The sequence below is a fragment of the Paractinoplanes pyxinae genome (assembly GCF_026626335.1).
Taxonomy (GTDB): Bacteria; Actinomycetota; Actinomycetes; order Mycobacteriales; family Micromonosporaceae; genus Actinoplanes; species Actinoplanes pyxinae.
On the sequence record NZ_JAPNTZ010000002.1, the window covers coordinates 569,437 to 624,526 of the forward strand.

Sequence of the window (55,090 nt, forward strand, 5' to 3'; positions counted from 1 at the left end):
GCCCGCTTCAGCGCCGGCCGCGCCGTCGTCCGGCGAGGTGGTCATCGAGGTCAAGGTCCGGCGGGACGCGGCATCTCAGGCGGTGGCCCGGCTCAAGGCCGAAGGGCATCAGATCTTGGACGTACGGGACATCGCCGTGTCACAACCGCAGCAGGGCCGCTCAGGGCCGGCGTGGACTAGTACGCCAGGTGGTTCCCCGGGCCGAGAGGTCGGCGGCGGCTCATGAAAGCAGAACTGCCGGGCACGACCGGCTCAGTGACGTCGTTGGTTCGGATGCGGGTGGCCGGGTTTCTGCGGAGTGGGCGGATCATGGCGCCGGCCATCGCGGTGCTGGTGGTGCTCGGGGCGATCTACGGCGGGGGAGCGTCGCCGGCGTCCGTGGCCTACGGGTACTCGGCGGCGGCCCTGTTCCCGGTGCTGGCCTGGCAGTCGAAGCTGCTGCTGGACGCCGAGCCCGACGTGCAGCGCCGGCTGGCCCGGGTCGCTGTGGGCGGCCGCCGCGAGGCCGTGGCCGGGGTGGTGGCCGCCGGCCTGCTGGCGCTGCTCGTCTGCGCGCTGGCGATGGTCGCGCCCTGGTTGTTCCACGGCATCGAGACCGGCCGGGGGCTGCTGAGCGGCACGCTGCTGGGCGTCCTGGCCCATCTGCTCGCCGTACCGCCCGCCGTGGCGATCGGCGCCCTGGCCAGCCGGGCCGTCACTCGGGGCGTCCGCAACGGGGTGGCCGTCCTGGTCACCGCGGCCGTCCTCGTGGTCGTCCTGGGCCTGCAGGGTTCCCTGGCCCCGTGGCTGGTTCCGCCGGTCATGGCCACCGCCCGCGCCCTCAACGACGTCGAGCCGCCGCCCGCCGGCACCCTGGCCCTGCTCACCGGCTGGGCCGTCGCCTGGTGTGCCGTCGCGTTCGGCGCCTATGCCGGTCTGCGTCGCTCGCGCACCTGATTTGGCGGTCGCGACCGGGTCGCGTACAGTTGCTTCTCGAAGTTCCACCCACAGACCGCTGGTCGTCGTGGCCTCGTCGCAAGACGGGCGCCGCGGTCGAAGGTCCCGCACGATGCGGGCGGCCCGCGCAGGTTGGACGGTTCGTGATCGGGCCCCGCGAGCAATCGCGCCGGAATTTGCCTGCTCCGCCCCGTGCGCCCTGCGCCGGGGCGTTTCTCATTCTGCCCCTCCTTCGCGTTCGGCCGGTGGTTCGAGCACTGAGAGAGGAGGGACATGGCGGACAAGCCGGTCCGGGCCGACAAGGCCAGTGCCGTCGCGGCGCTGACGGACGACTTCCGTAACTCGTCGGCCACCGTGCTGACCGAGTACCGCGGTCTCACGGTCAAGCAGCTCACCGAGCTGCGGCGTTCGCTGGGCGGCGACACCAAGTACGCGGTGTCGAAGAACACCCTGGCCAAGCGCGCAGCTACCGACGCGGGCATCGAAGGCCTCGACACGCTGTTCACCGGTCCTACCGCGCTCGCCTTCATCAACGGCGACCCGGTCGAGGCGGCCAAGAGCCTGCGGGCTTTCGCCAAGGCCAACCCCGCCCTGCAGATCAAGGGCGGTGTGTTCGAGGGCAAGGCGATCACGGCGGATGACGTCAACAAGATCGCTGACCTCGAGTCGCGTGAGGTTCTGCTGGCCAAGCTGGCCGGCGCCATGAAGGGCAACCTGACCAAGGCTGCGGGTCTGTTCCAGGCTCCGCTGTCGCAGGTGGCGCGCCTCGCGGCCGCTCTTCAGGAGAAGCGCGAGAAGGACGGTCCCGCGGAGGCCTGAGCCACCGCGCACCAGCAAGACTTTTTGACAAGAAGCTAGGAAAGGTTGCCAGACATGGCGAAGCTCAGCACCGACGAGCTGCTCGACGCGTTCAAGGAAATGACGCTCATCGAGCTGTCGGAGTTCGTGAAGCAGTTCGAGGACGTCTTCCAGGTCACCGCGGCCGCTCCGGTTGCCGTCGCGGCGGCCCCGGGCGCCCCGGGTGCCGCGGCCGAGGCCGAGGCCGAGAAGGACTCGTTCGACGTTGTCCTCGAGGGCGACGGTGGCAAGAAGATCCAGGTCATCAAGGTCGTGCGTGAGCTGACCGGCCTGGGCCTCAAGGAGGCCAAGGACGCCGTCGAGTCCGCCCCCAAGGCGATCCTCGAGGGTGTCAACAAGGAGAAGGCCGAGGCCGCCAAGGCCAAGCTCGAGGGTGAAGGCGCCAAGGTCACCCTCAAGTGATCTAACGCTCCACTGCTTTCTCTTGCGAATGGCGAGGACCCGTGTGCGGGTCCTCGCCATTCGTATATTTCCACCGTTGTTGCTGGTCAGAGCGATTCCGCCGGCTGTCGGGCTCGCGACGTACAAAGCGGGTCCAACCGGGCAAGCCGTAGAGTATGGTCGCCTAAGCGCGCCGGGCAACGGGCGGCGCGGGGCCGACCCGCCTCGCAGCCCTTGACTGTGTGTCCGCTGACAGGCACGCTGACAGCAGCAAGTTTCCGCGCTTGCGACAGCCGCCCCGTGGGTAATCCGGTTTCACCGGTTCCTCGCGGCGGGGGCACCGAGGGAGAGTTGCCGCGTTCCGAGCGGCCCCGTGTTTGACGGCCCTGGCCATCGAGGCGCAGGTCAGAGGCCGACGGGGACACGTTCCGCAGGCCCCCTCAGGTGTGGGCTGGACAGCGGTTAGCCGAGCGGCTACACTGCTAGTTTGCGCTGCCTTCTGTCTTGAGCCCTGCCAGGAACATCCATCCGGATGAATTCCTGGGGGCTCGTCAGAGTGCACGCAGACAGTTGCATACCGCAGCTGCAGCCGCATCAGCAGCACCGGTCCTCGGAAGGACGCATCTTGGCAGCTTCCCGCCCTGCGAAGACCAGCCGTACGTCGAGCGCTTACGCACCCCGCCGTGTCTCTTTCGGCAGGATCACCGAGCAACTTGAGGTCCCCAACCTCCTCGCCCTCCAGACGGAGTCCTTCGACTGGCTGGTCGGGAACGAGGCTTGGCAGGCCCGGTCGACGGACGACCCGCACGCCCACTCGGGCCTCGCAGAGATCCTCGAAGAGATCAGTCCCATTGAGGACTTCTCCGGCACTATGTCGCTGTCCTTCTCGTCTCCCCGATTCGACGAGGTCAAGGCCTCGATCGAGGAGTGCAAGGAGAAGGACCTGACTTATTGCGCGCCGCTGTTCGTGACGGCGGAGTTCACCAACAACACGACTGGTGAGATCAAGAGCCAGACCGTGTTCATGGGTGACTTCCCGATGATGACCCCCAAGGGGACGTTCGTCATCAACGGCACGGAGCGCGTCGTGGTGAGTCAGCTCGTCCGTTCGCCGGGCGTGTACTTCACCAAGGAGCCGGACAAGACCTCCGACCGCGACCTCTCCAGCGTCAAGGTCATCCCCAGCCGGGGCGCCTGGCTGGAGTTCGACATCGACAAGCGCGACACCGTGGGTGTCCGGATCGACCGCAAGCGCCGGCAGGCCGTCACCGTCCTGCTCAAGGCGATCGGCTGGTCGGCCGACCAGATCCGTGAGCGGTTCGGCTGGTCCGAACTGATCATGACCACCCTCGAGAAGGACCACATCGCCGGGCAGGACGAGGCCCTGCTCGACATCTACCGCAAGCTCCGCCCCGGCGAGCCCCCGACCCGGGAGAACGCGCAGACCCTGCTCGACAACCTCTTCTTCAACCCGAAGCGGTATGACGTAGCCAAGGTCGGCCGGTACAAGTTCAACAAGAAGCTCGAGATCGACGTCCCGATCGTCCGGGGCACGCTGACCGAGGAAGACATCGTCAAGACCGTGGACTACCTCGCCCGGCTGCACGCCGGTGAGGAGGGCTACGAGGCGGACGACATCGACCACTTCGGCAACCGCCGTCTGCGTACGGTCGGCGAGCTCATCCAGAACCAGGTCCGCGTGGGCCTGTCCCGGATGGAGCGCGTCGTCCGCGAGCGCATGACGACCCAGGACGTCGAGGCGATCACGCCGCAGACCCTGATCAACATCCGTCCCGTCGTGGCGGCGATCAAGGAGTTCTTCGGCACCTCGCAGCTGTCGCAGTTCATGGACCAGACCAACCCGCTGGCGGGCCTGACCCACCGGCGGCGCCTGTCCGCGCTCGGCCCCGGTGGCCTCTCGCGTGAGCGGGCCGGCTTCGAGGTCCGTGACGTGCACCCGTCGCACTACGGCCGGATGTGCCCGATCGAGACGCCCGAGGGCCCGAACATCGGCCTGATCGGCGCCCTGTCGACCTTCGCCCGGGTCAACCCGTTCGGCTTCATCGAGACGCCGTACCGCAAGGTCGAGAACGGCGTCGTCCTCGACGAGGTCGACTACCTGACCGCGGACGAGGAAGACCGGTACATCAAGGCGCAGGCGAACGCCACGCTGAAGAGCGACGGCACCTTCGCCGACGACCGCGTCCTGGTCCGCCGGAAGGGCGGTGAGGTCGACTACGTGCCCGGCACCGAGGTCGACTACATGGACGTGTCGCCGCGGCAGATGACGTCGGTCGCGACCGCGATGATCCCGTTCCTCGAGCACGACGACGCCAACCGTGCCCTCATGGGCGCGAACATGCAGCGCCAGGCCGTGCCGCTGGTCAAGGCCGAGGCGCCGCTGGTCGGCACCGGCATGGAGTACCGGGCCGCGGTCGACGCCGGCGACGTGGTCGTGGCTGAGGTCGGCGGCGTGGTCGAAGACCTGTGCGCCGACTACGTGACGGTCCACCAGGACGACGGTCACCGCCGTACGTACCTGCTGCACAAGTTCCGCCGCTCCAACGCCGGCTCCTGCGTCAACCAGAAGCCGGTCGTGTTCGAGGGTGACCGGGTCGAGGCCGGCCAGGTCATCGCCGACGGCCCGTGCACCGACGAGGGGGAGATGGCCCTCGGCCGCAACCTGCTCGTCGCGTTCATGTGCTGGGAGGGTCACAACTACGAGGACGCGATCATCCTGTCGCAGCGCCTCGTCCAGCAGGACGTCCTCACCTCGATCCACATCGAGGAGCACGAGGTCGACGCCCGCGACACCAAGCTCGGCCCGGAAGAGATCACCCGCGACATCCCGAACGTCAGCGAGGAAATGCTCGCCGACCTCGACGAGCGCGGCATCATCCGGATCGGCGCCGAGGTCGTCCCCGGCGACATCCTGGTCGGCAAGGTCACGCCCAAGGGCGAGACCGAGCTGACCCCCGAGGAGCGCCTGCTCCGCGCGATCTTCGGTGAGAAGGCCCGGGAGGTCCGGGACACCTCGCTGAAGGTGCCGCACGGCGAGACCGGCACGGTCATCGGCGTCCGCACGTTCTCGCGCGAGGACGGCGACGAGCTGCCCCCGGGCGTGAACGAGCTGGTCCGGGTGTACGTCGCCCAGAAGCGCAAGATCCAGGACGGTGACAAGCTCGCGGGCCGCCACGGCAACAAGGGCGTCATCTCCAAGATCCTGCCGGTCGAGGACATGCCGTTCCTCGAGGACGGCACCCCGGTCGACATCGTGCTCAACCCGCTCGGTGTGCCCTCGCGCATGAACATCGGCCAGGTTCTGGAGACCCACCTCGGGTGGATCGCCAAGACCGGTTGGTCGATCGAGGGCGAGGACGAGGAGTGGAAGCGCCAGCTGCGCGCGATCGAGGCGCACGAGTCCGTCGCGGACTCGAACGTCGCGACCCCCGTCTTCGACGGTGCGCAGGAGGAGGAGATCAAGGGCCTCCTCGAGTCGACGCTGGTCAACCGCGACGGTAAGCGGCTGGTCAACGGCGACGGCAAGGCGCAGCTCTTCGACGGCCGCTCCGGTGAGCCGCTGCCGGACCCGATCTCGGTCGGGTACGTCTACATCCTCAAGCTGAACCACCTGGTCGACGACAAGATTCACGCTCGGTCGACCGGCCCGTACTCGATGATCACGCAGCAGCCGCTGGGTGGTAAGGCGCAGTTCGGTGGCCAGCGGTTCGGCGAGATGGAGTGCTGGGCCATGCAGGCCTACGGCGCCGCCTACGCGCTGCAGGAGCTGCTGACCATCAAGTCCGACGACGTCCTGGGCCGCGTGAAGGTCTACGAGGCCATCGTCAAGGGCGAGAACATCCCGGAGCCGGGAATCCCGGAGTCGTTCAAGGTGCTTCTCAAGGAGCTCCAGTCGCTGTGCCTGAACGTTGAGGTGCTTTCCAGCGACGGCGTGGCCCTCGAGATGCGCGAGACCGACGACGAGGTCTTCCGGGCCGCGGAGGAACTCGGCATCGACCTGTCCCGCCGCCCGAACGAGGGCGTCAGCAGCGTCGAAGAGATCTGACGGAAGCGTCCCCGGCCCCGCGAGGGGCCGGGGACGCCCCCGCCGGCCTTGAATTCACCCGAGCAACGAAACACGAGGGATAGTCCAAGTGCTCGACGTCAACTTCTTCGACGAGTTGCGCATCGGCCTGGCGACCGCTGACGACATCCGGCAGTGGTCGCACGGCGAGGTCAAGAAGCCCGAGACGATCAACTACCGCACCCTCAAGCCCGAGAAGGACGGACTCTTCTGCGAGAAGATCTTCGGTCCTCAGCGGGACTGGGAGTGCTACTGCGGCAAGTACAAGCGGGTCCGGTTCAAGGGCATCATCTGTGAGCGCTGCGGCGTCGAGGTGACCCGGTCCAAGGTCCGCCGTGAGCGCATGGGTCACATCGAGCTGGCCGCGTCGGTCACGCACATCTGGTACTTCAAGGGTGTGCCGAGCCGGCTGGGCTACCTGCTCGACCTGGCCCCCAAGGACCTCGAGAAGATCATCTACTTCGCCTCGTACGTGGTCACGAGCGTTGACGCCGAGGCGCGTCACCGCGACCTGTCCACCATCGAGAACGAGATCTTCGCCGAGAAGCGCCAGTCGGAGAACAGCCGCGACTCGGAGATCGAGAAGCGCGCGGCCAAGCTCGAGCAGGACCTGTCCGAGCTCGAGGCTGAGGGGGCCAAGGCCGACGTCCGTCGCAAGGTCAAGGAAGCCGGCGAGCGCGAGATGCGCCAGATCCGGGACAAGGCCCAGCGCGAGATCGACCGCCTCGACGAGGTGCTCGACACCTTCCGCAAGCTCGACTCGAAGCAGCTGGTCACCGACGAGCTGCTGTACCGCGAGCTGCGGGACCGCTTCGGTGAGTACTTCACCGGTGGCATGGGCGCCGAGGCCATCAAGGCGCTGCTGCAGAACATGGACCTGGACGCCGAGGCCGAGAACCTGCGCGAGATCATTCGCACCGGTAAGGGCCAGCGGAAGATCCGTGCGCTCAAGCGCCTCAAGGTCGTGGCCGCGTTCCTGAACACCCGCAACTCGCCGCTCGGCATGGTGCTCGACTGCGTCCCGGTCATCCCGCCGGACCTGCGCCCGATGGTGCAGCTCGACGGTGGCCGCTTCGCCACGAGCGACCTGAACGACCTGTACCGCCGGGTCATCAACCGGAACAACCGCCTCAAGCGTCTGATCGACCTCGGCGCGCCCGAGATCATCGTGAACAACGAGAAGCGGATGCTCCAGGAGGCCGTCGACGCCCTGTTCGACAACGGCCGTCGTGGCCGGCCGGTCACCGGTCCGGGTAACCGGCCGCTCAAGTCGCTGTCCGACATGCTCAAGGGCAAGCAGGGCCGGTTCCGTCAGAACCTGCTCGGCAAGCGCGTCGACTACTCCGGCCGTTCGGTCATCGTCGTCGGCCCGCGCCTGAAGCTGCACCAGTGCGGTCTGCCCAAGCAGATGGCGCTGGAGCTGTTCAAGCCGTTCGTGATGAAGCGCCTGGTCGATCTGAACCACGCGCAGAACATCAAGTCGGCCAAGCGCATGGTCGAGCGTCAGCGGCCGGTCGTGTGGGACGTCCTCGAAGAGGTCATCAGCGAGCACCCGGTGCTGCTGAACCGCGCGCCGACCCTGCACCGCCTGGGCATCCAGGCCTTCGAGCCGCAGCTGGTCGAGGGCAAGGCGATCCAGATCCACCCGCTCGTCTGCACGGCGTTCAACGCCGACTTCGACGGTGACCAGATGGCGGTCCACGTGCCGCTGTCGGCCGAGGCGCAGGCCGAGGCCCGGATCCTGATGCTCTCGTCGAACAACATCCTCAAGCCGGCCGACGGCAAGCCGGTCACCATGCCCACCCAGGACATGGTCATCGGCCTGTACCACCTGACCCACGAGACGCCCGGCACCAAGGGCGAGGGACGGGTGTTCAGCTCGGACGCCGAGGCGCGGATGGCCTTCGACAACGGCGAGCTGCACCTGCAGGCGCCGGTGAAGATCCGGCTGCGCGAGGTCATCGGGGTCGACAACGGCGCCAAGGCCGCCGCGTGGACCGCGCCCGAGGAGTGGACCGAGGGCGAGCCCCTGCTGGTCGAGACCACCCTGGGCCGGGTCATCTTCAACGAGACGCTGCCCCCGGGCTACCGCTTCGTGAACTACGAGATCCGCAAGGGTCAGCTGTCGGCGATCGTCAACGACCTCGCCGAGCGCTTCCCCAAGGTGGCCCTCGCGGCGACCCTGGACGCGCTCAAGGAGGCCGGCTTCCACTGGGCCACCTGGTCCGGCGTGACGATCGGCATGGGCGACGTCATCGGTCCTCCGCGCAAGCCGGAGATCCTGGCCCGCTACCAGGTCGAGGCCGACCGCATCGACAAGCAGTACCAGCGTGGTCTGATGACCGCCGAGGAGCGTCGCGGCGAGCTGATCGAGATCTGGACGAAGGCGACCAACGAGATCTCCAAGGAGATGGAGAACTCGCTGCCGCACGAGAACCCGCTCTGGGTCATGATCAACTCGGGCGCCCGCGGTAACCTGCTGCAGCTCCGGCAGATCGCCGCGATCCGCGGCCTGGTGGCCAACCCCAAGGGTGAGATCATCCCGCGGCCGATCACCTCGTCCTACCGCGAGGGTCTGACCGTGCTGGAGTACTTCATCTCCACGCACGGCGCCCGCAAGGGTCTGGCCGACACCGCGCTGCGTACCGCCGACTCGGGCTACCTGACCCGTCGTCTGGTGGACGTCTCGCAGGACGTCATCATCCGCGAGGAGGACTGCGGCACCGACCGCGCGATCCCGATGCAGGTGGGCGACCGCGAGGCGGACGGCACCCTGGTCGTGCACGTGCACGCCGAGACCGGTGTGCACGCCCGTACGCTGGCCGACGACATCAAGGACGCCGACGGCAACCTGGTCGTCGCCCGCGGCTCGGACCTCAACTCGATCCTGGTCGACAAGCTCGTCGCGGCCGGCGTCGAGAACGTCCGGGTGCGCTCGGTGCTGACCTGCGAGTCGAAGCTCGGCGTGTGCGCGGCCTGCTACGGCCGTTCGCTGCCGACCGGCAAGGGCGTCGACATCGGTGAGGCGGTCGGCATCATCGCCGCCCAGTCCATCGGTGAGCCCGGCACCCAGCTGACGATGCGCACCTTCCACACCGGTGGTGTCGCGGGTGAGGACATCACCCAGGGTCTGCCGCGTGTGCAGGAGATCTTCGAGGCCCGCGTGCCCAAGGGCAAGGCGCCCATCGCCGACACCCCGGGACGCATCCGCATCGAGGACGGCGAGCGCTCGCGGAAGATCATCGTGGTGCCGGACGACGGCAGCGAGGAGATCGTGTACGACAAGATCTCCAAGCGCGTCAAGCTCCGCGCCCACGACGGCGACCACGTCGGCGTCGGCGAGAAGCTGACCGAGGGCACCATCGACCCGCACGAGCTTCTGCGGATCATGGGTCCGCGGGCGGTCCAGGTCCACCTGACCCAGGAGGTCCAGGAGGTCTACCGCTCGCAGGGTGTGCTCATCCACGACAAGCACATCGAGATCATCATCCGCCAGATGCTCAAGCGGGTGACGGTCATCGACTCCGGCGCGGCCGAGTTCCTGCCGGGTGTGCTGGTCGACCGGGCGCTGTTCGAGTCGGAGAACCGCCGGCTCGTCGGCGAGGGTGGCGAGCCCGCCGCCGGTCGTCCCGTGCTCATGGGTATCACCAAGGCCTCGCTGGCCACGGATTCCTGGCTCTCGGCGGCCTCCTTCCAGGAGACCACCCGGGTGCTGACCGACGCGGCGATCAACTCGCGCAGCGACTCGCTCGTCGGCCTCAAGGAGAACGTGATCATCGGTAAGCTCATCCCGGCCGGTACCGGTATCTCCAAGTACCGCAACATCCGGGTCGAGCCGACCGAGGAGGCCAAGGCCAAGGTGTACTCGATGACCGGGTACCCCGAGACCGACTACGGCTTCGGGCCGGCCAGCGGGCAGGCCGTGCCGCTGGACGACTTCGACTTCGGGTCGTACCGCTAAGCAGTTCCCAACCGGAGGCGGTCGCGCATGGCGCGGCCGCCTCTCGGCCTTTCTAGAATGGTTCTCGTGACGCTTCCGGCCCCCGTTCCCACCCGCCATCCGATGGACCCGGATCCGGCGCCTTCGTCGAAGGCGCGGGCGGTCTTCGCGCTCGGTCTGGTGGGCTTTCTGACCGGCGCGTTCCTCGGCGGTGTGATTCCTGCCACCGTCGCGCTGCTGATGGCCCGGCAGGCGGCCCGGCAGGCCTACGACTCCGAGGGCTACCTGACCGGCTCGGCCTGGATCCGCCGCGGTCGCCGGCTGGCCTGGGCGGGCATCGTCCTGGCCCTCACCTCGCTGGTGGTGGCGTCCATCGCCGGCCTGTTGCACCTGGCCGGGGCGCCCGGCGGTCCCGACTTCGCGCCGGGCACCGACTGAGGCGGGGTGCGGCTCGCCCCGTACGAGTGACATGCTCTTCTCATGACCGTGCCGCCGCAGCCTCCGGCTCAGTACCCGGCCGCCGTGCCCCCGCCGCCGCCCTCGGGCCGCTGGCGTCCGGAACGGGTCGATCCCGTCCCCGGCACGGATTTCGGCCTGGTCCAGCTGCGGGTCGAGCCGATCACGTCGGGCCTGGCCATCGGCTCGCTGATGGCCGGCATCGGGTCGATCCTGGTGTCGCTGCTGGTGGTCTGTTTCGGGCTGGTCGGCGCGTCCGAGGGCTGGGGCGGCTGGGTGGCCGGCGCCTTCACGCTGCTCAGCGTGGCCGCCGGCGGGGGTGCGATCGCGCTCGGGGTGGCCTCGCGCCGGCAGATCCGCCGTTCCGGGCAGACCGGCCAGGTGCGGTTCACCGGGGCCGGGCTGGGCATGGCGGGAATCGTGTGCGGATCGATCGGCGCGGGAATTGCTCTGCTGTCCCTCGCGTTGACTTTGGTGTTGCAAATTTCGGTGTAGGGCCGGATCAGGCACCGCGGCGTTGCCACCGTGAGGCACCCGGTACACTTGTATCGGAGATATCCGTCGCGCGGCCCCAGCGTTCATTTTGACCTGGGTGCTCGGGGTGGGTAGGCTTTCCCCTCGTGCCCGGGCTTGCCCGGGCAACTCGTGCGTGGGCCCGAGTCGGTAATACCGACGACATGGCGATGCGCCGAGCCGGCGCCCCGTGTGAGGGGCGTCGACCAAGACAAGACCCGATGCGCGTTGACAAACGCGCGGCGGGACCGTGAGCCGGACGACACGCCCGACCGCGGGTGCCGGACAACTCCCCGGGATCGGGGAGGGACCGGCGCACAGAGGCATAACTAAGACGGTGCGGCCGCCTAGGAAGCGGCCGAAGGGAGCGGAGAAACCCGGTGCCCACGATCCAGCAGCTGGTCCGAAAGGGCCGTCAGGCGAAGACGAGCAAGACCAAGACGCCGGCGCTGAAGGGTAGTCCTCAGCGGCGCGGCGTGTGCACGCGCGTGTACACCACCACCCCCAAGAAGCCGAACTCTGCGCTGCGCAAGGTCGCTCGTGTGAAGCTCAGCAGCCAGATCGAGGTGACGGCGTACATCCCGGGCGTCGGCCACAACCTGCAGGAGCACTCGATCGTGCTCGTGCGCGGTGGCCGTGTGAAGGACCTCCCCGGCGTCCGCTACAAGATCGTCCGTGGTTCGCTGGACACCCAGGGTGTCCGCAACCGCAAGCAGGCCCGCAGCCGTTACGGCGCGAAGAAGGAGAAGAGCTGACATGCCGCGTAAGGGCCCCGCTCCGCGCCACCCAGTGGTCCCGGACCCGGTTTACAACTCGCCGCTGGTGACCCAGCTGATCAACAAGATCCTGATCGGCGGCAAGCGTCAGCTCGCTGAGCGCATCGTCTACGGCGCCCTCGAGGGGGCCCGTGAGAAGAGCGGCACCGACCCCGTGGTGACCCTCAAGCGCGCGATGGACAACGTCAAGCCGACCCTCGAGGTCCGCAGCCGCCGTGTCGGTGGCGCGACCTACCAGGTTCCGGTCGAGGTCCGCACCCCGCGCCAGACCACCCTCGGTCTGCGCTGGCTGGTCCAGTACTCCAAGGCCCGCCGCGAGAAGACCATGATCGAGCGTCTCCAGAACGAGCTGCTCGACGCCAGCAACGGCCTCGGCGCCGCCGTCAAGCGACGCGAGGACACCCACAAGATGGCGGAGTCCAACAAGGCCTTCGCGCACTACCGCTGGTAAGACCCCGCCGCTGCGGGCCCGGCGCGAGCCGGGCCACAGCGCAAGTCGTACCGGTCCACGAGACGACGACGAAGAAAAGTAGGGATTGAAGTGGCCGCCGCAGACGCGCTCGCCAACGTACGCAACATCGGCATCATGGCGCACATCGATGCCGGTAAGACCACGACTACTGAGCGAATCCTGTTCTACACCGGTATCACGTACAAGATCGGTGAGGTTCACGACGGCGGCGCCGTCATGGACTGGATGGAGCAGGAGCAGGAGCGCGGTATCACGATCACTTCCGCCGCCACCAAGTGCGAGTGGAAGGGCCACACGATCCAGATCATCGACACGCCCGGCCACGTCGACTTCACGGTCGAGGTGGAGCGGTCGCTGCGGGTGCTGGACGGTGCGGTCGCGGTCTACGACGGTGTGGCCGGCGTGGAGCCGCAGACCGAGAACGTGTGGCGCCAGGCGGACAAGTACCACGTTCCCCGGATGTGCTTCGTCAACAAGCTCGACCGGACCGGCGCGGACTTCTTCCGCTGCGTGCAGATGATGATCGACCGGCTCAACGCCACCCCGCTGGTGCTGCAGATCCCGATCGGGCTCGAGGCCGACCACATCGGTGTCGTCGACCTGATCGGCATGCGCGCCCTCACCTGGCGTGGTGAGACCCAGAAGGGTGAGGACTACGCGATCGAGGAGATCCCGGCCGACCTGGTCGACTCCGCGAACGAGTGGCGCGAGAAGCTGATCGAGACCCTGGCCGACGTCGACGACGCGGTCATGGAGAAGTACCTCGAGGGCGAGGAGCTCTCCCAGGACGAGATCAAGGCCGCCATCCGGCGCGCCACGATCGCCAGCAAGGCGAACCCGGTGCTGTGCGGTTCGGCGTTCAAGAACAAGGGCGTTCAGCCCATGCTCGACGCCGTGATCGACTTCCTGCCGTCGCCGCTGGACATCCCGGCCATCGAGGGCACCGCCACCGACGGCGAGACGCCGATGCAGCGCAAGCCGTCGAACTCCGAGCCCTTCTCCGGCCTGGCCTTCAAGATCCAGACCGACAAGCACCTCGGCAAGCTCACGTACGTGCGGGTCTACTCCGGCACGCTCGACTCCGGTTCGCAGGTGGTCAACTCCACCAAGGACCGCAAGGAGCGGATCGGCAAGATCTACCAGATGCACGCGAACAAGCGTGAGGAGCGCGCCACCGCGCAGGCCGGCGACATCATCGCCGTCCAGGGTCTGAAGCAGACCACCACCGGTGACACGCTCAGCGACCCGGCCAACCCGGTCATCCTGGAGTCGATGACCTTCCCGGAGCCGGTCATCCAGGTCGCCATCGAGCCGAAGACCAAGTCGGACCAGGAGAAGCTGGGCACCGCGATCCAGCGCCTGGCCGAGGAGGACCCGACCTTCCGCGTCTTCAACGACGAGGAGACCGGCCAGACGATCATCGCCGGCATGGGCGAGCTCCACCTGGACATCCTGGTGGACCGCATGCGCCGCGAGTTCAACGTCGAGGCCAACATCGGCAAGCCGCAGGTGGCCTACCGTGAGACGATCCGCGGCACCGTGGAGAAGTACACGTTCGTCCACAAGAAGCAGACCGGTGGTTCGGGCCAGTACGCGAAGGTCGTCGTCACCATCGAGCCGCTGCCGCTCGAGGCGGACGGCCCCACGTACGAGTTCGTCAACGCGGTGACCGGTGGTCGCATCCCCAAGGAGTTCATCCCCTCGGTGGACGCGGGCGCGCAGGACTCGATGCAGTACGGCGTTCTCGCCGGATACCCGCTGGTCGGCGTCAAGTTCACGCTGGTCGACGGTCAGTACCACGAGGTCGACTCCTCCGAGATGGCGTTCAAGATCGCCGGCTCCATGGCGATGAAGGAGGCGGCTCGCAAGGCCGACCCCGCGCTGCTCGAGCCGATGATGTCGGTGGAGGTCACCACGCCCGAGGACAACATGGGCGACGTGATCGGCGACCTCAACTCGCGGCGTGGCATCATCCAGTCGATGGAGGAGCGTTCCGGCGCCCGCGTCGTCAAGGCTCTGGTCCCGCTCTCCGAGATGTTCGGCTACGTCGGCGACCTGCGGTCGAAGACGGCCGGCCGGGCTAGCTACAGCATGCAGTTCGACTCCTACGCCGAGGTCCCGCAGGGCGTCGCGAAGGAGATCATCGCGAAGGCCACCGGCGCCTGATGCGTTGAGGCGCGTGCGGTCCGTCGAGGACCGCACGCGCACGAGCAGTCGACAGAGTCCCCATCGCCTTATCGGGCGTGCCGGGCGAAAGTAATTCCACAGTCCACAGGAGGACACCAGTGGCGAAGGCGAAGTTCGAGCGGACTAAGCCGCACGTCAACATCGGCACCATTGGTCACATCGACCACGGTAAGACGACGCTGACTGCGGCCATCACCAAGGTCCTGCACGACGAATACCCGGACCTGAACCCGTACACCCCGTTCGACGAGATCGACAAGGCGCCTGAAGAGAAGGCCCGTGGTATCACGATCTCGATCGCGCACGTCGAGTACCAGACCGCGGCGCGTCACTACGCGCACGTGGACTGCCCCGGCCACGCCGACTACATCAAGAACATGATCACCGGTGCCGCGCAGATGGACGGCGCGATCCTGGTGGTCGCCGCGACCGACGGCCCGATGCCGCAGACCAAGGAGCACGTGCTCCTGGCCCGCCAGGTCGGCGTTCCGTACATCGTCGTCGCCCTGAACAAGAGCGACATGGTGGACGACGAGGAGCTCCTGGAGCTCGTCGAGCTCGAGGTCCGCGAGCTGCTGAGCACCTACGAGTTCCCGGGCGACGACCTTCCGGTCGTGCGCGTCTCGGCGCTCAAGGCGCTCGAGGGCGACAAGGAGTGGACCGGCAAGCTCCTCGAGCTGATGAACGCGGTCGACACCGCGATCCCGCAGCCCGAGCGCGACACCGACAAGCCGTTCCTGATGCCGATCGAGGACGTCTTCACGATCACCGGTCGTGGAACGGTCGTCACCGGTCGCGCCGAGCGTGGCATCCTCAAGCCGAACGAGGAGGTCGAGATCGTCGGCATCCGCGAGAAGTCGACGAAGACCGTCTGCACCGGCATCGAGATGTTCCGCAAGCTGCTCGACGAGGCCCGCGCGGGTGAGAACGTCGGTCTGCTGCTGCGCGGTATCAAGCGCGAGGACGTCGAGCGCGGCATGGTCGTCGTGAAGCCGGGCACCACGACTCCCCACACGGAGTTCGAGGGCCAGGTCTACATCCTCTCGAAGGAAGAGGGCGGCCGGCACACCCCGTTCTTCCAGAACTACCGCCCGCAGTTCTACTTCCGCACCACGGACGTCACCGGCGTCGTCACGCTGCCCGAGGGCACCGAGATGGTCATGCCGGGCGACTCCACCAGCATGTCGGTCAAGCTGATCCAGCCGATCGCCATGGAGCAGGGCCTGAAGTTCGCGATCCGTGAGGGTGGCCGCACCGTCGGCGCCGGAACGGTCACGAAGATCAACGTCTGACGAACGGTGACCCCGATTAGCATTGCCGGCGTGTATCCGGCATACTAGTCAGGTTGCGTCCGAGCGGGGTGGGTAGCTGCCTTGGGCAGTTGCCCACCCTCGCCGGGTGTCTGGGGTGTGTTTACCGCCGCCCCGCTGAGCCCTGATGGGGTCAAAGACACCTCAAGATCCCCGCGATCTAGAGAGCTGCCCTGCGCAGATTTCTGAGAGTCAACGCGACACGCCCGACCGCGGGGGTCGGACAACGCAGGATCAACGGTCCTGCGGGCATGCGAGAGCCACCGCTTTCGCACGTAGCGGCATCGAGAGAAGGAAACAGAAGCCACCATGGCGGGACAGAAGATCCGCATCCGGCTCAAGGCCTACGACCACGAGGTCGTCGACTCCTCGGCGCGCAAGATCGTCGAGACGGTCACGCGCACCGGTGCGTCGGTCGCAGGTCCGGTGCCGCTGCCCACGGAGATCAACCGTTTCTGCGTCATCCGTTCGCCGCACAAGTACAAGGACTCGCGCGAGCACTTCGAGATGCGCACGCACAAGCGGCTGATCGACATCATCGACCCGACTCCCAAGACGGTCGACTCGCTCATGCGCCTCGACCTGCCGGCTGGCGTCGACATCGAGATCAAGCTGTAGGGATCGCGACTGATGGACAGGCAAGTGAAGGGGATCCTGGGCGCCAAGCTCGGCATGACCCAGGTCTGGGACAACAACAAGGTTGTCCCGGTGACCGTGGTGCAGGCCGGCCCTTGCGTCGTGACCCAGGTCCGCACAGATGAGAAGGACGGCTACTCCGCCGTCCAGCTGGCGTACGGCGCGATCGACCCGCGCAAGGTGAACAAGCCCGAGGGCGGTCACTTCGCGAAGGCGGGTGTGTCGCCGCGGCGTCACGTCGTCGAGCTGCGCACCACCGACGCCGGCGAGTACGAGCTCGGCCAGGAGGTCACCGTCGAGGCGTTCGCGGTCGGTTCGCCGATCGACGTCACCGGTAAGACCCGGGGCAAGGGCTACGCCGGTGTCATGAAGCGGCACGGCTTCCACGGCCTCAAGGCCAGCCACGGTGTCGAGCGCAAGCACCGCTCGCCCGGTTCCATCGGCGCCTGCGCGACCCCGGGTCGCGTCTTCAAGGGCGTGCGGATGGCCGGTCGCATGGGTAGCCAGCGCTTCACCGTGCAGAACCTCACCGTGCAGGCGGTGGACACCGAGAACAACCTGATCCTGGTCAAGGGCGCTGTGCCCGGCCCCAAGGGCGCGCTCGTTCTCGTTCGCACCGCGGCTAAGAAGGGCGGTGCCAAGTGAGCTCGGTCGACGTGATCAACGTTGAGGGCAACAAGGCCGGCTCCGTCGAGCTGCCGGACTCGGTGTTCGACGTTCAGGCCAACATCCCGCTGATGCACCAGGTCGTCGTGGCCCAGCTCGCCGCCGCCCGTCAGGGCACGGCCAAGGCCAAGACCCGCGGTGAGGTCGCCGGTGGTGGCAAGAAGCCGTACAAGCAGAAGGGCACCGGTCGCGCCCGTCAGGGCTCGATCCGCGCGCCGCAGTTCACCGGCGGTGGCGTCGTGCACGGTCCCGTGCCGCGCGACTACAGCCAGCGGACCCCCAAGAAGATGAAGGCCGCCGCCCTGCGTGGCGCCCTCTCCGACCGGGCCCGCGACGGCCGCGTGCACGTGGTCGAGGCGTTCGTCAGCGGCGACAAGCCGTCGACCAAGGGCGCGATCGCCACGCTGCGCAAGGCCACCGAGTCCACCAAGGTCCTGGTCGTGCTGAGCAGCACCGACGAGCTGAACTGGCTGTCGCTGCGCAACGAGGCGACCGTGCACCTGATCGAGGCGGGCCAGCTCAACACGTACGACGTGCTGGTCGCCGACGAGGTGGTCTTCACCAAGGACGCGCTCGACGAGTTCCTGGGCGCGCCGGCGACCGCCGAGGGGGAGAACAAGTGAGCACCATCGCCGACCCGCGCGACATCATCGTCCGCCCGGTCGTCTCCGAGAAGAGCTACAGCGTTCTCGACCAGAACTGGTACACGTTCCTCGTCCACCCGGACGCGAACAAGACCCAGATCAAGATCGCGATCCAGCAGATCTTCAACGTCCGCGTGCTGTCGGTGAACACCGCGAACCGCGAGGGCAAGCGCAAGCGCACCCGGACCGGCTTCGGTCAGCGCAAGGCGACGAAGCGCGCGATGGTCAAGCTGGCTGACGGTGACCGTATCGAGGCCTTCGGCGGCCCGGTCAGCTAAGGGGTTGTAAAACAATGGCTATCCGTAAGTACAAGCCGACCACGCCGGGCCGTCGTGGCTCCAGCGTCGCCGACTTCGCCGAGCTGACCCGGTCCACGCCGGAGAAGTCGCTGCTGGTCCCGCTGCCCAAGAAGGGCGGGCGCAACGTCCACGGCCGCATCACCACGCGGCACCAGGGCGGCGGCCACAAGCGGCAGTACCGGCTGATCGACTTCAAGCGGGTCGACAAGGACGGCGTGCCGGCCAAGGTCGCGCACATCGAGTACGACCCGAACCGCACGTCCCGCATCGCGCTGCTGCACTACGCCGACGGCGAGAAGCGCTACATCCTCGCGCCGAAGGACCTCAAGCAGGGCGACCGGGTCGAGTCCGGCCCGGGCGCGGACATCAAGCCGGGGAACAACCTTCCCCTGCGCAACATCCCGGTCGGTACGACGGTCCACGGTGTGGAGCTTCGTCCCGGCGGTGGCGCCAAGCTGGCCCGCTCGGCCGGTGTCGGCATCCAGCTGCTCGGCCGTGAGGGCGCGTACGCCACGCTGCGTATGCCCTCGGGCGAGATCCGCCGGGTCGACATCCGTTGCCGCGCCACGGTCGGCGAGATCGGCAATGCCGAACAGTCGAACATCAACTGGGGCAAGGCCGGCCGTATGCGCTGGAAGGGCAAGCGCCCGACCGTCCGCGGTGTCGCCATGAACCCGATCGACCACCCGCACGGTGGTGGTGAGGGTAAGACCTCCGGTGGTCGCCACCCGGTCAACCCGGCTGGTAAGCCCGAGGGTCGTACCCGCCGCAAGGGCCAGGAGAGCGACAAGCTGATCGTTCGCCGCCGCTACGCCACCCGCAAGCGCGGGTAACGGGAGTTAGAAGATGCCACGCAGCCTGAAGAAGGGCCCGTTCGTCGACGACCACCTGCTCAAGAAGGTGGAAGTCCAGAACGAGAAGAACTCGAAGAACGTCATCAAGACCTGGTCGCGGCGCTCGATGATCATCCCCGACATGCTGGGGCACACGATTGCCGTGCACGACGGGCGCAAGCACGTCCCGGTGTTCATCACCGAGGCCATGGTCGGTCACAAGCTCGGGGAGTTCGCTCTGACCCGCACGTTCAAGGGTCACGAGAAGGACGACCGCAAGAGCCGTCGTCGCTAGTCAGTCCACGGATAAGAGAGGGGTTACAGCGATGCCAGCAAAGAACGACGCTCCGGTTCTTCCGGGCAGTCGGGCGGTTGCGAAGCACGTTCGCATCTCGCCGAACAAGGCTCGCCGTGTGGTCAACCTCGTCCGCGGTCTGCCCGCGAAGGAGGCTCTGACGGTCCTGCAGTTCGCGCCGCAGGCGGCGAGCGAGCAGGTCTACAAGGTGCTCGCGAGTGCCATCGCGAACGCGGAGAACAACGAACGGCTCGACCCGGACGCGCTGATGATCAGCGAGGCGTTCGTGGACGAGGGCCCGACGCTCAAGCGGTTCCGTCCGCGGGCGCAGGGCCGGGCGTACCGGATCCGCAAGCGCACCTGCCACATCACGATCGCCGTCGAGGCGGTCCAGGTCGCCCGGCCCGCCAAGAAGGCGGCCGCGGCGAAGAAGGCGGCGCCGGCCAAGTCCGCGCCCGCCGCGCAGTCCCAGACCACGGAGGAGTCCGAGTAATGGGCCAGAAAGTTCACCCCACCGGATTCCGCCTCGGTATCTCCACCGACTGGAAGTCGCGGTGGTTCGCCGACAAGCTCTACAAGGACTACATCGGCGAGGACGTCAAGATCCGCCGCATGATGTCCAAGGGCCTCGAGCGCGCCGGCATCTCCAAGGTGGACATCGAGCGCACCCGTGACCGGGTCCGCGTCGACATCCACACCGCCCGGCCGGGCATCGTCATCGGCCGCAAGGGCGCGGAGGCCGACCGCATCCGCGGCGAGCTCGAGAAGCTCACCGGCAAGCAGGTCCAGCTGAACATCCTCGAGGTCAAGAGCCCCGAGTCGGACGCTCAGCTGGTGGCCCAGGGCGTCGCCGAGCAGCTGTCCTCCCGGGTCAGCTTCCGCCGGGCGATGCGCAAGGCCATGCAGTCGGCCATGAAGAACCCGATCTGCAAGGGCATCCGGGTGCAGGTCTCCGGCCGCCTGGGCGGCGCGGAGATGAGCCGCACGGAGTTCTACCGTGAGGGTCGCGTTCCGCTGCACACGCTGCGCGCCAACATCGAGTACGGCTTCTTCGAGGCCCGCACGACGTTCGGCCGCATCGGCGTGAAGGTCTGGATCTACAAGGGCGACGCCGTGCCCGGCCGCGAGGCCGTGCAGGAGGCGCCCGCTCGCCCGCGCCGCGACCGCGCTGACCGCGCCGAGCGTCCGCGCCGTGGCCGTTCCGGTTCGTCCGGCACGACCGCCGGCGGCACCGAGGCCGGTCGTGCGGCCGCGCAGGCCCGTGGTGGCGACAACGCCGCCGGGACCGGCGAGAACGCCAACGACGCCGCGATCGCCGCTGGTCCGGCCGTGGCTGAGACGCAGCAGGAGGGCTGACACATGCTGATGCCGCGTAAGCCCCCGAAGGGCTTCCGCAAGCCGCACCACCCGGACCGCCACGGCGCGTCCAAGGGCGGCAACCGGGTCGTCTTCGGTGAGTTCGGTATCCAGGCGCTGGAGCCCGCGTACGTGACCAACCGGCAGATCGAGTCGGCCCGTATCGCGATGACCCGCCACATCAAGCGTGGTGGCAAGGTCTGGATCTCGGTCTTCCCCGACAACGCTCTGACCAAGAAGCCGGCCGAGACCCGCATGGGTTCCGGTAAGGGTTCTCCCGAGTGGTGGGTTGCGAACGTCAAGCCGGGACGCATCCTCTTCGAGATGTCGTTCCCGAACGAGACGATCGCGCGCGAGGCGATGCGCCGTGCGATCCACAAGCTCCCGATGAAGTGCCGCATCGTGACACGCGAAGTGGGTGAAAGCTGATGGCAGCGGGCGTTAAGGCTTCCGAGCTGCGCGAACTCTCCGGTGAGGAGCTGGTTTCGCGGCTGCGGGAGGCCAAGGCGGAGCTGTTCAACCTTCGCGTGCAGGGCGCGACCGGCCAGCTCGACAATCACCGTCGGCTGCAGGTCGTCCGCAAGGACATCGCGAAGATCTACACGATCATGCGTGAACGTGAGCTCGGGCTCTCGGTTGCGCCGGATGAGGTGACAGCATGAGTGACGAGAGCACGGCCACGGTCCGCGCGAACCGCAAGGTCCGCGAGGGTCTCGTGGTCAGCGACAAGATGGACAAGACCGTCGTCGTCGAGGTCGAGGACCGTGTGAAGCACGCCCTCTACGGCAAGGTTCTGCGTCGTACCCGCAAGCTCAAGGTGCACGACGAGCAGAACGCGTGCGGCATCGGCGACCGGGTTCTGCTCATGGAGACCCGTCCGCTGTCGGCCACCAAGCGGTGGCGTGTCGTGGAGATCCTCGAAAAGGCCAAGTGAGTGCGCGGGGCCGGTTAGCGCCGGCCCCGCCCACCATCGTTCCGCCAAGCTTCGGTGCCCCACCGGAGAACTGGCAGACATAGGAGACAGACGTGATTCAGCAGGAGTCGCGACTGCGCGTCGCTGACAACACGGGTGCCCGGGAGATCCTGTGCATCCGCGTGCTCGGTGGCTCCGGTCGCCGTTACGCGAGCATCGGCGACGTCATCGTGGCCACGGTCAAGGACGCCATCCCCGGCGCGGGCGTGAAGAAGGGTGACGTCGTCAAGGCGGTCATCGTGCGCACCGCCAAGGAGAAGCGCCGTCCCGACGGCTCGTACATCCGCTTCGACGAGAACGCCGCCGTCATCATCAAGGACGGCGGGGACCCCCGCGGTACCCGCATCTTCGGCCCGGTCGGGCGCGAGCTGCGCGACAAGCGGTTCATGAAGATCATCAGCCTGGCGCCGGAGGTGCTCTGACCGTGAAGATCAAGAAGGGCGACACGGTCGTCGTCATCGCCGGCAAGGACAAGGGTGCCAAGGGCAAGGTCATCGCGGCCTTCCCGCGGCAGGACAAGGTCCTGGTCGAGGGCGTCAACCGCGTCAAGAAGCACGAACGCATCCGCACCACCCAGCGTGGTTCGAAGACCGGTGGCATCGTCACCCAGGAAGCCGCGATCCACATCTCGAATGTGCAGATCGTCGACGACCAGGGCAAGCCGACGCGCATCGGTTACAAGGTCGACGAGAACGGCAACAAGGTCCGTATCGCGCGTACGACCGGTAAGGAACTCTGATGACTGCCGCTACCGAGACCAAGACGCTGCCGCGCCTGAAGCAGAAGTACCGCAGTGAGGTCATCTCCGCGCTTCAGGAGCAGTACAAGTACGGCAACCCCATGCAGGTTCCCGGCCTGGTGAAGGTCGTCGTGAACATGGGTGTTGGCGAGGCCGCCCGCGACGCCAAGCTGATCGACGGCGCCGTGCGCGACCTGACCACCATCACCGGTCAGAAGCCGCTGGTGCGGCGGGCGACCAAGTCCATCGCGCAGTTCAAGCTGCGTGAGGGCATGCCGATCGGCGCGAAGGTGACCCTGCGCAACGACCGGATGTGGGAGTTCCTCGACCGGCTGCTGTCGATCGCGCTGCCCCGTATCCGTGACTTCCGCGGCCTCGACGGGCGCAAGCTCGACGGGCACGGCAACTACACCTTCGGTCTGACTGAGCAGTCGGTGTTCCACGAGATCGACCAGGACCGGATCGATCGCACGCGGGGCATGGACATCACGGTGGTCACGACCGCCAAGACCGACGACGAGGGCCGGGCGCTTCTCAAGCTCCTGGGCTTCCCGTTCAAGGAGAACTGAGCATGGCTAAGAAGGCGCTGATCCTGAAGGCGGCCGCGAAGCCGAAGTTCGCCGTGCGTGCTTACACCCGCTGCCAGAAGTGCGGACGCCCGCACTCGGTCTACCGCAAGTTCGGCCTGTGCCGGGTTTGCCTGCGGGACATGGCTCACCGTGGTGAGCTGCCCGGCGTTTCCAAGGCCTCCTGGTAACCGATAGCAACACCGCTTCGCCGTAGGCCTGCGACATCCGTGGGAACCCCGGCGAGAAAGGTTGACGAACACCCATGACGATGACGGACCCGATCGCAGACATGCTGACGCGTCTGCGCAACGCCAACCAGGCGTACCACGACAAGGTGACCATGCCCTTCTCGAAGATCAAGGCGAACATCGCCGAGGTCCTCAAGGCCGAGGGTTACATCGCCTCCTGGACGGCTGAGGAGCCCGAGGAAGGCGCCGTCGGCCGGCGCCTGGTCGTTGAGCTCAAGTACGGCCAGAATCGCGAGCGCAGCCTCGCCGGCATCAAGCGCGTCTCGAAGCCCGGCCTCCGGGTTTACGCCAAGTCCGACGAGCTCCCGCGCGTGCTCGGCGGCCTGGGCGTCGCGATCATTTCGACGTCCCAGGGGCTGCTGACCGACCGGCAGGCCCGCAAGCGGAGCGTTGGCGGGGAAGTCCTCGCCTTCGTCTGGTAACTGGAGACTGAGAAACCATGTCGCGAATCGGACGTAAGTCGATCCCGGTCCCGGCCGGCGTCGATGTCACCATCACGGGCCAGACCGTCAAGGTCAAGGGCCCCAAGGGCGAGCTCTCGCACACCGTCTCCGACCCGATCACGGTCGAGCAGGAGGGTGGCGAGCTGCACGTCAACCGCCCCAATGACGAGCGCAAGGCCAAGGAGCTCCACGGCCTCTCCCGTACCCTGGTCGCCAACATGATCGTCGGCGTCACCGAGGGCTACAAGAAGACGCTGGAGATCAACGGCACCGGTTACCGGGTCACGGCCAAGGGCAAGGACCTCGAGTTCGCCCTCGGCTTCTCGCACCCGGTGAACGTCACGCCGCCGGCCGGCATCACGTTCTCTGTGGAGCGCCCGACCCAGTTCACGGTCGCGGGCATCGACAAGCAGCTCGTGGGCGAGGTAGCCGCCAACATCCGGAAGATCCGCCCGCCGGAGCCCTACAAGGGCAAGGGCGTCAAGTACCAGGGCGAGGTCATCCGCCGTAAGGCCGGAAAGGCAGGTAAGAAGTGACCGCCACGCTGCTCAAGCGTCGCAACGGCGCCGGTGTCTCGGCCAAGCGGGCCGTCGGAAAGGCGCGTCGGCACTTCCGAGTCCGCCGGAACGTCTTCGGCACCGCCACCCGGCCCCGCCTGGTCGTCAGCCGTTCCTCGCGGCACATCACCGCGCAGATCATCGACGACCTCAAGGGCCACACGCTGGCCTCGGCGTCCACGCTCGACGCCTCCCTGCGGGGTGGCGAGGGTGACAAGAGCGCCCAGGCCGGCAAGGTCGGCGCTCTGCTCGCCGAGCGGGCCAAGGCCGCTGGCGTGTCCAAGGTCGTCTTCGACCGCGGTGGCAACAAGTACGCGGGGCGGATCGCCGCCCTGGCGACTGCCGCTCGCGAAGCCGGACTCGAGTTCTAGGAGGAATTGACCAATGCCTGGTCAGCAGCGCCGAGGCGGCGGGTCCGGCGGTAACACCGAGGGTGGCAACCGCCGGGACAACCGCCGTGAGGGCGGCCGCGGCAACGCGCCCGTCGACAAGACCCCGCATCTCGAGCGGGTCGTCGCGATCAACCGCGTCGCCAAGGTCGTGAAGGGTGGTCGTCGCTTCAGCTTCACCGCCCTGGTGATCGTGGGCGACGGCGACGGCACGGTCGGCATCGGCTACGGAAAGGCCAAGGAGGTGCCCGCGGCCATCGCCAAGGGCGTCGAGGAGGCCAAGAAGCACTTCTTCAAGGTGCCGCGGATCGGTGCGACCATCCCGCACCCGATCACCGGCGAGGCCGCGGCTGGTGTCGTGCTCCTCAAGCCGGCGTCCGCCGGTACCGGCGTCATCGCCGGTGGCCCGGTGCGTGCCGTGCTCGAGTGCGCGGGCATCCACGACGTGCTCTCGAAGAGCCTCGGCTCGTCGAACCCGATCAACATCGTGCACGCGACCGTCGCGGCCCTCAAGGGCCTCGAGTCGCCGGAGGCCGTCGCGGCTCGCCGTGGCCTTCCGGTCGAGGACGTCGCCCCGGCCGCCATGCTCGCGGCGCGTGCGGAAGCGGCGGTGCACTGATGGCACGCTTGAAGGTCACCCAGATCCGGTCCGAGATCGGCCGTAAGCAGAACCAGCGGGACTCCCTGCGGTCGCTCGGCCTGAAGCGGATCAACGATGTGGTGGTCAAGGAGGACCGCCCCGAGATTCGGGGCATGATCTTCGCCGTGAGCCACCTCGTAGATGTTGAGGAGGTCGAGTAATGGCGATCAAGGTCCACCACCTGCGCCCGGCGCCCGGCGCCAAGACCCCCAAGACCCGCGTGGGTCGTGGTGAGGGTTCCAAGGGCAAGACCGCCGGTCGCGGCACCAAGGGCACCGGCGCCCGCAAGAACACCCCGGCGGCGTTCGAGGGTGGGCAGATGCCCATCCACATGCGCCTGCCGAAGCTGAAGGGGCTCAAGAACCGGCCCCGCAACAAGGTCGTCTTCCAGGTCGTGAACCTGGACCGCCTCGCCGAGCTGTTCCCGAACGGCGGCGAGGTCGGACCGGACGAGCTGCACGAGGCCGGCGCGGTTCGCAAGAACCAGCCGGTCAAGGTCCTCGGCTCGGGCGAGCTGGGCGGTGTCGCGCTGACCATCAAGGCGCACGCGTTCAGCGAGTCGGCCAAGGAGAAGATCGCCGCAGCCGGTGGTTCCACCACCGAGCTGTGAGGCTCCTGGGGATGCCTGCCCGGGCGGTGCGAACGCGTCGCTCGGGCAGTCATCCCCATTGTGGCGTCTGACCTGGCCTTTTATGAACGGGCCAGATGCCTACGCGCGGTGCAGGCTACCGTGACACACCGCGCTCCAATAAGACTGTTAGAGTCCGTTCCCAGCTAGGGATATCGGTCGTCCGGACCGATGCCTTCCCCCACCCGCCGATTGCGGCGGTAACCTCGCGCAGGAGGAAGAAGTTGCTCTCCGCCTTTACCAGTGCGTTCCGGACGCCTGACCTGCGCAAGAAGCTGCTGTTCACGGTCTTCATCATTGCGCTGTACCGGATCGGGGCCACTCTGCCCAGTCCTGGTGTGTCCTACACCAACGTGCGGCGCTGCCTCGACATCGTGAACTCCTCCGACAGCGGTAGCGTCCTCAACCTGCTGAACTTGTTCTCAGGTGGCGCGCTGCTCCAGCTGTCGGTGTTCGCGCTGGGCATCATGCCGTACATCACGGCCTCCATCATCTTGCAGCTGCTGACCGTGGTGATTCCCCGCCTCGAGCAGCTCCGCAAGGAGGGCCAGTCCGGCCAGGCGAAGATCACGCAGTACACGCGCTACCTCACCCTGGGCCTCGCGGTCCTGCAGTCCTCGGCGTTCGTCGCCCTGGCGCGGACCGGGCAGCTGTTCGGCAACGCCTGTGACCAGAGCGACCCGACGCTGCAAATTATCCCCGAGAACACCGGCCTGCCGCTCTGGCTCACGCTGTCGGTCCTGGTCCTCACCATGACCGCCGGCACCGGCATGGTCATGTGGCTGGGCGAGCTGATCACCGACCGCGGCGTCGGCAACGGCATGTCCGTCCTGATCTTCACCTCGATCGCCGCCCGCCTGCCCGGCGAGGGCTGGTCGATCAAGGAGTCCAGCGGCGTCGGCAAGTTCATCCTGGTGATCGTGCTGGTCCTGGTCATCATCGGCCTGGTGGTCTTCATCGAGCAGGCGCAGCGGCGGATCCCCGTGCAGTACGCCAAGCGCATGATCGGCCGGCGGATGTACGGCGGCACGTCCACCTACATCCCGCTGAAGGTCAACCAGGCGGGTGTCGTCCCGGTCATCTTCGCGTCGTCGTTGCTCTACCTGCCGCAGCTGTACCTGCAGTTCTTCGACCCGAACAACCTCAAGGGCTACCAGGTCTGGATCCAGAAGTGGCTGGCCGACCCCACGAGCGAGCTGTACATCGGGGTCTACTTCCTGCTGATCATCTTCTTCACGTACTTCTACGTCTCGATCACGTTCAACCCGACCGAGGTCGCGGACAACATGAAGAAGTACGGTGGTTTCGTGCCGGGCATCCGCCCGGGCAAGCCGACCGCCGACTATCTGGACTTCATCCTCAGCCGGATCACCTTGCCCGGCGCGCTGTACCTTGGTCTGATCTCGGTACTGCCGAACTTCTTCTTCATCTGGCTCGACCAGCAGCAGTACCAGAACTTCCCGTTCGGCGGTACGGCAGTGCTGATCATGGTGGGTGTGGGTCTGGAGACGGTGAAGCAGATCGAGAGCCAGCTGATGCAGCGCAACTACGAAGGGTTCCTCCGGTAGTGGCGCCGCGGAGCCGGGGGGCTCTTGCGTCGAGGATCTCTACTCACCTAAGCGAGGCGATGTAGGTGCGGCTGGTGCTGGTGGGCCCTCCGGGGGCCGGCAAGGGGACCCAGGCTGAGTTCATCGCCGCCCATCTCGCCGTACCGAAGATCTCGACGGGCGACATCTTCCGGGCCAACGTGTCCCAGGGGACGCCGCTCGGTGTCGAGGCGAAGCGCTACATGGACGCGGGCCAGCTGGTCCCGGACGAGGTGACCATCAACATGGTCCGCGACCGGCTGGCCGAGCCGGATGCCGGCGACGGCTTCCTGCTCGACGGGTTCCCGCGCACGGTGCCGCAGGCTTCGGCCCTGGACAAGCTGCTGGCCGACCTGGGCACCGCGCTCGACCTGGTGATGGAGCTCGTGGTCGACGACGACGAGGTCATCCGGCGGCTGTCCGGCCGGCGCACCTGCCGGGGCTGCGGCAAGATCTGGCACGTCGAGTTCGACCCGACCAGTAAAGAGAACATCTGTGACCGTTGTGGGTCGGAGCTGTTCCAGCGCGACGACGACAAGGCCGAGACGATCGCCAACCGTCTGGTCGAGTACGCCGACAAGACAGCGCCGCTGGTCGACTTCTACGGCGCCCAGGGCAAGCTGGTGGGGATCGACGCGACCGGCCCGGTCGAGGACGTCACGGTGCGCGCCATCGACGCCCTGCGGTCCTACGGGGGCTGACGTGCGCCGCCCCCAACTGGACATTCAGCTGAAGACCCCGGACCAGATCGAGAAGATGCGCGGCGCCGGCCTGGTCGTCGCCGCCGCGCTGCAGGCCATGCGCGAGGTCGTGGCCCCCGGCGTCTCGACCGCCGACCTCGACGCGATCGCCGAGAAGGTGATCCGCGACGCCGGGGCGATCCCGTCGTTCAAGGGCTACCACGGCTTCCCGGCCTCGATCTGCGCCTCGGTCAACGAGCAGGTCGTGCACGGCATCCCCAGCGCCGAGCAGGTGCTGCGCGAGGGCGACCTGATCTCGATCGACTGCGGCGCCATCCTGGACGGCTGGCACGGCGACTCGGCGATCACCGTCGGCGTCGGCGAGACCGATCCCGCGCTGCTCAAGATGGCCGAGGTCGCCGAGGAGGCGATGTGGGCCGGCATCGCGGCCGCCGCCCGCGGCTCGGCCAACGGCCGGGGCAAGCTGACCGACATCTCGTTCAACGTCGAGAAGACGGTCCGCAAGGCCGGCCGCTACGGCATCGTCGACGGCTACGGCGGGCACGGCATCGGCACCGAGATGCACCAGGACCCGCACGTGCTCAACCACGGCAAGCCCGGCAAGGGCCCGCGCCTGGTGCCCGGGCTGTGCCTGGCCATCGAGCCGATGATCACGCTGGGCTCGCCGCGGACGGCCGAGCTCTCGGACGGCTGGACGGTCGTCACCCGCGACAACTCGATCGCCGCCCACGTCGAGCACACGATGTGCCTGCTCGAGGACGGCGTCTGGGTCACCACCGCGGTCGACGGCGGCCGGGCCCGGCTCGGCGATCTGGTCACCGCCCGCCAGTCCTGACCTACCGGTCGGTGATTCTCTCGGGCATGCTGGGACGCATGGGTCGTGAGGACATGCGTGCCGGTGACGGGGACCGCAAGGCAGTCGCGGAACAGCTCAAGACGGCGCTCGACGAGGGCCGTCTCGACCTGCACGAGTACGACGAGCGCCTGCAGCGGGCGTACGGGGCCAAGACCTTCCGCGACCTCGACGGGCTGCTCGACGACCTGCCCGGCACGGTCCCGGTGCAGCATTCCCAGATCCAGCCGGCCGCCCAGCCCCAGCCGCCCGCCGCGGCCGGTGGCACGGACAAGGGCAACGACGCCCAGTGGCTCGGGGGCTATGCGGGCGTGGTGGCCGTCTGCGTGCTGATCTGGGGGATCACCAGCATCGCGTCGGGCGAGCTGCTGTACTTCTGGCCGGTCTGGACGCTGATCCCGCTGATCCTCGGGTTCTTCGGCCGCCGTTTCGGCGGCCGGGGGCGCTGACCGGGCATGCTGGATCGGGGGTGCCACCATGGCTGATGTGAGCCGGGAGCAGATGCGGGCGGCCGACGACGACCGCAAGCAGGTCGCCGACCAGTTGCGCCTCGCCCTCGAGGAGGGCCGCCTCGACCTCGCCGAGTACGACGAGCGCCTGCAGGGGGCGTACGCGGCCAAGACGTACGCCGAACTCGACCGCCTGCTGACCGACCTGCCCAACGCCGCCCCGCTCGTGCCGGCCCAGCCGGCCGAGGTCGCCGTTCAGGTGCCGGACGACGGCGTGCGCCAGGCCTGGCTCGCTCACGTGTGGGGCTCGTGGGCCAAGGCGGCGGCGTTCTTCACGCTGATCTGGGGCATCTCGTCGCTGGCGAGCAATGAGGCCGTCTTCTACTGGCCGGCCTGGGTGATCGGGCCGTGGGGTGTGGTCCTTCTCGTCCGCACCGTCGCGGGCCTGGCCTCGGGCGAGCCGCGCAAGCACGCCGAAGAGGCGGAGCACCGGCGCCGGCTGCGGGAGCACAAGCGCGACCGCAAGGCGCTCTACGCCCAGGCCATCGCGGCCGGGGAGCTGCCCGAGAACCCGAGCAAGGAGCAGCGCAAGGCGTTCATCGCCGAGGCGGTGGCGCGAGGCGACCTGCCACCGAAGCCAAGACGGGGTCAATAACGCTGTTTGTCCGGATTTCCGGGCAGCGACACACCCGACCCCGGGTAACGGCGACCTCGGTTTGGTGTCGCCGCTGCGGCGCGCGTACACTGGCTAGCTGGCGCGCAGCGTCCACTCCGGCATGTCCTCAGCGCTTCGAGGACGGGCAGGAGCCGCGGCTGGTCCGGGTCGGTCATCGACTCGGGTAAGACGTTGTGCGGCAAGCCCCGAACCCCAGTGTCAGGTAGCGGAGGACATGCCTAAGAAAGACGGAGCCATCGAGATCGAGGGCCGTGTGATCGAGCCCCTGCCGAACGCCATGTTCCGCGTTGAGCTCGCCAATGGTCACAAGGTTCTTGCACACATCTCAGGCAAGATGCGGCAGCACTACATCCGCATCCTTCCCGAGGACAGAGTCGTCGTCGAGCTCTCGCCGTACGACCTCACCCGTGGGCGAATCGTCTACCGCTACAAGTGACTGGGCGCGGGGACCTCGTTCCCGTCCCGCTGAGAGTTAAGGCAAACCGTGAAGGTCAAGCCGAGCGTCAAGCGGATCTGCAACAACTGCCGGGTCATCCGGCGGCACGGCCGCGTCATGGTCATCTGCAAGACCGACGCGCGCCACAAGCAGCGCCAGGGCTGAGTCCCCGGTACAGCTGCCAGATCCGGCATCACGAACAAGCTCGTCCCGGCCACGTCCAGTGGCCACACCCCCGGCGCGGAGGCCGGGGCCCGTCCGGGCAGACGGGGTGGGACTGGCACAGACCTCCGAATGATTCTGAGGAGCATGCCCGCATATGGCACGTCTCGTCGGCGTCGATCTGCCCCGCGAAAAGCGGATGGAGATCGCGCTCACCTACATCTACGGGATCGGTCGCACCCGCGCTGTCGAAGCGCTGACCGCCACCGCGATCGACCTGAACAAGCGCGCCAAGGACCTCACGGACGAGGAGCTGGTCCAGCTCCGCGACTACATCGAGGGCAATTTCAAGGTTGAGGGCGACCTGCGCCGCGAGGTCGCCGCGGACATCCGCCGCAAGGTCGAGATCGGCTCTTACGCCGGCATCCGCCACCGCCGGGGCCTCCCCGTGCGGGGCCAGCGCACCCGGACCAACGCGCGTACGCGCAAGGGTCCGAAGCGCACGGTTGCAGGTAAGAAGAAGCCGGGTCGGAAGTAATAGGAGCGCACTGACTTATGCCACCGAAGGCACGCGCTGGGGCCGCCGTCAAGAAGGTCCGGCGCAAGGAACGCAAGAACGTCGCCCACGGGCAGGCGCACATCAAGAGCACCTTCAACAACACCATCGTGTCGATCACCGACCCGACCGGTGCGGTCATCTCCTGGGCCTCCTCGGGCCAGGTGGGCTTCAAGGGCTCCCGCAAGTCGACCCCGTTCGCCGCGCAGCTGGCCGCCGAGGCCGCCGCTCGCCGGGCCATGGAGCACGGCATGCGCAAGGTCGACGTTTTCGTCAAGGGTCCCGGCTCCGGCCGCGAGACCGCGATCCGTTCGCTGCAGGCCGCCGGCCTCGAGGTCGGGCAGATCAGTGACGTCACGCCGCAGCCGCACAACGGATGCCGTCCGCCGAAGCGCCGCCGGGTCTAAGGGAGAGATCGAGAAGCATGGCTCGTTACACAGGTGCGGACTGCAAGCGCTGCCGCCGCGAAAAGATGAAGCTGTTCCTCAAGGGCAGCAAGTGCGACGGGCCCAAGTGCCCGTTCGAGTCGCGTCCCTTCCCGCCCGGCCAGCACGGCCGTGGCCGGACCAAGGAGACCGAGTACCTGCTCCAGCACCGCGAGAAGCAGAAGGCCCGCCGCGTCTACGGCGTGCTCGAGAAGCAGTTCCGCGGTTACTACGAGGAGGCTGTCACCAAGCCCGGCAAGACCGGTGAGGTGCTGCTGCAGATCCTCGAGTCGCGTCTCGACAACGTCGTCTACCGGGCCGGCCTCGCGCAGTCCCGGGACATGGCCCGGCAGCTGGTCAAGCACGGCCACTTCCTGGTCAACGGCGTCAAGGTCGACATCCCGTCGTACCGCGTCAAGGAGCACGACATCGTGACCACGCGGGAGAAGTCGAAGGAGATGACTCCCTTCGTCGTCGCCCAGGCCCAGGCCGGTCAGCGGCCCGTGCCGGCGTGGCTCGAGCCCATCCCGAGCGAGATGAAGGTTCTCGTTCACTCGCTCCCGGCCCGGGCTGTCATCGACACCCAGGTCCAGGAGCAGCTGATCGTCGAGCTCTACTCCAAGTAGTGCTCCCGCCGGGGGCGCCGACCGTGGCGCCCCCGGTGCATCAATGGATGGCCATCAAATAGCGGATGGCCTGACAGAAAGAAGAACAGCGTGCTCATCAGCCAGCGGCCGTCCCTCTCCGAAGAGTCGATCAGCGAGACCCGCTCCCGGTTCACCATCGAGCCTCTGGAGCCCGGCTTCGGTTACACCCTCGGCAACTCGCTGCGGCGGACCCTGCTGTCGTCCATCCCGGGCGCGGCGGTCACCAGCATCAAGATCGACGGCGTCCTGCACGAGTTCACCACGATCCCCGGTGTCAAGGAGGACGTGGTCGAGCTGGTCATGAACGTCAAGGAGCTGACCGTCAGCTCCGAGCACGACGAGCCGGTCAGCATGTACCTGCGCAAGCAGGGCCCGGGCGACGTCACCGCCGGTGACATCCAGCCCCCGGCCGGCGTGTCAGTGCACAACCCCGACCTCAAGCTGGCCACGCTCAACAGCAAGGGCCGGCTCGACATGGAGCTCACCGTCGAGCGGGGCCGTGGCTACGTCACGGCGGCGCAGAACAAGAGCGCCGGCGCCGAGATCGGCCGCATCCCGGTCGACTCGATCTACTCGCCGGTCATGAAGGTGACCTACCGCGTCGAGGCGACCCGTGTCGAGCAGCGCACCGACTTCGACCGTCTGATCATCGACGTCGAGTCCAAGGCTTCCATCTCGCCGCGCACCGCGCTGGCCTCGGCCGGCTCCACGCTGGTCGAGCTGTTCGGCCTCTGCCGCGAGCTGGACGAGACCGCCGAGGGCATCGACATCGGCCCGTCGCCGCAGGACGCGCAGCTCGCTGCCGACCTGGCGCTGCCGATCGAGGAGCTGGACCTGACCGTCCGGTCGTACAACTGTCTCAAGCGTGAGGGCATCAACAGCGTTGGTGAACTCATCGGGCGGACGGAGGCCGACCTTCTGGATATAAGGAATTTCGGTCAGAAGAGCATCGACGAGGTCAAGATGAAGCTCGCCGGAATGGGGCTGGGCCTCAAGGACAGCGCGCCGTCCTTCGACCCCGCGCACGTCGTGGACTCGTTCGGCGACGTGGACTACGACACCGACGACTACCGCGAGACCGAGCAGCTCTAAGAGCCCGGCCGCCATTCACAAGGAGCATTTGGAATGCCCACGCCCACCAAGGGAGCCCGCCTCGGCGGCAGCCCGGCGCACGAGAAGCTCATCCTGGCCAACCTGGCCACCGAGCTTTTCCGGCACGGGAAGATCAAGACCACCGAGGCCAAGGCGCGCCGGCTGCGCCCCCTGGCTGAGCAGCTCATCACCAAGGCCAAGCGCGGCGACCTGCACAACCGTCGCCGGGTGCTGGCCACGGTGAAGGACAAGGACGTCGTGTACGCCCTGTTCGAGCAGATCGCTCCGCGTTACGGCAACCGGCCGGGTGGCTACACCCGCATCACCAAGACCGGCCCGCGTAAGGGTGACGCCGCTCCCATGGCCGTCATCGAGCTGGTCGAGGAGCTGCAGGTCGCTACTACTGCTCCTGCCAAGAAGGCCGCTCGGAAGGCGACCGCTCAGCAGGACAAGGTTGAGGCTCTGGCCCGCGAGGACGAGGCTCCGGCTTCGACCTCCACCTCGACCGCTGTCGGTACCGAGGCCACGACGGACCAGGACGCCGAGCCGCCGGTGAGCGCTTCCGGCGACAAGGGCGCCGAAGGCCCGGGCGACAAGGCCGAAGGCGAAGACGAGCCGAAGGCCTAAGCAAGTCGGTTCTTTTGAGGGCCCGGCACCCCGTGTGGGTGTCGGGCTCTTTTCTTGTACGAGTTCTGGTGCGCATGAATACGTCGGAGTGTTCCCCGGCGCCGTTGGTGGTTCGGGCCGTGGAGGGGTGTTGCGCTTATGAGATCCATCCGCTTGCGGCTGGACGTTTCTTATGACGGCACCGATTTTTCGGGGTGGGCGATCCAGCCTGGTCGGCGAACTGTGGCCGGTGTGCTCATTGAGGCCCTCGGACGGCTCGTCGGAGCTGAGACCCCGCTGGGGCTGACGGTCGCGGGACGTACGGACGCGGGGGTTCATGCCTCGGGGCAGGTGTGTCATGTGGACCTGCCGGAAACGGTGTGGGAGGAGCTTGAGTCGTCGTTGTTGCGGCGGCTGGCTGCGTTGATGCCGGGGGATGCTCGGGTCAAGGCAATTGTGCCGGTGCCGTCTTCGTTTGATGCTCGGTTCTCGGCTACCTATCGGCGGTATGAGTACCGGGTTGCCGACACTGTTTGGGGGCCGGAGCCGTTGCGCAGGCACGACACCATTGGGTGGGTGCGGCCGCTTGATGTGGAACGGCTGAATGGTGGGTCGTTCGGGCTGACCGGGGAGCACGACTACGCGGCCTACTGCAAGCGGAAAGAGCACGCGACGACCATTCGGGCCATCACGCGATTCGACTGGCGGCGCGATCCGGACGGCATTGTGGTGGCCACCGTGCAGGCCGACGCGTTCTGCCAGTCGATGGTGCGCAGCCTGGTCGGGGCGCTGCTGGCCGTAGGCGACGGGCGGCGCGACCCGGGCTGGCCGTCGAAGCTGCTCGCGCTGTCCGAGCGCTCCAGCTCAGTGACGGTGGCGCCGGCGCACGGGCTCACGCTGATCGCGGTCGGCTACCCGGACGAGAGCGACTACGCCGTACGGGCCGAAGCGACCCGCCGACTGCGGGCCTGATCAACCGCTCTCAAGAGGCGGCGAGCACGCCCGGCGGCTGCGGGGGAGCCGGGGCGCCCGCCACCGAACCGCCGAGGTGGGTGTCGACGAGTTCGGCCGTGATCCGGGCCGCGTACGGGTCGTCGGCGGGCACCAGATGCCCGTCGGGCCGGGTGATCACGCAGTACAGCAGGAAGTTCCCGCGGGTGCGCCAGCCGACCTGCGCCGTCGAGGCGTCGGCCGGGCCGGCCGGGACCGTGGTGAACCCGCCGTCCCCGGTCTCGACCAGGCCGCGCACCAGATCGTCGACCTCCGCCGCGGCGGACGCGTCGGCCAGCGTGAACACCCCGGCCGTGACCTGGTAATCCCCGTACGGCGCGGTCAGCCCGGCCCGCACGACCTCGCTGCACCCGTGCCCCAGCAGCACCGCGCCCAGCCGGCCGGTGGTGGCCGTGGCGCAGTCGGCGTCCAGGTGGCGCATCTCGATCCGGTAGGCCCCCGTGGCGCCGGCCGGTCGGATCTCGTCACCGGGAAAGACCTGCCCGAGGTCGGGTGTGGCCGGCGCGACCGGGGTCACCGACTGCTGCTGGTGCCGGTCCGAGGCCAGGATCAGGAAGCCGATGGTCAGCGCGAGCCCGAGCAGGATGACGCCCGCGATGCCCTGGGTGAGCCAGAGCACCGCGCGCTGCGGCTCGACACCGGTCCGGGCCGCCCGGCGCCGGGCCGGGGCCCGCCGGACGCGTGATGGGGGTGGCGCCGGCGGCGGCCGGTGCTGGCCACCCGATCCGATGCCGCGGACCAGGAGCACCAGGCCGCCGTCGGCGGTCGCGCGGTGGGCTGGACGAGGAGGGGTGCCGTACCGCATGGCGACCACGCTAGAAGCGCACGGTGATCTATGAACGCACAGATTGTGCGGCACCCCGCCGAACGCCCGCGCGTTTACCGGCGGCAAACTGGTGCGGTGACCGCCGACCATTACTTCAGCGCCGATCCCGCCGCGCCCGAGGAGCGCAGCGAGATCGCGTTCAGCGTGGCGGGCCGCGACTACCGGCTGACCGTCGCCAACGGCGTGTTCAGCGCGGGCCGGCTCGACCCGGGCACCGCGGTGCTGCTGCGCAAGGGCGACCTGCCCGACGCCGGGGCAACCGGCACATTCCTCGACCTCGGCTGCGGCTACGGGCCGATCGCCTGCGTGCTGGCCACCGAGTCGCCGCGGGCGGTCGTGCACGCGGTCGACGTGAACTCCCGGGCCCGCGAGCTCACCGTCCTGAACGCCGCGGCGCTGGGGCTGGCCGATCGCGTACGGGTGGCCGCGCCCGACGACGTGCCGGCCGGCGTCACGTTCGACCAGATCTGGAGCAACCCGCCGACCCACGTGGGCAAGGCCGAGCTGCGCGCGCTGATGGAACGCTGGCTGCCCCGGCTGGCCCCCGAGGGCGTGGCCTGGCTGGTGATCAACCGGCATCTGGGCGGTGACTCGCTTCACGCCTGGCTGGTCGAGGGCGGCTGGGAAGTCGAGCGTATGGCCAGCCAGCGGGGCTTCCGCGTGCTGCGGGTCGGCAGAAAAACCGACTGACGTAAAGCGGCGGCCCCAGGGATGATGGCGGCCATGGGTTACGTGGATGTCGCCGGAGCCGGTTTCGTGCTGCCCGACGGGCGGCGGCTCTTCGCCGACGTCGCGTTCCGGGTCGGCGAGGGGGCCAAGGTCGCGCTGGTCGGGCCGAACGGCGCGGGCAAGACGACGCTGCTGCGCATGGTGGCCGGCGACCTGGCGCTGCCCGAGGGCACGATCGCACGGTCCGGTGGGCTGGGCGTGATGCGCCAGTTCATCGGCATGATCGGCGACGACCGTACGCTGGAAGATCTGGCCTTGTCGCTAGTCAAGCCCGACCTGGGTGCCGCGGGCGAACGGCTGGCCAAGGCGGCGGCGGGGCTCGACGACACCGAGCGCAGCCAACTGGCGTACGCGAACGCTCTGGCCCATTGGGGCGAGGCCGGGGGCTACGACGCCGAAGTGCTCTTCGACACCGTGGCCGTCGCTATTCTCGGCAAGCCCTGGGACGAGGTGCGCCACCGTCCGGTTCGGACACTGTCGGGCGGGCAGCAGAAGCGGTTCGCGCTCGACCTGCTGCTGCGCGGGGACGACGAGGTGCTGCTGCTCGACGAGCCGGACAACTTCCTCGATGTACCGGGAAAGCGCTGGCTCGAGGCGCGGCTGCGCGAATCGGCGAAATCCGTGCTGTACGTCTCGCACGACCGGGAACTGCTGGCCCAAACGGCCGACCGCGTCGTGGCGGTCGAGGGTGGCACCGCGTGGACGCACCCGGGTGGTTTCGCGTCGTGGCACGAGGCGCGCCTGCACCGCCACGACCGGATGGAGGAGAACCGCCGGCGCTGGGACGAGGAGCATCAGAAACTCAAGGATCTGGTGCTGTCGCTCAAGCAGAAGGCGACCTTCAACGACGGCATGGCCTCGCGCTATCAGGCCGCGCAGACCCGGTTGCGCAAGTTCGAAGAGGCCGGGCCGCCGCCGACCCCGCCCAAGGAGCAGTCGCTGCGGATGAACCTGCGCGGCGGGCGCACGGCCAAGCGCGCGGTGATCTGCGAGCAGCTCGAGATGGAAGACCTGACGTTCCCGTTCGACCTGGAGATCTGGTACGGCGACCGGGTGGCCGTGCTGGGCGCCAACGGCACCGGCAAGTCGCACTTCCTGCGGCTGCTGGCGGCCGGCGGCAGCGACCCCGAGGCCGAGAACAAGCCGGTCGACGGCGCACCCCTGGCCCACGTCGCGCACCACGGTGTGGCCCGGCTCGGCGCGCGGGTGCGGCCGGGGCACTTCTCGCAGACGCATGACCGGCCCGAGCTGCTGGAACGTACGCTCGTCGAGATCCTGTGGCGGGGTGACGACCACCGCTCCGGAATGGACCGGGCGGGCGCGATGAAGGCCCTCAACCGGTACGAGCTGGCGGCCCAGGGCGACCAGCGGTTCGGCACGCTCTCGGGCGGGCAGCAGGCGCGCTTCCTGGTGCTGCTGCTCGAGCTGTCGGGGGCGACGGTGCTGCTGCTCGACGAGCCGACCGACAACCTCGACCTGGCCTCGGCCGAGGCGCTGGAGGAGGGCCTCGACAAGTTCGAGGGCACGGTGATCGCGGTCACCCACGACCGCTGGTTCACCCGTTCCTTCGACCGCTTCGTGCTGTTCCAGGGCGACGGCGAGGTCGTCGAGACGCCCGAACCAGTGTGGGACGTGCGCTAGTTTTTTGGCCTCGGGCCGGGTTATGGTCCGAGGCAACACAACCCCGCGGGAGTCCGGTGCACCGGGCTGAGAGGGGGGCTGACGCGGCCCCCGACCGTCGAACCTGATCCGGATCATGCCGGCGCAGGGAGGAGCGTCAGTTGTCGTTTCCACGTTTGCATGTCGTCACCGACTCGCTCGATGTCGTCCGGGGCGTGCTCGGGCACGGGCCGGTGGCCGTCCAGGTGCGGGTCAAGACCAACGACCGTGAGGCGTACGCGCTGACGGTGGCCGCCCTCGAGCTGTGCCGGGCGGCCGGCGCGCTCTGCCTGGTCGACGACCGGGTCGGGGTGGCCCTGGCGGCCGGGGCGGACGGGGTCCACGTGGGCGCCGACGACCTGCCGGTGGCGGCCGCCCGGCGCGCGCTCGGGCCGGCGCTGATCCTGGGCGCGACCTGCCGCAATCCGGCGGCCGCGCGGGAGGCGGTGGCGGCCGGCGCCACGTACCTGGGTGTCGGTCCGGCCTTCGCGACGAGCAGCAAGACCGGGCTGCCCGACCCGATCGGGCCCGAGGGAGTCGCGGCGATAACCCGAGCCGTGCCGGGGACGCCGGTGATCGCCATCGCGGGCATCACCCCGGCCCGAGTGGCCGAACTGGACTGCTACGGCGTGGCCGCGATCTCGGCGGTTGCGGCCGACCCGGCCGCGGCCACCGGCGCGTTCCTGCGAGCCCTCGACGCTTTCGAAGGGGCGCCGGCATGAGCGGCACCGTCGTCGTCGGAGGCGGGATCATCGGGCTCTCGATCGCCTACCGCCTGATGAGCCGTGGTGCGGACGTGACGGTCCTCGACGGCGGGGACGACGGCGCGTGGCACGTGGCGGCCGGGATGCTCGCGCCCGGCGGTGAGTCGGAGCACGAGGACCCGCAGCTGATCCGCCTGCTCGAACGCTCGGCCGAGCTGTGGCCGGGGTTCGCGGCCGAGCTGGGCGTCGACGTCGGGTACGACGACACGGGCACCCTGAGCCTCGCGATGACCCCGGACGACCTGGCCCAACGGGCGCGGGTGTGGAGCCGGCAGCAACTGCCGCTGCTGCGCCCCTCGGAGCTGCGCACCTTCGAACCAGCGCTGTCCCCACGCGTACGGGCCGGGGTTCTCGCTCGTGAGGAGCGGCAGGTCGACCCGCGCAAGGTGGTGCGGGCACTGCGCGAACGCCTCGGCTCGCGGGTCGTGCTGAAACGCGTCAGCTCGCTGTCTGATGTGGACGCGGCGACGGTAGTGGTGGCGGCCGGATGTGGCACGGCCGCGCTGACCGGGCTGCCCGTGCGACCGGTGAAGGGCCAGGTGCTGCGGCTGCGTGGCGAACCCGGCCTGCTGCGGCACGTGCTCGACGCGGCGGTCGACGGGCGCGAGGTCTACATCGTGCCGCGGGCTGATGGCGAAGTCGTGGTGGGAGCGACCCAGGAGGAACGGACCGACCGGCTGGTCACGGCGGGTGGCGTGCGCGACCTGCTGCGGGCGGCCCTCGACCTGGTGCCGGGGCTGGCCGAGTTCGAGCTCACCGAAACGACAGTGGGACACCGGCCCGGCACACCCGACAACGCGCCACTGCTCGGGCGGCTCGACGAGCGGGTGATCGTGGCGGCCGGGCACTTCCGGAACGGGGTGCTGCTGGCGCCGGTCACCGCCGACCTGATCGCCGGCCTGGTGCTGGACGGTTCCTCGCCCCCATCGCCTTTCTCCCCGGGGAGGTTCTGATGCGGCTGACGGTGAACGGGCGGAGCTCCGACGGGTTCGTGCGCGATCTGTCCGTACGCGAATTGGTCGAGACGATCACCGAGGCGCAGCGGGGCGTGGCGGTGGCGGTTAACGGCGAAGTTGTGCCCCGATCGACGTGGGCCGTCACGGCGCTGGCCGAGGGCGACTCCGTCGAAGTGCTCACGGCCGCTCAGGGAGGCTGACCATGCTGTTCGGGAAATCACGGCTGATCCTGGGCACGGGCGGCGCGAACAGCCTGGCCGCGCTGGAGGAGGCGGTCGTCGCCTCCGGAACCGACCTGGTGACCGTGGCGCTGCGCCGGGTCGACGCGGCCGGGCCGGGCCTGCTGCCGATGCTCGACAAGCTCGGGGTGCGGGTGCTGCCCAACACGGCCGGCTGCTACACGGCGGGCGACGCGGTGAAGACGGCCCACCTGGCCCGCGACGCCTTCGAGACCGACCTGATCAAGCTCGAGGTGATCGGCGACGAGCGGACCCTGCTGCCCGACGGCGTCGAACTGCTGCGAGCGGCGGAAACACTGGTCGGCGACGGCTTCACGGTGCTGCCGTACACCAGCGACGACCCGATCCTGGCCCGCCGCCTGGCCGACGTGGGCTGCGCGGCGGTGATGCCGGCCGGGTCGCCGATCGGCTCCGGCCTGGGCATCTCGAATCCGCACCACATCCGGCTGATCCGGCAGAGCGTGGACGTGCCGGTCGTGCTCGACGCGGGCATCGGCACCGCCTCGGACGCGGCGCTGGCGATGGAACTGGGCTGCGACGCGGTGCTGGTGGCGAGCGCCATCACTCGCTCCGACGACCCCGGCGCGATGGCCGACGCCATGCGGCACGCGGTGATCGCGGGCCGGCTGGCGTTCGAGGCGGGACGGATCCCGCGGCGCTTCCATGCGCTGGCGTCCACATCGGACGAAGGCTTGGCGCAATGGTGACGCCGGGCGGGCTCGTCGTGCTCACCGATCGGCGGATCGCTCGCGGGCCGCTGGTCGACGTGGTGCGGGCCGCGGTTCGCGGTGGCGCATCGTGGGTCATTCTGCGCGAGCGAGATCTGCCGTACGCCGAACGGGCCGAGCTGGCGGCGGCGCTGCGAGAGGTGCTGCCACCGGGGCGGTTGATCGTGGCCGGGCCTGATCCACTCGGCGGCGATGCTGTTCACCTGGCCGAACGTGATCCGCGGCCGACCGCTGAAGTGCGGCTGGTCGGCCGCTCCCGGCACGGATGTTTGTCCGATGAGGACTACGCGACGCTCTCGCCGATCTGGCTGACGGACACGAAACCTGGATACGGGCCGGCGTTGGGCCTGGCCGCCGCAGCCGAGCTGGCCGGGGATGTTCCGTGGCTGGCACTGGGCGGCATCGACTCGGCCGCGCGGGCGAGAGAGTGCGCGGGTGCGGGCGCGGCGGGAATTGCGGTGCTCGGTGCGATCATGCGTTCGCGTGAGCCCGAGCGGACCGCGCTGGAGCTGGCGCGGGCGTTCGGCTCCGCGAAGGCGGCCCGGCGGCCCGACGGCAGAACCGGTGATCCCGGACGGGCGGGCGGCTCATCCGCTTCGTCAACGTCCACATCCGCCGCCGCATCCGCCGCCGCATCCGCCGCCACATCCGCCGCCACATCCGCCGCCCCACCCAGGGTGGGCAGCCTAGGGGAGCGCGCTGAGAATCGGCTGAAGTTATCCACAGGTGCGTCATGACGCCGCGGGTGGTGTTGACGATCGCGGGGTCGGATTCCGGTGGCGGAGCGGGGATTCAGGCCGACCTCAAGACCTTTGCGGCGCTCGGGGCGTACGGCGTCTCGGTAATCACAGCCGTGACTGCGCAGAACACCCTCGGGGTCACGGCCATCCACCCGATCCCGGTTGATGTTGTGGCGGCGCAGCTGGACGCCGTGCTCGACGACCTGCCGGTGGCCGCGGTCAAGGTGGGCATGATCGGTGATCCGGCGGTGGCCGAACTCATTCTGAGCCGGGCCGAGCGGCTGCCCAACCTGGTGGTGGATCCGGTGCTGGTGGCCACCTCGGGGGCCCGGCTGGCGGAGTCGGCCTCGGTGGCGCCCCTGGTCTCGTACCCGTGCGTTCTGACCCCGAATCGGCAGGAGGCCGGCGCTCTCGTCGGGCGGGTGGTCGAGACGGCGGGGGAGATGGCGGAGGCGGCGGAAACGCTGGCCGGGCGGGGCGCGCGGGCCGTGGTGGTGACGGGGAGCGAGGCGGCGGTGGATGTGTTGCGCTTCGGCGGTACGACGGAATTGCTGCGCGGCGAGCCGGTGAGCACGGCCAACAACCACGGGTCGGGCTGCACGTTCTCGTCGGCGATCGCGGTGCGGCTGGCGGCCGGGGATCCGGTGCCGTCGGCCGTACGGAATGCCAAGAGCTATGTGACGGCGGCGCTCATCGGCGGGCGCGCTTGGCGGCTGGGCGCGGGTCCCGGGCCGCTGGACCACTTCATTTCCTGAGCCCGGCTTGGGGCAGCGCCGGGGATTCGTACGCCCAATTGCTGCCTGCTTTGTAGACATAGGGGAGGAATTGTGAGACGTAAGACGTACGTCGAAGGGGTGCCGTTCATGGAGGTGGAGCTGAGCGGGGGCAACGATCCCGTCCGGCTCTACGACACGTCCGGTCCGGGCAGCGACCCCGAAGTCGGGCTGCCGCCATTGCGGAAACCTTGGGCGACCGGCCGCACTCAACTCGCGGCGGCGAGGGCGGGCGAAGTGACGACCGAGATGAAATTCGTGGCGGTCCGCGAGAACGTGCCCGTCGAACTCGTACGAGAGGAGATCGCGGCCGGTCGGGCGGTGCTGCCGGCCAACCGCAACCATCCGGAGTCGGAACCGATGATCATCGGTTCGCGGTTCCTGGTGAAGGTCAACGCGAACATCGGCACCTCGGCCGTGACGTCGTCGGTGGCCGAGGAGGTCGAGAAGCTCACCTGGGCCACCCGCTGGGGCGCCGACACGGTGATGGATCTGTCGACCGGGCCACGCATCCACGAGACGCGCGAGGCGATCATCCGGAACTCGCCGGTGCCGATCGGGACCGTGCCGATCTATCAGGCGCTCGAGAAGGTCAAGGGCGACCCGGTCAAGCTGACCTGGCCGGTGTTCAAAGAGACGATTCTCGAGCAGGCGGAGCAGGGCGTCGACTACATGACGATCCACGCGGGCGTGCTGCTGCCGCACGTTCCGCTGGCCGCCGACCGGGTCACCGGCATCGTCTCGCGCGGCGGTTCGATCATGGCGGCCTGGTGCCTGGCCCACCACGAGGAGAACTTCCTCTACACGAACTTCGCCGAGTTGTGCGAGATCTTCGCGGCGTACGACATCACGTTCTCGCTCGGCGACGGCCTGCGACCCGGCTCGATCGCCGACGCCAACGACGAGGCCCAGTTCGCCGAACTTCGTACGCTCGGGGAACTGACCCACCTGGCCTGGGAGCACGACGTGCAGGTGATGGTCGAGGGCCCGGGTCACGTGCCGATGCACAAGATCAAAGAGAACGTGGACCTGCAGGTCGAGCTGTGCGGCGGAGCGCCGTTCTACACACTCGGGCCGCTGACGACCGATATCGCCCCGGCCTACGACCACATCACCTCGGCCATCGGCGCCGCGATGATCGGCATGTTCGGCACCGCGATGCTCTGCTACGTCACGCCCAAGGAACACCTGGGCCTGCCCGGCAAGGACGACGTGAAGGCCGGGATGATCGCCTACAAGATCGCGGCGCACGCGGCCGACCTGGCCAAGGGTCACCCGGGCGCGCAGGCCTGGGACGACGCGCTGTCCAAGGCCCGCTTCGAGTTCCGCTGGGAGGACCAGTTCGAGCTGGCGCTGGACCCGGAGACGGCCCGCGCCTACCACGACGAGACGCTGCCGGCCGAACCCGCCAAGACCGCGCACTTCTGCTCGATGTGCGGCCCGAAGTTCTGCTCCATGAAGATCAGCCACGATCTGAAGAAGCAGGGCATGGGCCTCAAGTCGGCCGAGTTCGTGGCCGGCGGCAGCCAGGTCTATGTGCCGGTGACCCCGGTCAGCGGCCCAGGCCGCTGACCCAGTCCGAGATCTCGCCGTCCGGGCGGCCCTGCTTCGGCGGCTGGGGCGGGGTGAAGCCGTCGAACGGCGGCATCGTGATGACGCCCGTGTCCGAGGGGCGCATCTCGTCGTCGGAACGCTGAGCGGCCACCGCGGCCCGGGCGGCGACGGTGGCCCGGGCGGCCACCGTCGCGCGGCCGGTGATCGCGGCGGCCGCGCCGGTGCCGGGCAGGCCGGGGCCGGACTTGGTGGCCGCCTTGGCGATGGCCGACTCGGGCTGGGCGTCGCGCTGCGGCAGCGGCGGGCGGTCGGGGGTGGGCTCGGCGGCCGGCTTGCGCGGCCGGTCGGTCGCCGAGCCGCGGCCCAGCACGGCGACGAGCACCGAGCCGAGGACGCCCGCGCCGGCGGCGGTCATGGCGGCCCAGTACGGCATTTCCTGCACACGGGTCGAGCCGGGGCCCGCGATCAGGTAGGCGACGGTGAGCAACGCCGGGCCGGGCAGGCCGGCCAGGGCGGTGGCCACGATGGACAGTCGTCGGCGGCGGGCGGCCAGGCCCACCGCGAGGCCGCAGATCAAGGCGATGGCGGGCATGGTGAACAGCGAGGCGCGCTCGGCCAGATCATCGGGGACGAAGCCGGCGTCGAGCACTCCCAGCCGTACGGGGGAATTCTGCTCACCCGAGCGCAGCGACGGCGCCACCGACACGAGCGCGAGCACCCACATCACCGCGCTCACCGCGACCAGGTTCCAGCGGGCGGCGTTGCGGCCCAGCGCGGCCCACGCGGCGAAGATGCCGGCCGCCGCGCCGAGCACCGCGCAGGCGCCGATCACGAAGACCGGGTTCACCCCGGCCACCTCGGCGCCGCGGGCCGGCTGCATGGTGAGCGGGACGATCGCGGCGGCGCCCAGGCCGGCCGCGACGCCACCGGTGAGGCGGGTACCGGCGCCCGAGCGGGCGGTCAGATGGCCCCGCGCGGCCACGCCGCCGGCCGCCGCCGCGGTCAGCGCGAACCACGCGACCCAGGCCAGCTGAGCGGTCCATCCGTCACGCGCGGTGACCTCGACGACACGGGCGAAGTCGAGGACGCCCAGCCCGTAGGCCAGGCCCAGCTGACCGGCCCCAACCAGCGCGGCCGCGCCGAATGCGGTTCCCACCAACTTCGCCCAGGTGCGTAAAGCCATGCCCGGCACGTTACGGTTTCCTCGCCTACGCGCTCAACAGCGGGGGTCGATTCTTAAAATCCCGCTTAGATATTTATACGGAGAGTGGCGGATCAAGCCATCAAAAGATCATGGAGAAGCGCGCTGCAGCGGGCCACCTCGTCGGAGTGCGCCGTGCGCCCCAGCGTGCGGGGACGCGGGATGCGCACATCGACGATCTCGCGTACCCGGCCCGGTCGCGGGCTGAGCACGACCACCCGGTCGGCCAGCAGCACCGCCTCGTCGATCGAATGGGTGACGAAGACGGTGGTCGCCTCTTGTTCCATGTGGATGCGCTGCAGCTCGATCGACAGCTCCTCGCGGATCAGCGGGTCGAGCGCCGAGAACGGCTCGTCCATCAGCATCACCTGAGGCCGGCCGATCAGCGCGCGGCACAACGCCACCCGCTGCTGCATGCCGCCCGAGAGCTCGTGCGGCAGCCGCTTCTCGAAGCCGGTCAGGCCGGTCAGCGTGAGCAATTCGTGCGCCCGGTCGCGGTACTCGGCCTTGCGCCAGCCGAAGATCTGCACCGGCAGCAGCACGTTGTCGAGCACCGAGCGCCAGGGCAGCAGGGCCGGGCGCTGGAACATCATGGACACGTCCCGGCGCGGCTTGACCACCTGCTCGCCGCCCACGTCGACGCGTCCGGCGGTCGGCGGCAGCAGGCCCGCGATGAGCCGCAGCAGCGTCGACTTGCCGCAGCCGGAGCGGCCCACCACGGCCACGAACTCGCCGTTGCCGACCTCGAGGCTGACGTCGCGCAGCGCCTCGACCGTGCCCGAGCGGCCGGTGAACGTCCGGGACACCTGGTCGATCCGGATCATGACGCGAGCCGCCAGCGACCGCTGCGCGCCACCAGCAGGGTCAGCGCTTGCGGCATCAGGCCGGAGTGGTTGTCCGGCGTCAGGCGGATCGGGCCGGAGAGCCCGTCGACCTGCGAGGTCTCGATGATCTCGCGGATCTGGCGGCGGTCGGCCCCGGCCCGGGCCACGGCGTCGGCGATCAGGTCGGCCGCGTCGGCCGCGAACGAGGCCACCCCCGAATAGCTGCCGTAGCGGGACGTGTAGTCGCGGAACCACTGCTTGCGGGAGGACTTGGCCGGGGTCGTCGCGATCACGTCGTCGATGGCCAGGATCTGGGTGAACACCATCGTGGCGTTGTCCGTCGCCTTCGCGGCGGCGCGCGGGATGAACAGATCGCTCGCGGCAGCCGAGTCGAAGTACATGGGCTTGCTGAAGTTCGCCGTGCGCGCGTCGGTGGCGGCCTGCTGGGCCAGGTCGGGCGGGGCGAGCACCAGCAGCGCGTCCGGCTGGGTGGCGGTCAGCGTGCTCACGGACTGGGCGATGTCGCTGGCGGCCGGCTTGACCGAGCGGGTCGCCGTGACGGTGATGCCGGTGCCCTCACGGGCGTCGGTGAGCGCCGAGTTGGCGCCCCGGCCGTAGAGGTCGTCGGTGTGCAGCACCGCGATCTTCTTGTATTTCTGCCGGGTGAATTCGCTCACCAGGGCGGCCGCGCTGTCGGCCGAATTGGGGCCGAGCTTGAAGACGTACTGGCGGGCGCTGACCGGGCTGGCGACCTCGTCCGAGGCGGCCAGCGAGATCGTCGGGATGGTCTTGTCGTTGATCGTCTTCGCCGCGCCCACCACGCACTGGTCGCAGGTGCCGGTGACGACCGCGGCGACCGCCGGGTCGTCGGCGAACGTGCTGATGTTGCGCAGCGACGCCGTCGGGTCGTTCCGGTTGTCCTGAGTGCGTAGTGCCAGCTTGCGCTCGCCCAGCTGGCCCGACGCGTTGATCTGCTCGATCCGCAGTTGCAGGGCCCGGGCGTACGCGGTGTCGACCGCCGACGAGTTGTTGAGATCGGCCGCGATCACCACGGTGTCGCCGCCGCCGGAGGCGTCGTCGTCGGAGGTGCAGCCGGCCGCGCCGGCGAGAAGCATCGATGCCACGGCAGTGGCCGCGGTGATGCGGGGGAGCCGCACTGGAGGTGCCTCCTAGAGGGGCGGGAAGGCGGGGTGCCGGCAGCATCGTGGCTCGCCGGCGGGAGGGCCGACACGGACAGCATGTCCGTTCGATCGCGCCAAACCTTGCCAACGTGAAGGCCCCTGGTCAAGCGGCGGTCCATCGATGGAGCGAGACGCTTGTCTCACATACTGGTAGAAAATCGGGGGGTACGCGGTGACCGACTGGTCACTTAATGTCGTGGTCAACATATTCGTGCACGTCAAAGCGCTTTGCGTGTCGAAAGTAGAACGCACGTGAGTACTTGCACTCGGACACGGAGTTCGTTTCCGGATGTTTCCAGACTTCCCAAACGGATGTCCGTTCTGATGAAATTCCCGGGCCGCGCGAGGTTCCGCGGGCGGACAGCCATGGGGAAGACCACGGAGGAGAAGTCTTGAGCACCGGATCCTCGACCCAGCCGGCGCGCCGCGGTGTCTTCCCTCGCCTGAGAGACGCCCGCATCCGTGCCAAGCTGGCTCTGATCCTGGTCGTCCCCCTGGTCGCCGTCATCGCGCTGGCCACCACGCGGCTGGTCGACGTCGGACAGCGCGCCGCCGAGGCGGGCACGGTCGAGGAACTGACCAAACTCGAGACCGACATCTCCGGTCTCACCCAGCTGCTGCACGTCGAGCGCATGGCCGCGGCCGAGTACGTGGGTGCGGCGGCGACCAAGCCCGATGCCTACCAGGCGGCCGTCCGGGCCAGCGACGCGCAGATCCAGGTCTACCGGGCGCACCGCGCCGACATCGAGGACCCGCCGGGCGCCGTCCGCGACCGCCTCGCGCGCATCGACGACCACCTGAACACGATGGACGCCACGCGCACGGCGGTCGGCGACCGCAACGGCATCGCCGTGGCCGAGGCGGTGTCCCGCTACAGCGTGGTGATCACCGACCTGGTCGCCTACGGCGAGGCCGTCAGCCAGTACGCCGGCGACGGCGACGTGGCCGACCGGCTGCGCGCGATCGCCGCGTTCGCCCGGGCCAAGGCGGGCACGGCCGAGCAGGAAGCGGTCTCCTACGCCGCCCGGATCACCGGCGACCTCAGCCCCGAGCAGCGCACCGCGTTCATCGCCAGCCAGACCAGCCAGCAGGAGGCCCTGCTCGCGTTCTCGCTCGTGGCCGATCCGGGCCAGCGCGCCCTGGTCGACAACGTGGTCAGCGGCGACGCGGTCAACCTGGTCGACGGCGTGGCCACCCGCCTCGGCCGGGCCGGCAGCGGCGGCGCGGTCCAGCCCGACGAGATCACCGAGTCCTTCGGCGCCGTGGTCGACCTGATGCGCTGGGCCGAGCAGGAGCTCGAGTCCGAAGTGGTCGATCAGGCGGCGGCCGACCGGGACGGCGTCGTACGCCAGGCGGCCATCGAATCGGCGCTGGTCGTGCTCGTGCTGATCGTGGCCGTGGTGCTGGCCGTCATCCTGGCCCGCTCGCTCAACCTGGCGCTGCGCCGGCTGCGCGAGGGCGCGCTGGCCGTGGCCAACCGCGACCTGCCCGACGCCGTGGCCCGGCTGCGCGACGCCCGCAACCTCGGCGAGGGCGGCGCCGACGACATCGTCCGCCAGGTCCGCGACCCGATCAAACTGCCCAACCGCGACGAGATCGGCCAGGTCGCCCAGGCGTTCAACGTGGTCCACCGCGAGGCGGTCCGCATCGCGGCCGAACAGGCGGCCCTGCGCACCAGCGTCTCGACGATGTTCCTCAACCTGGCCCGCCGGTCCCAGTCGCTGGTCGACCGGATGATCGGCGAGCTCGACCAGATCGAGCGCACCGAGGAAGACCCCAAGCGCCTGGCCCAGCTCTTCGAGCTCGACCACCTGGCCACCCGGATGCGCCGCAACGACGAGAACCTGCTGGTGCTGGCGGGCGCCGACTCCAGCGCCCCCCGCCGCGAGGACGCGCTGCTGGTCGATGCGCTGCGCGCCTCCCAGTCCGAGGTCGAGCTCTACAACCGCATCGAGTTCGGCACCGTCGACACCGACATCTCCATCGCCGCGCTCGCCGTCAACGACGTGGTCCGCCTGGTGGCCGAACTGCTCGACAATGCCACCCGGTTCTCGCCGCCCAACACGATCGTGGTCGCCGACGGCCGGCGCATCCGCGACTACGTGGTGATCCAGGTGGAGGACCGCGGCCTCGGCATGTCCGAGGAGCAGATGGACCAGCTCAACCGGCGCCTGGCCGAGCCGCCAAGCGTCGACGTGGCCGCGTTCCGGCTGATGGGTCTGGCCGTGGTCGGCCGGCTCGCCTCGCGCTACGGCATCCGCGTCGAGCTGCGGGCCAACATCGAGGGCGGCACGGTCGCCCAGGTCACGTTGCCGAGCAGCATCGTCGTGCTGCCCAGCCGGCGCCTCGACCCGCCGGCCCGGTCGCAAGAGCTGGGCACCAGCCCGTACGGGGGTGGCAGCTGGGACGCGCAGGCGGGCCGCGCGGCCACCGCGACCCTGCCGACTATCGCGCCCGAACCATGGCGCGAACCGACGCCGCAGCCGCACAACGCGCACCCGCAGCTGCCGATGTTCCCGTCGCAGCGTCCCCCGTCCGACCCCGACGTGCGTCCGACGCCGAACCGCCCGCCGCTGCCGACCCGGGTCACCAAGACGATCGACGCCACGGCCGGCGCGCCGACGATGAACGGCTTCGCCGCGGCCACGGCGCCTCCGGCGCCGGCCCCGGTCGCTCCCGATCCGGTGTCGCCTCCGGCCCCGCCCACCGGCAGCTCGTGGGGCGCCGCGCTGGCCGCGATGCCCCCGGTGCCCGAGCCGCCGGTCGCCCCGGCGCCCGACGAGCGCAGCGACGCCCCGATCTTCGTGCAGATGCAGCAGAGCTGGTTCCGCGACCACGACGCGGCGAGTCAGGAGGAGTGGGGCATGCCGACCGCCGGTTACGCCCCGCCGCCCAACAGCTCCGCCGGTCAGGCCAAGCCGGCCCCGGCCGCCGCCCCGGCCCCGGCCCCACCGGCCGCGCCCGTGTCGCCGCCGGTTTCGCCGCCGCCCGCTGCCGCACCGGCGGACAACGGGCACAATGGACGGTCCGTGCCCAAGCCGCGCCCCGCGGCCGAGGACAAGTGGCGGACGTCGGCCGACGAGGGGTGGCAGAAGGCAATGGCAGCGGCCGAACCCGTCGACGCCGGCACCACCCGGTCCGGCCTTCCCAAGCGAGTCCCCCAAGCGCAGCTGGTGCCCGGCGGCGTACAGCCCGGGCCGCGCAACCAGAACAGGCGCAGTCCCGACGAGGTGCGCGGTCTGCTGTCCGCGTACCACCGGGGTGTGCAACGTGGACGGACCGACGGCTCCGCCGAGGCCTCCACCCAGGCTAAGGAGAACGAACGGTGACCAGGCCCCCCACCATGCAGGACATGGGCTGGCTGCTCAACAACTTCGCCAACAGCGTGGCCGGCATCGCCCACGTCGTGGCCGTGTCGGCCGACGGGCTGCTGCTCGCGGCGTCCCGCGACCTGCCGGCCGACCGGGCCGACCAGCTCGCCGCCATCACCTCCGGCGTGGTCAGCCTGACCGACGGCGCCTCCCGCATGTTCAACGCGGGCGAGGTCCAGCAGACGATCATCGAGATGGACAGCGGATACCTGTTCCTCATGTCGATCAGCGACGGCTCCTCGATGGCCGTGCTGGCCGCCCGCAGTTGCGACGTCGGCCAGGTCGGTTACGAAATGGCGCTGCTGGTCGAGCGGGTCGGCGCCTCGCTGTCGCCGGCGGCACGCGAAGCAGTCAGTCATTAGTCGCCGGCTCGACGGAAGGGGGTGATCGCGCATGGGCCAGCCACAGGACCCGAGAGGCAACCTGGTACGCCCGTACGCGGTCACCCGCGGACGGACCGAGCCGCGTCGGGACATCCCGATCGAGGCGGTCCTGGTCGCCAGCCAGGCCGGTCTGCAGGAGGCCCGGTTCGCCGGGCATGACAAATACCGCATCGCCGTGCTGTGCGAGGCGAAGGCGCAATCGCTGGCCGAGCTCTCGGCGCTGACCCGGCTTCCGCTGGGTGTGGCCCGGGTGCTGGTCGCGGACATGGTGGCCGACGGGCTGCTGTCGTTGCACAGCGCCGCTCCCAAAACTGGGTTCACGGAGCGGATGGATCTGCTGGAAAGGGTGTTGAGTGGACTTCGCAAGCTCTGAGCGGGCGGGGGCGCAACCCAAAGAGATCACTTCGGCGAAGATTGTCGTCGCCGGAGGGTTCGGCGTGGGTAAGACGACGCTGGTCGGAGCGGTCTCGGAGATCGAGCCGCTGACCACCGAGGCCGTCATGACCTCAGCCGGACAGGGAATCGACGACGCGTCCAAGGTGCCCGGCAAGGGAACCACGACGGTGGCGATGGACTTCGGCCGCATCACGATGGCCGACGACCTGATCCTCTACCTTTTCGGCACCCCCGGCCAGACCCGTTTCTGGTTCATGTGGGACGAGCTGATCCGCGGCGCGGTCGGTGCGGCGGTGCTGGTCGACACCCGGCGTATCGCCGACGCTTTCGCCCCGCTCGACTACTTCGAGAACCGCCACTTGCCGTACCTGGTGGCCTTGAACTGCTTCGACGGCGCGCCCCGGTACGAGCCGGACGAGGTGCGCGAGGCGCTGGCCATTCCGGCGCACGTGCCGCTGGTGATGTGCGACGCCCGCCACCGTGACTCCGTCAAGCAGGTGCTGGTGGGGGTCGTCGAGCACGCGATGGCCACATTGGTGGCCGAGCAGAGCGGCGGGTATCCGGCGCCGGTCGGCTAGGCCTACTCAAGTCGCGGGCAGGCGGTAGCCACGCTTGACTACCGTCTGGATGACGCCGGGGGCGCTCAGGCCGGCCCGGAGGCGGGCCACGGCCATCTCGACCGCGTGTTCGTCGGCGCCCCGGGGCAGGGCGTGCAGCAGGGCCGCCCGCGAGAGAACGCGGCCGGGCATGGTGGCCAGCGCACGTAGGACGGCCATCGGCGCCGGGGCCAGCGGGCGCAGCTCGCCGTCGACGATGGCGGCGTGCCCGCGCAAGGTCAGCGAATGGCCGGCCACCTCGAGCGACAGGGCCCGCTTGGGCAGCTCGTCGGCGATCGTACGGACCAGGGCGCTCAGCCGGGCCCGGGCCGGGGTGATCACGGGAACGTCGTGCCGGCGCAGGGGAGCGGCCGTGACCGGACCCACGCAGGCGGCGAGCACGTCGCCCCGTAGGGCCTCGAGAACGGCGTCGGCCCCGGGACCGGCCGTGCGCAGCAGCGCCTGAACGGCCGGGGCGGCGGTGAAGGTGACCGCGTCGACCAGGCGGGCGGTGATCAGATCGACCAGGCGGTGCAGCGGCGCGGCGTCGGTCGGCGCCGCCCAGCGGTACACCGGCACCTCGATCACCCGGGCGCCCGCCTGCTCCAGCGCCTCGGTGTACTCGGGCTGGCTCTCGCCGTGCAGCTGCATCGCCACGGTCAGGCCGCCCAATCCACGGGCGCGCAGGTGGTCGGCCACCTCTTCGTAGCTCTCGCCCTCGGGGGACCACTGCTCGTGCAGGCCGGCCGCCCGGACCGCGGCGCGCGCCTTGGGGCCGCGGGCCACCAGGTAGGCGCGGGCGAGCACGGCCAGCAGGGGTTCGGCCAGGCCCCACCCCTCGGCCGCCTCGAGCCAGCCGCGCATGCCGATGCCGGTGTTGACCAGCACGATGTCCGGCGGGGTGTCGAGGCAGGCCCGGGTGGCCGCCCGGAGCTGGGCGTCGTCGGCGATCGGGACGATCCGCAGGGCGGGCGCGAGCACCACCCGGGCGCCGCGGCTCTCGAGCAGGTGGGCCAGCTCGTCGCGGCGCTGGTCGGCGGTGACCCCGACCGTGAAGCCGGACAGGGACGCGGCCGGCTCGGCCAGTGCGGCGGCCGGGATGATCATCCGGGCTCTTCCGCCGGGATCAGGACTGATATCAGAAGTCGTGGCGCGGCCGTCCGGTCCACCGAAGGGCACGCTCGGAGCCCGCCGTCCTCAGCGTCGACCCGCTCCCATGTCACGCCTGCGTTCTCCGCCGTACCTCCGGCCGGCACGCGCCACGACTCCTCTTCGCCGAACCGGGAAGCCGGTCCGGCGGTCACCGTCAGGTCCGTCCTCAACCCTGACGGTGGCCTCTCAATAGTGCGTCCTCCCCGCACGCGGGAGCCATGCCGGGCCCGCGTCGTCGAGGTGTCAGCACCATTGGCCATGCCGGAAGCGTGCCGGTATGGAATTTCGCCCTCGCGTCCCGTTTGTTTCAAGCCTGCTAAGAGGTATCGACCTGTGACCTTCGCGACCTTGGATCCCGGTGCCGGGCGCGTCTGGTAGGGCGGGTATGCTTGGCAACGGTTATTCTTGGAGGTCGCGTCCGTACCCACCGGGGTCCGTGCACGGGGCCACCGATCGTGTTGCTCCTCGCACGTTTTGACCACGCGCCGCGCAGGCGGGTATTGTTGCCTGCTGTTGTGCGACAGCTGCGAGCCCGCTCCCCGGGGGTAGGCTCGATGCTCGCGTTCGCCGCGACCAGCGCGCGACCCCAGACCGACGACAAGACAAGGTAATTCTGTGCGTACGTACAGCCCGAAGCCGGGTGAGATCGAGCGTCAGTGGCACATTATCGACGCTTCTGACGTCGTTCTGGGCCGCCTGGCCACCCACACCGCGAACCTCCTGCGCGGTAAGCACAAGCCGACCTTCGCCCCGCACGTCGACACCGGCGACTTCGTGGTGATCATCAATGCGGGCAAGGTCGCTCTGACCGGCAACAAGCGGCAGACCAAGGTCGCCTACAGCCACTCGGGCTACCCGGGCGGTCTCAAGCAGGTCGGCTACGAGGAGCTGCTGAGCAAGCGCCCCGAGAAGGCGATCGAGCTGGCCGTCAAGGGCATGCTCCCGCACAACAAGCTCGCGCGGCAGATCATCAAGAAGCTGAAGGTCTACCCGGGCGCCGAGCACCCGCACGCCGCTCAGCAGCCCCAGCCGTTCGAAATCACCCAGATCGCGCAGTGAGCGCGGGAGAAGGCAGCAGCATGTCCGACGTTATCGAGCCCGAGGTCGTCGAGACCGTCGAGGAGCCCGCCGGCACGGTCGTTGTCGAGACGCCCGCCGAGGAGACCGTGGTCGTCGTCGAGACGCCCGCTCCGGCCCCGGTCCGCGCCCCGCGTCCCGGTGACCGTCCGATCCAGACCGTGGGCCGCCGCAAGGAGGCCATCGTCCGGGTGCGCCTCGTGCCCGGCAGCGGCAAGATCACCTGCAACGGCCGCGACCTCGAGGCCTACTTCCCCAGCAAGGTGCACCAGCAGCTCATCCGCGAGCCGCTCGTCACCGCTGAGAAGGAAGAGCAGTTCGACGTGATCGCGAACCTGCGCGGCGGTGGCATCACCGGCCAGGCCGGCGCTCTGCGCCTCGGCATCGCGCGGGCGCTCATCACGAACGAGCCCGACGACCGTCCCGCCCTCAAGAAGGCCGGCTTCCTCACCCGTGACGCCCGCGTCAAGGAGAGCAAGAAGTACGGTCTCAAGAAGGCCCGCAAGGCTCCTCAGTACTCGAAGCGCTGACTTTGCGCCGAGTCTGACACGGCCGGGTTGCGCCCCCTGGTGTTCTTCAGGGGGCCGGCCCGGCCGTTTTGCGTTCCCTCCCCTTCTCAACGCACCCGTTCCACCTCCCCTCAGGGGTGAATCGGGGAAAGGAAGCCGCCATGGGGCGTCTGTTCGGCACCGACGGCGTACGCGGGCTCGCGAACGGCGAACTCCTCACCCCGGAACTGGCTCTCAAGGTCGCGGTCGCGGCCGCGCGGGTGCTCGTCGAGAGCGACCGCAGCCACCAGCCGCTGGCGATCGTCGGGCGTGACCCGCGGGCCAGCGGTGAAATGCTCGAGGCGGCCGTGGTCGCCGGTCTGACCAGCGCCGGGGCCAACGTGGTGCGGGTCGGCGTGCTGCCC

The 55,090-nt window shown here is 69.0% G+C and carries 66 protein-coding genes, 1 pseudogene and 1 riboswitch (2 of these 68 running past the window's edge); of the genes and pseudogenes, 62 read left to right on the forward strand and 5 right to left on the reverse strand.

Translation table 11 applies throughout. The annotated features are described in order from the left end of the window. The 46 genes from OWR29_RS07290 to truA all read left to right on the forward strand — a co-directional run. Positions 1-226: the final stretch of an ATP-binding cassette domain-containing protein gene (locus OWR29_RS07290; RefSeq protein WP_267561738.1), read on the forward strand. Its footprint begins 581 nt before the window's first position; 226 of the gene's 807 nt are visible here — the last part of the coding sequence; its start codon lies off the left edge, out of view; it ends in the stop codon at positions 224-226. Next, entirely contained in the window at positions 223-936 is a 714-nt protein-coding gene (locus OWR29_RS07295; RefSeq protein WP_324291226.1) for a hypothetical protein, read from the forward strand. The genes OWR29_RS07290 and OWR29_RS07295 overlap by 4 nt, the downstream gene beginning before the upstream one ends. A 273-nt stretch (positions 937-1,209) precedes the next feature. Next, entirely contained in the window at positions 1,210-1,755 is a 546-nt protein-coding gene (gene rplJ, locus OWR29_RS07300; protein WP_267561739.1) for a 50S ribosomal protein L10, read from the forward strand. A gap of 54 nt (positions 1,756-1,809) precedes the next feature. Next, a complete protein-coding gene (rplL, locus tag OWR29_RS07305) occupies positions 1,810-2,196 on the forward strand; it encodes a 50S ribosomal protein L7/L12 (RefSeq protein ID WP_267561740.1) in 387 nt (128 codons plus the stop codon). 604 nt (positions 2,197-2,800) lie between these two features. Continuing rightward, positions 2,801-6,241: a DNA-directed RNA polymerase subunit beta gene (gene rpoB / locus OWR29_RS07310; protein ID WP_267561741.1), complete on the forward strand. Its 3,441-nt coding sequence runs from the start codon at positions 2,801-2,803 to the stop codon at positions 6,239-6,241. Between the two features lie 88 nt (positions 6,242-6,329). Further along, on the forward strand, positions 6,330-10,220 hold the full coding sequence (locus OWR29_RS07315) for a DNA-directed RNA polymerase subunit beta' (protein WP_267561742.1): 3,891 nt from the start codon (positions 6,330-6,332) through the stop codon (positions 10,218-10,220). 57 nt (positions 10,221-10,277) lie between these two features. After that, a complete protein-coding gene (locus OWR29_RS07320) occupies positions 10,278-10,637 on the forward strand; it encodes a hypothetical protein (RefSeq protein WP_267561743.1) in 360 nt (119 codons plus the stop codon). A 42-nt stretch (positions 10,638-10,679) separates the two neighbouring features. After that, positions 10,680-11,150 carry a hypothetical protein gene (locus OWR29_RS07325; protein ID WP_267561744.1) on the forward strand — a complete coding sequence of 157 codons (471 nt, stop codon included), beginning with the start codon at positions 10,680-10,682 and terminating at the stop codon, positions 11,148-11,150. A gap of 398 nt (positions 11,151-11,548) precedes the next feature. Beyond that, positions 11,549-11,923, forward strand: a complete 375-nt coding sequence (rpsL, locus tag OWR29_RS07330; protein ID WP_014440718.1) for a 30S ribosomal protein S12 — start codon at positions 11,549-11,551, stop codon at positions 11,921-11,923. Position 11,924: 1 nt separating this feature from the next. After that, entirely contained in the window at positions 11,925-12,395 is a 471-nt protein-coding gene (gene rpsG, locus OWR29_RS07335) for a 30S ribosomal protein S7 (RefSeq protein ID WP_169180179.1), read from the forward strand. A 90-nt stretch (positions 12,396-12,485) separates the two neighbouring features. After that, positions 12,486-14,582, forward strand: coding sequence for an elongation factor G (gene fusA / locus OWR29_RS07340; RefSeq protein ID WP_267561745.1), 2,097 nt, complete (start codon positions 12,486-12,488; stop codon positions 14,580-14,582). A gap of 119 nt (positions 14,583-14,701) precedes the next feature. After that, the gene (tuf, locus tag OWR29_RS07345; RefSeq protein ID WP_267561746.1) at positions 14,702-15,895 is read left to right on the forward strand and encodes an elongation factor Tu; all 1,194 of its coding nucleotides are present in this window, start codon (positions 14,702-14,704) and stop codon (positions 15,893-15,895) included. Positions 15,896-16,222: 327 nt separating this feature from the next. Beyond that, entirely contained in the window at positions 16,223-16,531 is a 309-nt protein-coding gene (gene rpsJ / locus OWR29_RS07350; protein ID WP_097322778.1) for a 30S ribosomal protein S10, read from the forward strand. A gap of 12 nt (positions 16,532-16,543) precedes the next feature. Beyond that, positions 16,544-17,194, forward strand: coding sequence for a 50S ribosomal protein L3 (gene rplC / locus OWR29_RS07355; protein ID WP_267561749.1), 651 nt, complete (start codon positions 16,544-16,546; stop codon positions 17,192-17,194). Beyond that, positions 17,191-17,838, forward strand: a complete 648-nt coding sequence (gene rplD / locus OWR29_RS07360) for a 50S ribosomal protein L4 (protein ID WP_267561751.1) — start codon at positions 17,191-17,193, stop codon at positions 17,836-17,838. Before rplC ends, rplD begins: the two co-directional genes overlap by 4 nt. Next, entirely contained in the window at positions 17,835-18,137 is a 303-nt protein-coding gene (gene rplW, locus OWR29_RS07365; RefSeq protein ID WP_221376859.1) for a 50S ribosomal protein L23, read from the forward strand. The genes rplD and rplW overlap by 4 nt, the downstream gene beginning before the upstream one ends. A 14-nt stretch (positions 18,138-18,151) precedes the next feature. Next, positions 18,152-18,991 (forward strand): 50S ribosomal protein L2, encoded by an 840-nt coding sequence (rplB, locus tag OWR29_RS07370; RefSeq protein WP_097322774.1) that lies wholly within the window; start codon positions 18,152-18,154, stop codon positions 18,989-18,991. 13 nt (positions 18,992-19,004) lie between these two features. Then, positions 19,005-19,286: a 30S ribosomal protein S19 gene (gene rpsS / locus OWR29_RS07375; protein ID WP_097322773.1), complete on the forward strand. Its 282-nt coding sequence runs from the start codon at positions 19,005-19,007 to the stop codon at positions 19,284-19,286. Positions 19,287-19,317: 31 nt separating this feature from the next. Beyond that, on the forward strand, positions 19,318-19,779 hold the full coding sequence (gene rplV, locus OWR29_RS07380) for a 50S ribosomal protein L22 (protein ID WP_267561753.1): 462 nt from the start codon (positions 19,318-19,320) through the stop codon (positions 19,777-19,779). Then, entirely contained in the window at positions 19,779-20,642 is an 864-nt protein-coding gene (rpsC, locus tag OWR29_RS07385) for a 30S ribosomal protein S3 (RefSeq protein ID WP_267561754.1), read from the forward strand. Before rplV ends, rpsC begins: the two co-directional genes overlap by 1 nt. A gap of 3 nt (positions 20,643-20,645) precedes the next feature. Next, entirely contained in the window at positions 20,646-21,071 is a 426-nt protein-coding gene (rplP, locus tag OWR29_RS07390; protein WP_097322770.1) for a 50S ribosomal protein L16, read from the forward strand. After that, positions 21,071-21,304, forward strand: coding sequence for a 50S ribosomal protein L29 (rpmC, locus tag OWR29_RS07395; RefSeq protein WP_133873221.1), 234 nt, complete (start codon positions 21,071-21,073; stop codon positions 21,302-21,304). Before rplP ends, rpmC begins: the two co-directional genes overlap by 1 nt. Then, complete coding sequence (rpsQ, locus tag OWR29_RS07400) at positions 21,301-21,576, forward strand: 30S ribosomal protein S17 (protein ID WP_267561757.1); 276 nt, start codon at positions 21,301-21,303, stop codon at positions 21,574-21,576. Before rpmC ends, rpsQ begins: the two co-directional genes overlap by 4 nt. A gap of 92 nt (positions 21,577-21,668) precedes the next feature. After that, on the forward strand, positions 21,669-22,037 hold the full coding sequence (rplN, locus tag OWR29_RS07405; RefSeq protein ID WP_015619002.1) for a 50S ribosomal protein L14: 369 nt from the start codon (positions 21,669-21,671) through the stop codon (positions 22,035-22,037). Continuing rightward, positions 22,034-22,354, forward strand: coding sequence for a 50S ribosomal protein L24 (rplX, locus tag OWR29_RS07410; protein WP_267561909.1), 321 nt, complete (start codon positions 22,034-22,036; stop codon positions 22,352-22,354). Before rplN ends, rplX begins: the two co-directional genes overlap by 4 nt. Beyond that, positions 22,354-22,923: a 50S ribosomal protein L5 gene (gene rplE / locus OWR29_RS07415; protein ID WP_267561758.1), complete on the forward strand. Its 570-nt coding sequence runs from the start codon at positions 22,354-22,356 to the stop codon at positions 22,921-22,923. The genes rplX and rplE overlap by 1 nt, the downstream gene beginning before the upstream one ends. A 2-nt stretch (positions 22,924-22,925) precedes the next feature. Continuing rightward, on the forward strand, positions 22,926-23,111 hold the full coding sequence (locus OWR29_RS07420; protein WP_203681340.1) for a type Z 30S ribosomal protein S14: 186 nt from the start codon (positions 22,926-22,928) through the stop codon (positions 23,109-23,111). Between the two features lie 74 nt (positions 23,112-23,185). Further along, complete coding sequence (gene rpsH, locus OWR29_RS07425; protein WP_184953716.1) at positions 23,186-23,593, forward strand: 30S ribosomal protein S8; 408 nt, start codon at positions 23,186-23,188, stop codon at positions 23,591-23,593. A 17-nt stretch (positions 23,594-23,610) separates the two neighbouring features. Continuing rightward, positions 23,611-24,150, forward strand: a complete 540-nt coding sequence (gene rplF, locus OWR29_RS07430; protein WP_267561760.1) for a 50S ribosomal protein L6 — start codon at positions 23,611-23,613, stop codon at positions 24,148-24,150. Continuing rightward, positions 24,147-24,542: a 50S ribosomal protein L18 gene (gene rplR / locus OWR29_RS07435; protein ID WP_438872556.1), complete on the forward strand. Its 396-nt coding sequence runs from the start codon at positions 24,147-24,149 to the stop codon at positions 24,540-24,542. Before rplF ends, rplR begins: the two co-directional genes overlap by 4 nt. Before the next feature lie 13 nt (positions 24,543-24,555). Continuing rightward, the gene (gene rpsE, locus OWR29_RS07440) at positions 24,556-25,179 is read left to right on the forward strand and encodes a 30S ribosomal protein S5 (RefSeq protein ID WP_267561761.1); all 624 of its coding nucleotides are present in this window, start codon (positions 24,556-24,558) and stop codon (positions 25,177-25,179) included. Beyond that, positions 25,179-25,361, forward strand: coding sequence for a 50S ribosomal protein L30 (gene rpmD / locus OWR29_RS07445; protein WP_267561762.1), 183 nt, complete (start codon positions 25,179-25,181; stop codon positions 25,359-25,361). The genes rpsE and rpmD overlap by 1 nt, the downstream gene beginning before the upstream one ends. Further along, the gene (gene rplO, locus OWR29_RS07450) at positions 25,361-25,810 is read left to right on the forward strand and encodes a 50S ribosomal protein L15 (RefSeq protein ID WP_267561763.1); all 450 of its coding nucleotides are present in this window, start codon (positions 25,361-25,363) and stop codon (positions 25,808-25,810) included. Before rpmD ends, rplO begins: the two co-directional genes overlap by 1 nt. A 242-nt stretch (positions 25,811-26,052) precedes the next feature. Next, a complete protein-coding gene (gene secY, locus OWR29_RS07455) occupies positions 26,053-27,396 on the forward strand; it encodes a preprotein translocase subunit SecY (protein ID WP_267561764.1) in 1,344 nt (447 codons plus the stop codon). A gap of 65 nt (positions 27,397-27,461) precedes the next feature. Beyond that, entirely contained in the window at positions 27,462-28,115 is a 654-nt protein-coding gene (locus OWR29_RS07460) for an adenylate kinase (RefSeq protein WP_093618747.1), read from the forward strand. Between the two features lies 1 nt (position 28,116). Then, positions 28,117-28,950 carry a type I methionyl aminopeptidase gene (map, locus tag OWR29_RS07465; protein ID WP_267561766.1) on the forward strand — a complete coding sequence of 278 codons (834 nt, stop codon included), beginning with the start codon at positions 28,117-28,119 and terminating at the stop codon, positions 28,948-28,950. Between the two features lie 26 nt (positions 28,951-28,976). After that, on the forward strand, positions 28,977-29,417 hold the full coding sequence (locus OWR29_RS07470; RefSeq protein WP_267561767.1) for a DUF1707 SHOCT-like domain-containing protein: 441 nt from the start codon (positions 28,977-28,979) through the stop codon (positions 29,415-29,417). 52 nt (positions 29,418-29,469) lie between these two features. Continuing rightward, on the forward strand, positions 29,470-30,072 hold the full coding sequence (locus tag OWR29_RS07475; RefSeq protein ID WP_438872562.1) for a DUF1707 SHOCT-like domain-containing protein: 603 nt from the start codon (positions 29,470-29,472) through the stop codon (positions 30,070-30,072). 235 nt (positions 30,073-30,307) lie between these two features. After that, positions 30,308-30,529: a translation initiation factor IF-1 gene (infA, locus tag OWR29_RS07480; RefSeq protein WP_007073013.1), complete on the forward strand. Its 222-nt coding sequence runs from the start codon at positions 30,308-30,310 to the stop codon at positions 30,527-30,529. 48 nt (positions 30,530-30,577) lie between these two features. Further along, positions 30,578-30,694, forward strand: a complete 117-nt coding sequence (gene rpmJ, locus OWR29_RS07485) for a 50S ribosomal protein L36 (protein WP_015619018.1) — start codon at positions 30,578-30,580, stop codon at positions 30,692-30,694. Positions 30,695-30,848: 154 nt separating this feature from the next. Beyond that, on the forward strand, positions 30,849-31,229 hold the full coding sequence (gene rpsM, locus OWR29_RS07490; protein WP_097322757.1) for a 30S ribosomal protein S13: 381 nt from the start codon (positions 30,849-30,851) through the stop codon (positions 31,227-31,229). A 17-nt stretch (positions 31,230-31,246) separates the two neighbouring features. Continuing rightward, positions 31,247-31,654: a 30S ribosomal protein S11 gene (gene rpsK / locus OWR29_RS07495; protein WP_014440747.1), complete on the forward strand. Its 408-nt coding sequence runs from the start codon at positions 31,247-31,249 to the stop codon at positions 31,652-31,654. Positions 31,655-31,671: 17 nt separating this feature from the next. Then, a complete protein-coding gene (rpsD, locus tag OWR29_RS07500) occupies positions 31,672-32,298 on the forward strand; it encodes a 30S ribosomal protein S4 (RefSeq protein ID WP_127499773.1) in 627 nt (208 codons plus the stop codon). Positions 32,299-32,388: 90 nt separating this feature from the next. Continuing rightward, positions 32,389-33,411, forward strand: coding sequence for a DNA-directed RNA polymerase subunit alpha (locus tag OWR29_RS07505; RefSeq protein WP_127499772.1), 1,023 nt, complete (start codon positions 32,389-32,391; stop codon positions 33,409-33,411). A 33-nt stretch (positions 33,412-33,444) separates the two neighbouring features. Next, positions 33,445-34,038: a 50S ribosomal protein L17 gene (gene rplQ, locus OWR29_RS07510; RefSeq protein ID WP_267561770.1), complete on the forward strand. Its 594-nt coding sequence runs from the start codon at positions 33,445-33,447 to the stop codon at positions 34,036-34,038. A 138-nt stretch (positions 34,039-34,176) separates the two neighbouring features. Next, complete coding sequence (truA, locus tag OWR29_RS07515) at positions 34,177-34,989, forward strand: tRNA pseudouridine(38-40) synthase TruA (protein WP_267561771.1); 813 nt, start codon at positions 34,177-34,179, stop codon at positions 34,987-34,989. 10 nt (positions 34,990-34,999) lie between these two features. Here truA and OWR29_RS07520 read toward each other — a convergent pair whose 3' ends face one another. Then, positions 35,000-35,833 (reverse strand): hypothetical protein, encoded by an 834-nt coding sequence (locus OWR29_RS07520; RefSeq protein WP_267561772.1) that lies wholly within the window; start codon positions 35,831-35,833, stop codon positions 35,000-35,002. Positions 35,834-35,929: 96 nt separating this feature from the next. Here OWR29_RS07520 and OWR29_RS07525 point away from each other — a divergent pair, with 96 nt between their 5' ends. The 9 genes and pseudogenes from OWR29_RS07525 (at position 35,930) to thiC (ending at position 44,014) form a co-directional block, all read left to right on the forward strand. Next, complete coding sequence (locus tag OWR29_RS07525; protein ID WP_267561773.1) at positions 35,930-36,544, forward strand: class I SAM-dependent methyltransferase; 615 nt, start codon at positions 35,930-35,932, stop codon at positions 36,542-36,544. Positions 36,545-36,577: 33 nt separating this feature from the next. Then, the gene (locus OWR29_RS07530) at positions 36,578-38,224 is read left to right on the forward strand and encodes an ABC-F family ATP-binding cassette domain-containing protein (protein ID WP_267561774.1); all 1,647 of its coding nucleotides are present in this window, start codon (positions 36,578-36,580) and stop codon (positions 38,222-38,224) included. Between the two features lie 35 nt (positions 38,225-38,259). Continuing rightward, positions 38,260-38,371: riboswitch (TPP riboswitch) on the forward strand. Continuing rightward, positions 38,365-38,964, forward strand: coding sequence for a thiamine phosphate synthase (locus OWR29_RS07535; RefSeq protein WP_438872557.1), 600 nt, complete (start codon positions 38,365-38,367; stop codon positions 38,962-38,964). (Overlaps the previous riboswitch by 7 nt.) Continuing rightward, positions 38,961-39,959, forward strand: a complete 999-nt coding sequence (thiO, locus tag OWR29_RS07540; protein WP_267561775.1) for a glycine oxidase ThiO — start codon at positions 38,961-38,963, stop codon at positions 39,957-39,959. Before OWR29_RS07535 ends, thiO begins: the two co-directional genes overlap by 4 nt. Beyond that, positions 39,959-40,162, forward strand: coding sequence for a sulfur carrier protein ThiS (gene thiS / locus OWR29_RS07545; RefSeq protein WP_267561776.1), 204 nt, complete (start codon positions 39,959-39,961; stop codon positions 40,160-40,162). The genes thiO and thiS overlap by 1 nt, the downstream gene beginning before the upstream one ends. A gap of 2 nt (positions 40,163-40,164) precedes the next feature. After that, the gene (locus OWR29_RS07550) at positions 40,165-40,908 is read left to right on the forward strand and encodes a thiazole synthase (protein WP_267561778.1); all 744 of its coding nucleotides are present in this window, start codon (positions 40,165-40,167) and stop codon (positions 40,906-40,908) included. Next, positions 40,902-41,471 (forward strand): annotated as a pseudogene (locus tag OWR29_RS07555) (thiamine phosphate synthase); the annotation flags it as partial. The gene OWR29_RS07550 and the pseudogene OWR29_RS07555, both read left to right, overlap by 7 nt. A gap of 191 nt (positions 41,472-41,662) precedes the next feature. Continuing rightward, positions 41,663-42,424 (forward strand): bifunctional hydroxymethylpyrimidine kinase/phosphomethylpyrimidine kinase, encoded by a 762-nt coding sequence (gene thiD / locus OWR29_RS07560; RefSeq protein WP_267561780.1) that lies wholly within the window; start codon positions 41,663-41,665, stop codon positions 42,422-42,424. 108 nt (positions 42,425-42,532) lie between these two features. Further along, positions 42,533-44,014, forward strand: coding sequence for a phosphomethylpyrimidine synthase ThiC (gene thiC, locus OWR29_RS07565; RefSeq protein WP_267561912.1), 1,482 nt, complete (start codon positions 42,533-42,535; stop codon positions 44,012-44,014). Here thiC and OWR29_RS07570 read toward each other — a convergent pair. From OWR29_RS07570 to OWR29_RS07580, 3 genes are all read right to left on the reverse strand, one after another. Next, positions 43,995-45,179, reverse strand: a complete 1,185-nt coding sequence (locus OWR29_RS07570) for a hypothetical protein (RefSeq protein WP_267561781.1) — start codon at positions 45,177-45,179, stop codon at positions 43,995-43,997. The genes thiC and OWR29_RS07570 overlap by 20 nt on opposite strands. A 92-nt stretch (positions 45,180-45,271) precedes the next feature. Continuing rightward, positions 45,272-46,021, reverse strand: coding sequence for an ABC transporter ATP-binding protein (locus OWR29_RS07575; protein ID WP_267561782.1), 750 nt, complete (start codon positions 46,019-46,021; stop codon positions 45,272-45,274). After that, complete coding sequence (locus tag OWR29_RS07580) at positions 46,018-47,136, reverse strand: ABC transporter substrate-binding protein (RefSeq protein ID WP_267561783.1); 1,119 nt, start codon at positions 47,134-47,136, stop codon at positions 46,018-46,020. Before OWR29_RS07580 ends, OWR29_RS07575 begins: the two co-directional genes overlap by 4 nt. Positions 47,137-47,594: 458 nt before the next feature. On the opposite strand from OWR29_RS07580, the gene OWR29_RS07585 reads away from it, so the two are divergent. From OWR29_RS07585 to OWR29_RS07600, 4 genes are read left to right on the forward strand one after another with little or no spacing between them, the layout of a single operon-like run. Beyond that, positions 47,595-50,531: a sensor histidine kinase gene (locus OWR29_RS07585; RefSeq protein ID WP_267561784.1), complete on the forward strand. Its 2,937-nt coding sequence runs from the start codon at positions 47,595-47,597 to the stop codon at positions 50,529-50,531. Continuing rightward, the gene (locus tag OWR29_RS07590) at positions 50,528-50,935 is read left to right on the forward strand and encodes a roadblock/LC7 domain-containing protein (RefSeq protein ID WP_267561785.1); all 408 of its coding nucleotides are present in this window, start codon (positions 50,528-50,530) and stop codon (positions 50,933-50,935) included. The genes OWR29_RS07585 and OWR29_RS07590 overlap by 4 nt, the downstream gene beginning before the upstream one ends. 31 nt (positions 50,936-50,966) lie before the next feature. Then, positions 50,967-51,329: a DUF742 domain-containing protein gene (locus OWR29_RS07595; protein WP_127499757.1), complete on the forward strand. Its 363-nt coding sequence runs from the start codon at positions 50,967-50,969 to the stop codon at positions 51,327-51,329. Continuing rightward, complete coding sequence (locus tag OWR29_RS07600; protein WP_267561787.1) at positions 51,310-51,930, forward strand: GTP-binding protein; 621 nt, start codon at positions 51,310-51,312, stop codon at positions 51,928-51,930. Before OWR29_RS07595 ends, OWR29_RS07600 begins: the two co-directional genes overlap by 20 nt. A gap of 6 nt (positions 51,931-51,936) precedes the next feature. Here OWR29_RS07600 and OWR29_RS07605 read toward each other — a convergent pair whose 3' ends face one another. Beyond that, positions 51,937-53,055 carry a uroporphyrinogen-III synthase gene (locus OWR29_RS07605; RefSeq protein WP_267561788.1) on the reverse strand — a complete coding sequence of 373 codons (1,119 nt, stop codon included), beginning with the start codon at positions 53,053-53,055 and terminating at the stop codon, positions 51,937-51,939. A 660-nt stretch (positions 53,056-53,715) separates the two neighbouring features. Between OWR29_RS07605 and rplM the strand changes: the two genes are divergently transcribed. The 3 genes from rplM to glmM form a co-directional block, all read left to right on the forward strand. Beyond that, the gene (rplM, locus tag OWR29_RS07610) at positions 53,716-54,159 is read left to right on the forward strand and encodes a 50S ribosomal protein L13 (RefSeq protein ID WP_267561789.1); all 444 of its coding nucleotides are present in this window, start codon (positions 53,716-53,718) and stop codon (positions 54,157-54,159) included. Between the two features lie 20 nt (positions 54,160-54,179). Next, positions 54,180-54,707, forward strand: a complete 528-nt coding sequence (gene rpsI, locus OWR29_RS07615) for a 30S ribosomal protein S9 (protein ID WP_324291227.1) — start codon at positions 54,180-54,182, stop codon at positions 54,705-54,707. A gap of 140 nt (positions 54,708-54,847) precedes the next feature. Beyond that, positions 54,848-55,090, forward strand: partial view of a phosphoglucosamine mutase gene (gene glmM, locus OWR29_RS07620; protein WP_267561790.1) — the beginning only. Its footprint extends 1,110 nt past the window's final position; the window shows 243 of its 1,353 coding nt (coding positions 1-243); the start codon lies at positions 54,848-54,850; the stop codon falls past the right edge of the window.

Coding starts and splice junctions, on each gene's coding strand:
- OWR29_RS07295 (WP_324291226.1), top strand. CDS start 223: ATGAAAGCAGAACTGCCGGGCACGACCGGCTCAGTGACGTCGTTGGTT.
- rplJ (WP_267561739.1), top strand. CDS start 1,210: ATGGCGGACAAGCCGGTCCGGGCCGACAAGGCCAGTGCCGTCGCGGCG.
- rplL (WP_267561740.1), top strand. CDS start 1,810: ATGGCGAAGCTCAGCACCGACGAGCTGCTCGACGCGTTCAAGGAAATG.
- OWR29_RS07320 (WP_267561743.1), top strand. CDS start 10,278: ATGGTTCTCGTGACGCTTCCGGCCCCCGTTCCCACCCGCCATCCGATG.
- OWR29_RS07325 (WP_267561744.1), top strand. CDS start 10,680: ATGACCGTGCCGCCGCAGCCTCCGGCTCAGTACCCGGCCGCCGTGCCC.
- rpsG (WP_169180179.1), top strand. CDS start 11,925: ATGCCGCGTAAGGGCCCCGCTCCGCGCCACCCAGTGGTCCCGGACCCG.
- rpsJ (WP_097322778.1), top strand. CDS start 16,223: ATGGCGGGACAGAAGATCCGCATCCGGCTCAAGGCCTACGACCACGAG.
- rplC (WP_267561749.1), top strand. CDS start 16,544: ATGGACAGGCAAGTGAAGGGGATCCTGGGCGCCAAGCTCGGCATGACC.
- rplB (WP_097322774.1), top strand. CDS start 18,152: ATGGCTATCCGTAAGTACAAGCCGACCACGCCGGGCCGTCGTGGCTCC.
- rpsS (WP_097322773.1), top strand. CDS start 19,005: ATGCCACGCAGCCTGAAGAAGGGCCCGTTCGTCGACGACCACCTGCTC.
- rplV (WP_267561753.1), top strand. CDS start 19,318: ATGCCAGCAAAGAACGACGCTCCGGTTCTTCCGGGCAGTCGGGCGGTT.
- rpsC (WP_267561754.1), top strand. CDS start 19,779: ATGGGCCAGAAAGTTCACCCCACCGGATTCCGCCTCGGTATCTCCACC.
- rplP (WP_097322770.1), top strand. CDS start 20,646: ATGCTGATGCCGCGTAAGCCCCCGAAGGGCTTCCGCAAGCCGCACCAC.
- rpmC (WP_133873221.1), top strand. CDS start 21,071: ATGGCAGCGGGCGTTAAGGCTTCCGAGCTGCGCGAACTCTCCGGTGAG.
- rpsQ (WP_267561757.1), top strand. CDS start 21,301: ATGAGTGACGAGAGCACGGCCACGGTCCGCGCGAACCGCAAGGTCCGC.
- rplE (WP_267561758.1), top strand. CDS start 22,354: ATGACTGCCGCTACCGAGACCAAGACGCTGCCGCGCCTGAAGCAGAAG.
- OWR29_RS07420 (WP_203681340.1), top strand. CDS start 22,926: ATGGCTAAGAAGGCGCTGATCCTGAAGGCGGCCGCGAAGCCGAAGTTC.
- rpsH (WP_184953716.1), top strand. CDS start 23,186: ATGACGATGACGGACCCGATCGCAGACATGCTGACGCGTCTGCGCAAC.
- rplF (WP_267561760.1), top strand. CDS start 23,611: ATGTCGCGAATCGGACGTAAGTCGATCCCGGTCCCGGCCGGCGTCGAT.
- rpsE (WP_267561761.1), top strand. CDS start 24,556: ATGCCTGGTCAGCAGCGCCGAGGCGGCGGGTCCGGCGGTAACACCGAG.
- rpmD (WP_267561762.1), top strand. CDS start 25,179: ATGGCACGCTTGAAGGTCACCCAGATCCGGTCCGAGATCGGCCGTAAG.
- rplO (WP_267561763.1), top strand. CDS start 25,361: ATGGCGATCAAGGTCCACCACCTGCGCCCGGCGCCCGGCGCCAAGACC.
- OWR29_RS07470 (WP_267561767.1), top strand. CDS start 28,977: ATGCTGGGACGCATGGGTCGTGAGGACATGCGTGCCGGTGACGGGGAC.
- OWR29_RS07475 (WP_438872562.1), top strand. CDS start 29,470: ATGCGGGCGGCCGACGACGACCGCAAGCAGGTCGCCGACCAGTTGCGC.
- infA (WP_007073013.1), top strand. CDS start 30,308: ATGCCTAAGAAAGACGGAGCCATCGAGATCGAGGGCCGTGTGATCGAG.
- rpsM (WP_097322757.1), top strand. CDS start 30,849: ATGGCACGTCTCGTCGGCGTCGATCTGCCCCGCGAAAAGCGGATGGAG.
- rpsK (WP_014440747.1), top strand. CDS start 31,247: ATGCCACCGAAGGCACGCGCTGGGGCCGCCGTCAAGAAGGTCCGGCGC.
- rpsD (WP_127499773.1), top strand. CDS start 31,672: ATGGCTCGTTACACAGGTGCGGACTGCAAGCGCTGCCGCCGCGAAAAG.
- rplQ (WP_267561770.1), top strand. CDS start 33,445: ATGCCCACGCCCACCAAGGGAGCCCGCCTCGGCGGCAGCCCGGCGCAC.
- truA (WP_267561771.1), top strand. CDS start 34,177: ATGAGATCCATCCGCTTGCGGCTGGACGTTTCTTATGACGGCACCGAT.
- OWR29_RS07520 (WP_267561772.1), bottom strand. CDS start 35,833: ATGCGGTACGGCACCCCTCCTCGTCCAGCCCACCGCGCGACCGCCGAC.
- OWR29_RS07530 (WP_267561774.1), top strand. CDS start 36,578: ATGGGTTACGTGGATGTCGCCGGAGCCGGTTTCGTGCTGCCCGACGGG.
- thiO (WP_267561775.1), top strand. CDS start 38,961: ATGAGCGGCACCGTCGTCGTCGGAGGCGGGATCATCGGGCTCTCGATC.
- thiS (WP_267561776.1), top strand. CDS start 39,959: ATGCGGCTGACGGTGAACGGGCGGAGCTCCGACGGGTTCGTGCGCGAT.
- OWR29_RS07550 (WP_267561778.1), top strand. CDS start 40,165: ATGCTGTTCGGGAAATCACGGCTGATCCTGGGCACGGGCGGCGCGAAC.
- thiD (WP_267561780.1), top strand. CDS start 41,663: ATGACGCCGCGGGTGGTGTTGACGATCGCGGGGTCGGATTCCGGTGGC.
- thiC (WP_267561912.1), top strand. CDS start 42,533: ATGGAGGTGGAGCTGAGCGGGGGCAACGATCCCGTCCGGCTCTACGAC.
- OWR29_RS07570 (WP_267561781.1), bottom strand. CDS start 45,179: ATGGCTTTACGCACCTGGGCGAAGTTGGTGGGAACCGCATTCGGCGCG.
- OWR29_RS07575 (WP_267561782.1), bottom strand. CDS start 46,021: ATGATCCGGATCGACCAGGTGTCCCGGACGTTCACCGGCCGCTCGGGC.
- OWR29_RS07580 (WP_267561783.1), bottom strand. CDS start 47,136: ATGCTTCTCGCCGGCGCGGCCGGCTGCACCTCCGACGACGACGCCTCC.
- OWR29_RS07595 (WP_127499757.1), top strand. CDS start 50,967: ATGGGCCAGCCACAGGACCCGAGAGGCAACCTGGTACGCCCGTACGCG.
- OWR29_RS07605 (WP_267561788.1), bottom strand. CDS start 53,055: ATGATCATCCCGGCCGCCGCACTGGCCGAGCCGGCCGCGTCCCTGTCC.
- rpsI (WP_324291227.1), top strand. CDS start 54,180: ATGTCCGACGTTATCGAGCCCGAGGTCGTCGAGACCGTCGAGGAGCCC.